Annotated in this window: 47 protein-coding genes (2 of these 47 only partly in view); 34 read left to right on the top strand and 13 right to left on the bottom strand. The window is 42.4% G+C overall.

What is annotated here, in order from left to right; all coding sequences use genetic code 11:
* The 4 genes from DWW10_RS09980 to DWW10_RS09965 all read left to right on the top strand — a co-directional run.
* On the top strand, positions 1 to 111 hold the 3' portion of the coding sequence (locus DWW10_RS09980; protein ID WP_022393186.1) for a TlpA family protein disulfide reductase. Its footprint begins 2,352 nt before the window's first position; 111 of the gene's 2,463 nt are visible here — the last part of the coding sequence; its start codon lies off the left edge, out of view; the stop codon is at positions 109 to 111.
* An 89-nt stretch (positions 112 to 200) separates the two neighbouring features.
* On the top strand, positions 201 to 764 hold the full coding sequence (locus tag DWW10_RS09975; RefSeq protein ID WP_022393185.1) for an RNA polymerase sigma factor: 564 nt from the start codon (positions 201 to 203) through the stop codon (positions 762 to 764).
* The gene (locus DWW10_RS09970) at positions 761 to 1,168 is read left to right on the top strand and encodes a hypothetical protein (RefSeq protein WP_022393184.1); all 408 of its coding nucleotides are present in this window, start codon (positions 761 to 763) and stop codon (positions 1,166 to 1,168) included. The genes DWW10_RS09975 and DWW10_RS09970 overlap by 4 nt, the downstream gene beginning before the upstream one ends.
* A gap of 11 nt (positions 1,169 to 1,179) precedes the next feature.
* Positions 1,180 to 2,262, top strand: coding sequence for a hypothetical protein (locus DWW10_RS09965; RefSeq protein WP_022393183.1), 1,083 nt, complete (start codon positions 1,180 to 1,182; stop codon positions 2,260 to 2,262).
* Between the two features lie 40 nt (positions 2,263 to 2,302).
* On the opposite strand, the gene DWW10_RS09960 is transcribed toward DWW10_RS09965, so the two are convergent.
* From DWW10_RS09960 to DWW10_RS09950, 3 genes are all read right to left on the bottom strand, one after another.
* Positions 2,303 to 2,683 (bottom strand): MmcQ/YjbR family DNA-binding protein, encoded by a 381-nt coding sequence (locus DWW10_RS09960; protein WP_022393182.1) that lies wholly within the window; start codon positions 2,681 to 2,683, stop codon positions 2,303 to 2,305.
* 173 nt (positions 2,684 to 2,856) lie between these two features.
* Positions 2,857 to 4,953 (bottom strand): hypothetical protein, encoded by a 2,097-nt coding sequence (locus DWW10_RS09955; RefSeq protein WP_022393181.1) that lies wholly within the window; start codon positions 4,951 to 4,953, stop codon positions 2,857 to 2,859.
* A gap of 194 nt (positions 4,954 to 5,147) precedes the next feature.
* A complete protein-coding gene (locus tag DWW10_RS09950) occupies positions 5,148 to 7,067 on the bottom strand; it encodes an alpha/beta hydrolase-fold protein (protein WP_022393180.1) in 1,920 nt (639 codons plus the stop codon).
* Between the two features lie 258 nt (positions 7,068 to 7,325).
* Between DWW10_RS09950 and DWW10_RS09945 the strand changes: the two genes are divergently transcribed.
* From DWW10_RS09945 to DWW10_RS09905, 10 genes are all read left to right on the top strand, one after another.
* On the top strand, positions 7,326 to 9,743 hold the full coding sequence (locus DWW10_RS09945; protein ID WP_022393179.1) for a glycoside hydrolase family 127 protein: 2,418 nt from the start codon (positions 7,326 to 7,328) through the stop codon (positions 9,741 to 9,743).
* A 46-nt stretch (positions 9,744 to 9,789) separates the two neighbouring features.
* Positions 9,790 to 11,688 (top strand): glycoside hydrolase family 97 protein, encoded by a 1,899-nt coding sequence (locus tag DWW10_RS09940; protein ID WP_118420759.1) that lies wholly within the window; start codon positions 9,790 to 9,792, stop codon positions 11,686 to 11,688.
* A gap of 5 nt (positions 11,689 to 11,693) precedes the next feature.
* On the top strand, positions 11,694 to 11,900 hold the full coding sequence (locus DWW10_RS26410) for a hypothetical protein (protein ID WP_259320456.1): 207 nt from the start codon (positions 11,694 to 11,696) through the stop codon (positions 11,898 to 11,900).
* 36 nt (positions 11,901 to 11,936) lie between these two features.
* On the top strand, positions 11,937 to 14,789 hold the full coding sequence (locus tag DWW10_RS09935; RefSeq protein WP_022393176.1) for a glycoside hydrolase family 2 TIM barrel-domain containing protein: 2,853 nt from the start codon (positions 11,937 to 11,939) through the stop codon (positions 14,787 to 14,789).
* A 131-nt stretch (positions 14,790 to 14,920) separates the two neighbouring features.
* Entirely contained in the window at positions 14,921 to 17,365 is a 2,445-nt protein-coding gene (locus DWW10_RS09930) for a glycoside hydrolase family 31 protein (protein ID WP_118420760.1), read from the top strand.
* Positions 17,366 to 17,413: 48 nt separating this feature from the next.
* Positions 17,414 to 19,030, top strand: a complete 1,617-nt coding sequence (locus DWW10_RS09925) for a glycoside hydrolase family 43 protein (protein WP_409012358.1) — start codon at positions 17,414 to 17,416, stop codon at positions 19,028 to 19,030.
* A 55-nt stretch (positions 19,031 to 19,085) separates the two neighbouring features.
* Positions 19,086 to 20,447, top strand: coding sequence for a glycoside hydrolase family 43 protein (locus tag DWW10_RS09920; RefSeq protein WP_022393173.1), 1,362 nt, complete (start codon positions 19,086 to 19,088; stop codon positions 20,445 to 20,447).
* Between the two features lie 15 nt (positions 20,448 to 20,462).
* On the top strand, positions 20,463 to 23,084 hold the full coding sequence (locus DWW10_RS09915; protein WP_022393172.1) for a glycoside hydrolase family 31 protein: 2,622 nt from the start codon (positions 20,463 to 20,465) through the stop codon (positions 23,082 to 23,084).
* 37 nt (positions 23,085 to 23,121) lie between these two features.
* Positions 23,122 to 25,155 carry an NPCBM/NEW2 domain-containing protein gene (locus tag DWW10_RS09910; RefSeq protein ID WP_118420761.1) on the top strand — a complete coding sequence of 678 codons (2,034 nt, stop codon included), beginning with the start codon at positions 23,122 to 23,124 and terminating at the stop codon, positions 25,153 to 25,155.
* A 40-nt stretch (positions 25,156 to 25,195) separates the two neighbouring features.
* On the top strand, positions 25,196 to 26,281 hold the full coding sequence (locus tag DWW10_RS09905; RefSeq protein ID WP_022393170.1) for a glycoside hydrolase family 43 protein: 1,086 nt from the start codon (positions 25,196 to 25,198) through the stop codon (positions 26,279 to 26,281).
* A 25-nt stretch (positions 26,282 to 26,306) separates the two neighbouring features.
* Here the strand turns inward: DWW10_RS09905 and DWW10_RS09900 are convergent, their stop codons facing one another.
* Positions 26,307 to 26,600, bottom strand: coding sequence for a DUF4884 domain-containing protein (locus DWW10_RS09900; protein ID WP_022393169.1), 294 nt, complete (start codon positions 26,598 to 26,600; stop codon positions 26,307 to 26,309).
* A 208-nt stretch (positions 26,601 to 26,808) separates the two neighbouring features.
* Here DWW10_RS09900 and rbr point away from each other — a divergent pair, with 208 nt between their 5' ends.
* Positions 26,809 to 27,387 carry a rubrerythrin gene (gene rbr / locus DWW10_RS09895; RefSeq protein ID WP_007216470.1) on the top strand — a complete coding sequence of 193 codons (579 nt, stop codon included), beginning with the start codon at positions 26,809 to 26,811 and terminating at the stop codon, positions 27,385 to 27,387.
* A gap of 105 nt (positions 27,388 to 27,492) precedes the next feature.
* On the opposite strand, the gene nadB is transcribed toward rbr, so the two are convergent.
* Positions 27,493 to 29,064 (bottom strand): L-aspartate oxidase, encoded by a 1,572-nt coding sequence (nadB, locus tag DWW10_RS09890; protein ID WP_022393168.1) that lies wholly within the window; start codon positions 29,062 to 29,064, stop codon positions 27,493 to 27,495.
* A gap of 77 nt (positions 29,065 to 29,141) precedes the next feature.
* Positions 29,142 to 31,061 (bottom strand): tetratricopeptide repeat protein, encoded by a 1,920-nt coding sequence (locus DWW10_RS09885; protein WP_022393167.1) that lies wholly within the window; start codon positions 31,059 to 31,061, stop codon positions 29,142 to 29,144.
* A gap of 232 nt (positions 31,062 to 31,293) precedes the next feature.
* On the opposite strand from DWW10_RS09885, the gene DWW10_RS09875 reads away from it, so the two are divergent.
* From DWW10_RS09875 to DWW10_RS09865, 3 genes are all read left to right on the top strand, one after another.
* A complete protein-coding gene (locus tag DWW10_RS09875) occupies positions 31,294 to 31,638 on the top strand; it encodes a helicase (RefSeq protein ID WP_233560526.1) in 345 nt (114 codons plus the stop codon).
* A 50-nt stretch (positions 31,639 to 31,688) separates the two neighbouring features.
* On the top strand, positions 31,689 to 32,099 hold the full coding sequence (locus tag DWW10_RS09870; protein ID WP_022393165.1) for a PH domain-containing protein: 411 nt from the start codon (positions 31,689 to 31,691) through the stop codon (positions 32,097 to 32,099).
* Positions 32,100 to 32,162: 63 nt separating this feature from the next.
* Positions 32,163 to 32,936, top strand: a complete 774-nt coding sequence (locus tag DWW10_RS09865) for a LytR/AlgR family response regulator transcription factor (protein ID WP_118420763.1) — start codon at positions 32,163 to 32,165, stop codon at positions 32,934 to 32,936.
* A gap of 353 nt (positions 32,937 to 33,289) precedes the next feature.
* Here the strand turns inward: DWW10_RS09865 and bamG are convergent, their stop codons facing one another.
* Positions 33,290 to 34,501 (bottom strand): BamG family beta-barrel-assembly machinery protein, encoded by a 1,212-nt coding sequence (bamG, locus tag DWW10_RS09860; protein WP_022393163.1) that lies wholly within the window; start codon positions 34,499 to 34,501, stop codon positions 33,290 to 33,292.
* Positions 34,498 to 35,814, bottom strand: a complete 1,317-nt coding sequence (locus tag DWW10_RS09855; protein ID WP_022393162.1) for a DUF4270 family protein — start codon at positions 35,812 to 35,814, stop codon at positions 34,498 to 34,500. The genes bamG and DWW10_RS09855 overlap by 4 nt, the downstream gene beginning before the upstream one ends.
* Positions 35,815 to 36,012: 198 nt before the next feature.
* On the opposite strand from DWW10_RS09855, the gene DWW10_RS09850 reads away from it, so the two are divergent.
* Positions 36,013 to 37,068: a Kelch repeat-containing protein gene (locus DWW10_RS09850; protein ID WP_022393161.1), complete on the top strand. Its 1,056-nt coding sequence runs from the start codon at positions 36,013 to 36,015 to the stop codon at positions 37,066 to 37,068.
* A gap of 14 nt (positions 37,069 to 37,082) precedes the next feature.
* Positions 37,083 to 37,427, top strand: a complete 345-nt coding sequence (locus DWW10_RS09845) for a DUF4907 domain-containing protein (RefSeq protein WP_022393160.1) — start codon at positions 37,083 to 37,085, stop codon at positions 37,425 to 37,427.
* On the opposite strand, the gene DWW10_RS09840 is transcribed toward DWW10_RS09845, so the two are convergent.
* Positions 37,399 to 38,352, bottom strand: a complete 954-nt coding sequence (locus DWW10_RS09840; protein WP_022393159.1) for a hypothetical protein — start codon at positions 38,350 to 38,352, stop codon at positions 37,399 to 37,401. The genes DWW10_RS09845 and DWW10_RS09840 overlap by 29 nt on opposite strands.
* 173 nt (positions 38,353 to 38,525) lie before the next feature.
* Between DWW10_RS09840 and DWW10_RS09835 the strand changes: the two genes are divergently transcribed.
* The 5 genes from DWW10_RS09835 (at position 38,526) to DWW10_RS26025 (ending at position 42,620) form a co-directional block, all read left to right on the top strand.
* Positions 38,526 to 39,092: an ORF6N domain-containing protein gene (locus tag DWW10_RS09835; protein ID WP_022393158.1), complete on the top strand. Its 567-nt coding sequence runs from the start codon at positions 38,526 to 38,528 to the stop codon at positions 39,090 to 39,092.
* Positions 39,093 to 39,158: 66 nt separating this feature from the next.
* A complete protein-coding gene (locus DWW10_RS09830; protein ID WP_022393157.1) occupies positions 39,159 to 39,578 on the top strand; it encodes a hypothetical protein in 420 nt (139 codons plus the stop codon).
* A gap of 9 nt (positions 39,579 to 39,587) precedes the next feature.
* On the top strand, positions 39,588 to 40,946 hold the full coding sequence (gene lpdA / locus DWW10_RS09825; RefSeq protein WP_022393156.1) for a dihydrolipoyl dehydrogenase: 1,359 nt from the start codon (positions 39,588 to 39,590) through the stop codon (positions 40,944 to 40,946).
* A gap of 10 nt (positions 40,947 to 40,956) precedes the next feature.
* The gene (dacB, locus tag DWW10_RS09820; RefSeq protein WP_022393155.1) at positions 40,957 to 42,384 is read left to right on the top strand and encodes a D-alanyl-D-alanine carboxypeptidase/D-alanyl-D-alanine endopeptidase; all 1,428 of its coding nucleotides are present in this window, start codon (positions 40,957 to 40,959) and stop codon (positions 42,382 to 42,384) included.
* 83 nt (positions 42,385 to 42,467) lie between these two features.
* A complete protein-coding gene (locus DWW10_RS26025) occupies positions 42,468 to 42,620 on the top strand; it encodes a hypothetical protein (protein WP_022393154.1) in 153 nt (50 codons plus the stop codon).
* Between the two features lie 71 nt (positions 42,621 to 42,691).
* Here DWW10_RS26025 and DWW10_RS09815 read toward each other — a convergent pair whose 3' ends face one another.
* Positions 42,692 to 44,188 (bottom strand): butyryl-CoA:acetate CoA transferase, encoded by a 1,497-nt coding sequence (locus DWW10_RS09815; RefSeq protein WP_022393153.1) that lies wholly within the window; start codon positions 44,186 to 44,188, stop codon positions 42,692 to 42,694.
* Between the two features lie 93 nt (positions 44,189 to 44,281).
* Positions 44,282 to 44,725, bottom strand: coding sequence for a hypothetical protein (locus DWW10_RS09810; protein WP_022393152.1), 444 nt, complete (start codon positions 44,723 to 44,725; stop codon positions 44,282 to 44,284).
* A 325-nt stretch (positions 44,726 to 45,050) separates the two neighbouring features.
* Here DWW10_RS09810 and miaB point away from each other — a divergent pair, with 325 nt between their 5' ends.
* Positions 45,051 to 46,421 carry a tRNA (N6-isopentenyl adenosine(37)-C2)-methylthiotransferase MiaB gene (miaB, locus tag DWW10_RS09805; RefSeq protein ID WP_022393151.1) on the top strand — a complete coding sequence of 457 codons (1,371 nt, stop codon included), beginning with the start codon at positions 45,051 to 45,053 and terminating at the stop codon, positions 46,419 to 46,421.
* A gap of 94 nt (positions 46,422 to 46,515) precedes the next feature.
* On the opposite strand, the gene DWW10_RS09800 is transcribed toward miaB, so the two are convergent.
* Together DWW10_RS09800 and DWW10_RS09795 are read right to left on the bottom strand one after the other, a co-directional pair.
* Positions 46,516 to 47,718, bottom strand: coding sequence for an ATP-binding protein (locus DWW10_RS09800; RefSeq protein WP_022393150.1), 1,203 nt, complete (start codon positions 47,716 to 47,718; stop codon positions 46,516 to 46,518).
* A 214-nt stretch (positions 47,719 to 47,932) separates the two neighbouring features.
* A complete protein-coding gene (locus DWW10_RS09795; protein WP_022393149.1) occupies positions 47,933 to 48,628 on the bottom strand; it encodes a DUF6266 family protein in 696 nt (231 codons plus the stop codon).
* Between the two features lie 1,275 nt (positions 48,629 to 49,903).
* On the opposite strand from DWW10_RS09795, the gene DWW10_RS09785 reads away from it, so the two are divergent.
* From DWW10_RS09785 to DWW10_RS09750, 8 genes are all read left to right on the top strand, one after another.
* Positions 49,904 to 50,551, top strand: coding sequence for a hypothetical protein (locus tag DWW10_RS09785; protein WP_022393146.1), 648 nt, complete (start codon positions 49,904 to 49,906; stop codon positions 50,549 to 50,551).
* A gap of 15 nt (positions 50,552 to 50,566) precedes the next feature.
* Entirely contained in the window at positions 50,567 to 51,466 is a 900-nt protein-coding gene (locus DWW10_RS09780) for a DUF5683 domain-containing protein (RefSeq protein ID WP_147350467.1), read from the top strand.
* A gap of 62 nt (positions 51,467 to 51,528) precedes the next feature.
* On the top strand, positions 51,529 to 52,566 hold the full coding sequence (locus DWW10_RS09775) for a carboxypeptidase regulatory-like domain-containing protein (RefSeq protein ID WP_022393144.1): 1,038 nt from the start codon (positions 51,529 to 51,531) through the stop codon (positions 52,564 to 52,566).
* Between the two features lie 23 nt (positions 52,567 to 52,589).
* Positions 52,590 to 53,633 carry an energy transducer TonB gene (locus DWW10_RS09770; RefSeq protein ID WP_022393143.1) on the top strand — a complete coding sequence of 348 codons (1,044 nt, stop codon included), beginning with the start codon at positions 52,590 to 52,592 and terminating at the stop codon, positions 53,631 to 53,633.
* A gap of 13 nt (positions 53,634 to 53,646) precedes the next feature.
* The gene (locus DWW10_RS09765) at positions 53,647 to 54,315 is read left to right on the top strand and encodes a hypothetical protein (RefSeq protein ID WP_022393142.1); all 669 of its coding nucleotides are present in this window, start codon (positions 53,647 to 53,649) and stop codon (positions 54,313 to 54,315) included.
* Between the two features lie 14 nt (positions 54,316 to 54,329).
* Positions 54,330 to 55,319 carry a hypothetical protein gene (locus tag DWW10_RS09760; RefSeq protein WP_022393141.1) on the top strand — a complete coding sequence of 330 codons (990 nt, stop codon included), beginning with the start codon at positions 54,330 to 54,332 and terminating at the stop codon, positions 55,317 to 55,319.
* On the top strand, positions 55,316 to 56,797 hold the full coding sequence (locus DWW10_RS09755; protein ID WP_022393140.1) for a hypothetical protein: 1,482 nt from the start codon (positions 55,316 to 55,318) through the stop codon (positions 56,795 to 56,797). Before DWW10_RS09760 ends, DWW10_RS09755 begins: the two co-directional genes overlap by 4 nt.
* On the top strand, positions 56,794 to 57,671 hold the 5' portion of the coding sequence (locus tag DWW10_RS09750; RefSeq protein ID WP_022393139.1) for a hypothetical protein. Its footprint extends 319 nt past the window's final position; only the first 878 of its 1,197 coding nucleotides appear in the window; its start codon is at positions 56,794 to 56,796; the stop codon falls past the right edge of the window. The genes DWW10_RS09755 and DWW10_RS09750 overlap by 4 nt, the downstream gene beginning before the upstream one ends.

The raw sequence follows: 57,671 nt of genomic DNA, 5'->3' as shown, positions 1-57,671 counted from the left end.
GGTATTCCTCATTATGAATGGATAGAAAAAGATGGTACTGTATTGCGAAATTCTCCGGGAGCTTATGATCTGGAGAACTATCTGAAGAAACGTTTTGGAAATAAAGATTGATATTTTCCATTATATAAGTATTATTTTAGCTCTTGTTTATTGACCGGAAGTTTTTTCTTACGTATCATATAATAAACGAAGATATTATTATGATGGACCAGAAAAAAATACAAGAGCTTATAAGTAGGAGCCAGCAGGAGGATGCAGTAGCATTCTCTCTGCTGGTTTCTATGTTTCAGCCACTTGTATTCCGGCTTGCTTTCCGATTGCTGTGCGACGAAGATGAGGCTAAAGATATGGTACAGGAAACCTTTGTAAAGGTGTGGCTGGCGCTGGGTAAATATAATGGTGAGTGCCGCTTCTCTACCTGGCTTTATAAAATCACTTGTAATACCTGTTATGACCGTCTGCGTTCCCTGCACCATTCACCACTCGATAATGAGGCAGATTATTCCGTTTCTGTGAATATCTCGTCAGATGATAATGTAGAATTGGCAGTGGTGAACAAGCAACTGCGTGAACTAATCCTGAGATATACCGATGAACTGTCTCCCCGACAAAGGTTGATTTTTACATTACGGGATATTGAGGAACTGGATGTGCCGGAGGTGCAAACTATCACCGGACTTTCTGCCGGAATCATTAAAACCACCCTTTACCTGGCCCGGAAGAATATACGAAACAAAATGAATCAAATAGATGCTGGCTTATGAAACAAGATGATAAACTTTACAATGAATGGCTTGATGAGGTGAGAAATGTACAGCCTATATTGAGCAATCCGGATGAACTGACTACCGCCATTTTGCAGCAAGTGAGCAGGATCGTTCCCCAAAAGAAGAAAAGGAAAAGCCTGCTGATTGGCAGTTGGGTATCCGGGATAGCCGCAGGACTTTTGTTGTGCTTGTTGGTGAGTGAGACTCTTCTTAGTCCGGTTCCCGATGGTGTCAGAGTAGAAGAGGAGTATCGTTTCCAGGAAAACAGTGCTTATTCCCTACCGGAAGGCTGGGAGAGGATGAGGCTTTCTGAAAAGAGCGATTACCTGTCCAGACAGTATGTGCAGTATAAGGAGCTCAGACAAAAGAGAGTAATGGAACTTACAAAGAAAACTTATTAAATTATATCATTATGAGAACGTATAAATGGATGGCAGCCATTGTTTTGCTGCTCGGTATGACTTCTTGCGGTACCTATTACCGGATGGTTTCTCAGGTAAATAGTGATGGTAGCATGCACAGAGAGGTATATGCTTATGGCGACTCTGCTTTCCTTGCAGGTGACAGGACTCATAATCCGTTTTTGTTCCGAATAGATTCGGGGTGGGGAGTGAGCAATTTGGACTCTGTTGTTAAATTCAACTGCTGGGGAGATGAAGACAAACTGAATGTGAAAGTTTACCGGACTTATCCAATGGTAGGTTCCGAGAGCTTCAGTACTTTGGATGGAAAGGAATACAGTCTTCCTCTGGTAGTCCCGGTTGAAAAACTCCGGAAAAGCTTCCGCTGGTTCTATACATATTATCAGTATACGGCTGCCTACGGTGAATTACCCGATAAAGGTCCGGTACCTCTCGAAAAATATATGAGTAAAGAAGAGCAGCGGATATGGTTCCGGGGAGATCAGGAGGCTTTGATCGGATTAAATGGTATTGAACAGAATAATAGGTTGGATGACATTGAAGCCAAATTCTGGAAATGGTATAACCGTAGTCAGTATGAACTGAGTTGTGAAGTAATTCTTCATTTCATTACAATAAAAGGAGATACGGCCTTTGTACATCAGTTGGCAGATCTGAAGGAACCGGTTTATGGGAAGTACTTTTCCGGAAAAGATACCGGTGATGACGGTTCGCCCGAAGAGGTATGCAATTATCTGGATGAATTGAGTCAAACGAAATATTTCTCAAACTTATATGCGGACAATAAAAAGCCAATGGATGATCTGTTTGAGGAAAAAGGGCGGATTGCAGAATTGTTTGGTTATGCTGTGCAGTTTGAGTTATCCATGCCGGGCAGGGTGGTTTCTACCAATGCAGCCATGCAAAAAGATGAGTCACTCATTTGGAAAGTAGATGCTTTTCGTCTTTTGGACAGTGATTATATGCTTGTTGCCGAATCCCGTGTAGTTAATTATTGGGCTTTTGGCATTACATTATTACTGATATTGTTTATTGGTGGATACTATTGGCGACTGTATAGAAAACTTTCATAACTCTGTAGAATTCATATATATCATATTAATGCCGGGAGTGCTACTCATCACTTGATAGTAGCATTTCCCGTTCTTTCTTTGTCAGGCTTTTGACAACAATGTCATAAGACTTCCTTACGAGTTCTTTTATTTTTTCGTCAGGTACATCCTGATTGAAGTAAACACTGATCCAGTATTTCTTATTCATGTGCCATCCCGGTTTTATTCCTATATACGTAGTTTGTAATTCTCCCGATTCTTCCGGCTTGCATTTGATACAGCAAAAGTCAAAGGCTTCGATATTTACAAAGCAGAACCATTTATCTGCTACATAAAAGCATAGAACATCACGGCTGTATTTATCGGGAATATTTGAGAACGGCATTTTCTCATGAACCCCTTTTAATGACAGGCAGTATTCTCTAAATTCTTCAATGTTCATTTTGATGGATTTTAAAACTGTATACAGAGGCAAATATAGCACTTTTAGGATGAACTCTGATGGAATACCCTATTAAATCTAAATCAAATATCTGTAATCTAAAAGAAGTGCTACTTATCATTCGATGGTAGCACTTCCTGAAACTTTTATGCGTAATCTGTAATCGTAAAGTTCTATTTACTTTCTGCCATAAGAGACTTAAACACAACCTTATATGTTTTAACCACCCCTTTATAATCGAATTTCACAATAGCAGTTCCGGAAACCGATGTTGCCTGGATAATCTCTACTTTCACATTCTTATCAGTCGCTGATGCCGATACAGTAGGGGTTCCGGTAGTTCCGGCCGGAAGTTTGTAAACAGCTTCATAGATGTCATAGCCGGTAATACCATTGCTTTCAGTAGAACGTACAGGAGTTGCCGGTACTTCGATTGCTTTTCCATTGACCTCTATATTTACTTTGGGGACAATAGGGCGAGTGATCTTCTTCTTGTTTGAGCTGAATCCCAAGCCGGCTAAATCGAAAAGATTGCCCGTTTCTTCGCTTTCAGCAACGAGATAGATTGCATGTTTCTTGTCCAGGTGGTCAACAAACTTCGATACATCAATTGTAAACTGTTCCGTTTTCTGCGCCGAGTTGGCAGGAACAACAATTTCGCCTATCTTCGTCCCTTTCCAGGTTTCGTTATCCCACGGACCATCTAACCAAACATTCACTTTAAACGTTTTTGATGTTTTGGGTGTAAGGAAGAGGTTGAAGGCTGTTTGGTTTCCCTTTTTGGTTCCTTCGAAAGCTTTCAAACCCAGTTTGTCTTTATTCAATCCGCCGAAACCGAAGTATTTATATCCTATTATATTGCCGTTTTTCACGTTTGTGATGGGGGCATGATTATCCCAGATGTCCCATGAATCCTGTTGGATACGTCCGTCGGAGAGATAACATGCAAATCCCGCGGAATAATACTGATAGGGATCAAGGCCGAATATATGGAATCCTTCCGAGGTTACTTCTGCTCCTTTGTATTCATTTCCTTGGCTGTCTTTGGCTGTCCAGATTTTATTTTTTGCATACGGATCGTAGGCTCTGATGGAAACTTTACCGCCTTCCGACACCGGTTTCTTATCCCATTCTACATGGATTGGGGCTACCATTGACTGGCGTGCGTTGCCGAATCCCCGTGGCGGACGGTGATAGAATACATACCATTGTCCGTTAATGAGTTCTATACTTCCGTGTGTATTGTGTCCTGCATTAGTTGTTTGCAGGTGTGAACCATCCTGATTTAACACCGGGGCACGCGAATCGACCAGAACGCCGCCGCTTTTCCATGGTCCCAGTGGGGAGTCACCATAAGCGTAACGCAAAGTGGAGTTGGAGCTGCCCAATCCATAGTCGGGGCCTGAATGTCCGCTATAGATGGTCACGTATTTGTTTCCGATCTTACGTATGGATGAAGCTTCAAAGAAGTTGAATGCTTCGAGGTCCTCTCCGGGAAAGATATGCGGATATGAAATATTCTTCGGACTGCGGTTGTTACCTTTGCGAACGCCTGCTGGCATAAAATAAGGAATAACCTCTGTTCCCGGGCGTACGGAATACATGGTATTCTGATCCAGTTGGGCTGCTAATGAACGTTGGAATCCCCAGTATCCATAAGCTCTGAACCCAATTTCATAATCTGGATCGTTCGGGTCTGTGATATATTCGATATATACCGACGGGTCGAATCCTAGAATACTTCCGGGTAGGGTTTTTGTACCATCGGCAGTCAGGTTGATGGGGGTAAAAGGCCCGTCAGGACGGCTTCCTTTGGCAACCATTGCTTCTCTGTCTCTACCGCGGCTATGCGGGTACAGATAATATTCTTTTGTGCCGTCCTTCCTTTTCACTTCAACAAGGTCGGGAGCGTACATCACATCCCATTGTCCTTCTACCTGATAGGTAAAGATAGCTCCTTCGTCACGCCAGCTTGATAAATCTTCTACGGGTGCTGACCACATTCTGATGTCCGGCCCGCAATAACTGCCGAAGCGGACATCGTGCGAACCGATGATGTAAGCGCGAAACTTTCCCGGATTGTCGGGGTCTTCAAAAACACGGGGTTCTCCGTCCGGCAAATGTTCCCATAACGGTAGATACGGATTACCAGCTCCATGATAAACAAACTTGGACGTTTTGGGCTGATTATTATTACCGGCTATTGCTTTTGTTATTGCAAACATGGGGACAATAGCAAATAATGATAAAATGACTTGAATTCTTTTCATAACCAATCTAATCTTTTTTATACGTAAATACTTATGTTATTATTTGTTCAATAGGACACTATGCGACAAAAGTAAGCTATCGAAGAATGATTGGCTTTCGATATTAGATATTTGAATTTCAAAATCAGATAAATTTGTGATAATCCTTGTAAGTATTGAATGGGAATATAGATTATTTTCTAATGTATCTTTTGTTATTTATTGAATAATAATTGTGCAAAATTATACAGATTGTTCCTCCATACCGGCCAGGTGTGCCCACCCGGATATTCGGAATATGTATACTTCAGTTTTAGCGTATCAAACTCTTTAAGCATATTCTGACAGTTCTGATAGGCTATATCTTCTTTACCTCCCATGGCAATCCAGAGTAATCTTAGTTGGGAGTCTATTGCCGCTTTATTCTTGTTGATAAACTCGTATTGGTCGTTTGCTACTTTCTGGTAGAAAGGTAGCCATCCGGAACTGAATACACCGAGATGAGCGAACATATCTGTATGGTATAAACCGGCATAAAGCGTCTGTATACCTCCCATAGAGAGGCCTGCAAGTGCCTGGCTGTCCGGTTCTTTTCTTACACGATAATTCTCTTCTACAAATGGAATGACAGCCTGCGTCAACTCAGCTTCGAATGCTTTCAAGGCACCGGCATTGAATCCGGCAGAAGCCATATTGCCGTCGAGCATCACTATCAACATCGGTTTAGCTTTTCCCTCAGCGATCAGGTTGTCCATTATCAGATCGGTTTTACCTTGCGTAGCCCAGCCGCGTTCATCTTCTCCGCCACCATGCAACAGGTATAAAACAGGATATTTTTCAGCCGTGTGGGTGTCATATCCGGCAGGTGTATATACAAAGAAGCGTCTCCACGAACGACTTACTTCCGAATAGTAGCGTTTCATGCGGATATCACCATGTGGCACATCCTTCAGTGCATAATATTCTCCACCCTTGAAAGGAACTTCAATGCCGCTTGCCATGCGTCCCATGCCATAGAAAGTCTCACTTCCGGGATCGGCTACCGCTACTCCGTCAATCAATAGTGAATAGTAATGAAAACCTTCACCCAAAGAATCGGTTACCGTTTCCCAGATACCTCCTTCCTGTCTGACCATATCGTATTTCCGTCCCAGGTCTATCTGTACTTTCTGTGCATCCGGGGCTTTTATGCGAAAAATAGCGCGGTGGTCTGCCGTCAGTTGCGGATATTTGGAGTTCCGTACGTTGGATTCTGCACGTACTCCGTGAAGGCCGTATTTGTCGAAGCTTGACGTATCTACAGGCTTGAATAGCAATTGAGAGAACAGGTAGAGGTCATTTTTCCATACATTGAAGTCGTGACCTCCGGGCTCCACATAGAAGATATGGGGAATCCGATGTTGTTGCAGGTAGAGGTGGGTACGCTCGCTGAAAGACATCAGGTTGTCATTGTCCCCGCAGGATATCCACAGCAGTTTTAGTTGCTGTGTGGTAGCTTCCGGATTTGGAACAAGCACTTCGGGTGCTTTGGTGTTGGGAGCGGATGAGAATCCTCCTACCCAAGCAAATTTATCCAGATTTCCCAGACCAAAGTTTAGGGATTGCCCGCCACCCATTGACAGTCCTGCGATGGCCCTGCTCTCTCGATTCTTGATTACAGGATATGTCTTCTCAATAAAAGGAACCAGGTCGTTCAGCAGATCTTTTTCAAAAATGGCGAAGCCTTCCACTTTATCCGGAGCCATGATATTGCCCGTAGTGCGGTCATCTTTTATGGCTCTTCCGTTGGGGAGTACTACGATCATCGGTGTTAGTTTACCTTCGGCATACAGGTTATCGAGAATGATTTGTGGTTTGCCATTATTGAACCACTCCAGTTCATCGCCACCGATACCGTGCAGCAGATAAAGTACGGGGTATTTCTTACTCTTGTTGAAGCCGGGAGGGGTATAAACCAGTGCTTTCCGCTTTGTACCGACGGTTTTAGAATTATAAGTCACCGTTTCTATTTTCCCTTGGGCTATTCCTGTCTTTTCTACGTCGAAACCGGCCTGGGAGTGGGGGATACTACTTTGGGCCTGTACCCCGAAGCAATACGCTAATGCGCATACTAAGATGATTGCAATGTTTTTCATGGTTCTGAATTTTATGTTGCAAACATACGGCATTCTGTTTTCTCAGCCCAATAATGATGTTACATGTTTCTTTCCTGATGTTACATCTTTTGAAAAATGTACGGAGTAAGTACAGTAGAGCTGCGGTAAGTTTTATCTGAAATCTAAAATCAAATGTCTGGAATTGACAATGACTATAATACAATAGGCCTATTTTTGCATTGTGCCAGATCGTATGGAAGTATGATTATAAATGGAAATAAATTTAAGGATTAGGAAATGAAGAAAAAATGGATTCTATTGTTACTGATAACGATTAGTTTTACAAACCTTGCTGCGCAGGACGCGCTTTATTCGAACACTTTTCCTTTGGGAGATGTGAGAATAACTGCAGGCCCCTTTAAGCATGCCTGTGATTTGAACGTTAAGGTTCTGCTTCAATATGATACCGATCGTCTGCTGGCCCCTTTCCTGCGTGAAGCAGGATTACCTAAGAAAGCGGAAACGTATGGTAACTGGGAAAAAGACGGTCTTGACGGGCATATCGGTGGGCACTATTTGAGCGCTTTAGCCATTCATTATGCCGCTACAGGTAATCAGGAGTGTAAAAAACGCATGGATTATATGGTTTCTGAATTTGCGCGTGTACAGCAGGCTAATGATGACGGTTCTATTTGCGGCTTTCCGAACAGTAAGAAGTTTGCGGAAGAAATAAGAAAAGGAAATGTAGGCATTGTATGGAACTACTGGGTGGCCTGGTATAATATGCATAAAACCTATGCCGGACTGCGGGATGCCTGGCTTTACGGTAAAAATGAAAAAGCGAAAAAGATCTTCTTGAAGTTCTGTGACTGGGGCGTCGACGTTATTTCTAATTTAGACGGCCGGCAAATGGAGCGTATGCTGGATAATGAATTCGGTGGTATGAATGAAGTGTATGCGGATGCCTGGCAAATGACCGGCAATCCCAAATACCTCGATACGGCGAAGCGCTTCTCACACAAGCAGATTTTCGATAGTATGGCAAGGCGCATTGATAACCTGGATAACAAGCATGCCAATACGCAAGTGCCTAAAGCCGTGGGATATCAACGTGTGGCCGAACTTAATTCGAAAACCGCTTCGGATTACAATGAATTTATGACTGCTGCTGAATTTTTCTGGGAGACTGTAGTTTCTCATCGCTCTTTGTCATTAGGCGGAAATAGCCGGGGTGAGCATTTTCCCGAAGCAGGAAAATGTTCCGATTATATGCACGAACGTCAGGGACCGGAGTCGTGTAATACTAACAATATGCTGAAACTTACCGAAGGTCTGTTCCGTATCCATCCCAAAGTGGAATATGCCGATTTTTATGAACGTGCCATGTATAATCATATCCTTTCTACTCAGCATCCTGAACATGGGGGATACGTATATTTCACACCTGCTTGCCCCTCGCATTATCGTGTTTATTCGGCACCGGGAGAAGCAATGTGGTGTTGTGTAGGTACCGGTATGGAGAATCATGGTAAATACGGGCAGTTTATTTATACCCATGATACGGCGGATAATGCTCTGTATGTGAATCTTTTTATACCTTCCGAATTAAACTGGAAAGAGAAAAAGATTAAGATTGTACAAGAAACGGACTTTCCGAATGAAGAAGGGACTACGCTGACTGTTAATCCTTCTAAAACAACGCAGTTTAAACTGCTGATACGTTATCCCTCGTGGGTGGAGCTGGGAAAAATGCAGGTGGTCTGCAATGGAATTGATTATGCAAAAAATGCACAACCAGGTTCTTATATAACCATTGATCGCCAATGGTCAAAAGGAGATGTGGTAGAAATAAAAACTCCGATGACCGTGAGAATTGAAGAATTGCCTAATGTACCTAACGCTATCTCGATCATGCGTGGCCCTATATTGTTAGGTGCGAGGACGGGAACGGAAAATATGCCCGGATTAATCGCCGGAGATGGGCGTTGGGAGCATATTGCACACGGATCTCTGGTTTCACTTTTTGATGCACCTTATATCATAGGGGAAAGAAGTGATATTCTGAATAAATTGAATCGTATGAAGCCGGTCGAAGGAAAATCTTTTAGTTTTACTGTTTCCGGTTTGTTTACTCAGGAAAAATATAAGAATCTGATGCTTGAACCATTCTATGGAATTCATGATAGCCGCTATATGATGTATTGGTTATCAATGCCCGAGCCCGCATTTAGGGAATATAAACAAGCCGTAGAAGCTGAAGAGAATGGGAGAATGATACTCGACAAGCGTACTGTGGATATGGTATCATCGGGTGAGCAACAACCTGAGTCGGATCATGCAATGAAAACTCAGGATTCGCATCGTGGAGTACATGCCGGTGAGGCGTGGCGTGATGCCCGTAATGGAGGATATTTCGAATATACACTGACCACGAAAGGAAATGAGAATCTCTCATTGATGGTCCGTTATTGGGGAGCTGAGTCTGGTAGTAGGAGCTTTGATATTCTGGTTGATGGTCAAACTATCGCTACGGAAAATATTGTCGGGAAATGGAAGAAAGACTTGTTCTGCAATGTGGAATATAATATTCCGGCCACTTTGCTGAAATCGAAAGATAAAATTACGGTTAGGTTCCAGAGTAAGCCGGATACTACAGCAGGAGGGATTTTTGCAGTACGATTGTTGGTTCCGGAATCGACGGTGATAGATAAATAAAAGTCTTTTTGGGGAACATATCGGGTAGTGTACTAACTAAATATGTATGTTTATGAACTTACTTAGAAAAACATGGGGGATTGTAATAGCTGTTATAATCAGTTCGTGCCACTCGGCAACATTTGATACTATTTCTCCTGACGGAGCCTTAAAGGTTGGGGTAGTAACAACAAAGGATGGCGATTATGGAAAAGCCGCTTTCGTTGTGCATTACAAGGGAGATAGTATTCTTTTTCGTTCCGAACTGGGATTGGAAACAGATGCGCAAAAGTTTGCCGGTAACTTAAGACTGAAATCAGTTTCGGAACCGAAATCCGTGATTGATGATTATAGGATGATTACGGGAAAACGGAGCCATTGTGTGAATGAGGCTTCCGAACGGATTTACTCTCTGGAAAACAATGAAGGGCAAACTTTGGAGGTAACGTTTAGGGTGTACAACGATGGGATTGCATTTAAGTATGGGCTTAAGGCTATTTCGGATGAAGAACATATCATTAATGAATATACGGCGTACACCTTGCCACAAGGGAGTAAAAGATGGATACAACAATATGATCCGGGTTATGAAAAGTTTTTCCCGTTGTCTATTGACGGTAAGCTTGCCAATCGCCCGGAGGTTGACCTTTGGGGATATCCGGCGCTTATAGAGCCACGGGATTCTGTGTTTGTGCTGATTACGGAGGCTAATATCAGACGGGGGCATTGTGGCTCTTTTCTGTATAATGGGGATAATCGCGATAATTATCAGGTGCGATTGGGCGATAAAAAACTTGCTTTTAGCGGTGTGTGGGAGTCTCCATGGCGATTGCTTATTGCTGGTTCTTTAGCTGATATTACTGAGTCTACACTGGTGACGGATGTGTCTGACCCTTCTAAGGTGGAGGATACGGAATGGATAAAACCCGGAATGGTGTCGTGGATTTATTGGGCATATAACCATGGTTCTCAAGATTATCAAATCGTGAAGGAATACATTGACCTGGCAGTCAAGATGAAGTGGCCTTATGATTTGATCGATTGGGAATGGGATGTAATGAGAAATGGGGGAAATATCCAAGATGCCGTGAAATATGCTTTGAGTCAAGGTATTAAACCTTTGGTCTGGTATAATTCGAGCACGAACTGGATAGGTCCCGGTCCTCTCTTTCGTCTGAATAAAAAGGCAGACAGGGAAAAGGAATATAAATGGTTAAGCGATATGGGAGTTGCCGGCATTAAAGTTGACTTCTTCTCGGGTGATAGTGTTTCTACAATGAATTATTATATAGATCTGCTTGAAGATGCCGTGAAGTATAAATTGATGCTTAACTTTCATGGTGCCACTATTCCTCGCGGATGGCAACGTACGTATCCTCACATGATGTCGGTGGAGGGAGTATATGGGGCGGAATGGTACAATAACACTCCGGTTTTGACGAATCGGGCTGCGGAACACAATGCTACCTTACCCTTTACGAGAAATGTCGTAGGCCCAATGGATTATACTCCGGGCACTTTCTCTGATTCTCAGCATCCGCATATCACCTCTTATGGTCATGAATTGGCATTACCGATAATTTTTGAGTCGGCCTTGCAGCATATGCCAGACAGGCCTTCGGTTTACTATGATATGCCGGAACCTGTAAAGAAGTTATTATCGGATTTGCCGGCAGCCTGGGATGATACGAAGCTTTTGACCGGCTATCCGGGTATGGAGGTTGTTATGGCACGGCGCAAAGGGGATATATGGTATATTGCAGGGATTAATGGAACCAATGAACCGAAAACCCTTTGTTTTTCGCTGAAAGACCTTTCCGTTGCCGGTAAGAAGATAACTTTATTTGAGGATGGTACAGATGACAGAAGCTTTGCTATTGAAGAAAATCTTCCTTTGTCAGAAGACGAAATGAATTTGGAAATAAAATGTTTGCCGCGTGGAGGATTTGTAGCTGTTATAAAATGATGAGTATGAGAATTTATATATTTCTGTTAACTGTTTGTTTTACCTTTCAGATGCGTGCACAGCAAGTGCCTGATTGGGAAAATCCTCGCGTGGTAGGTATCAATAAAGAGGAGTATCACAGTACATTGACGTTGCCGTCCGGGAAATCCTCGTGTGAAGAGATTGTGTCTTTGAACGGGAGGTGGAAGTTTTATTGGTCTCCCGATCCGTAAAGTCGGCCGTCGGACTTTTATAAAAATAATTTTGATGTGAGTGGCTGGGATAACATTTCTGTACCGGGGACATGGCAGTTACAAGGTTATGGAAAACCTATTTATACCAATTGGACATATCCTTTTAAGAAAGACCAGCCAAAAGTGACAGGAGAACCTCCCAAGCATTTTTTTAGTTATGAGAATCGCAATCCGGTGGGGTCTTATGTGACAACTTTTGATGTTTCGGAGGATATGAAAGATAAGCAATTGTATCTGCACTTCGAAGGAGTTAAGTCGGCTATGTATGTATGGATTAACGGGAAAAAAGTAGGATATAGCCAGAATTCCATGGCTCCGGCGGAGTTTGATATTACCGGATATGTAAATGAGGGGCAAAACCGTCTGGCGGTAGAGGTATACCGTTGGTCGGATGGCAGCTATCTGGAAGATCAGGATATGTGGCGTTTTAGTGGGATTTATCGCCCGGTAGAGTTATGGGTACGCCCTAAAATCCATATAAAAGACTATTCGCTGACTACCGATCTGGCAGATGATCTTTCGTTTGCCGGTTTTAAGGCAAAAGTTTGGTTAAGAAACTTGTCGGACAGTAAATCGGGAAAACTGAGTCTTGAGGTTCTATTAAAAGGGAAGAATCGGGATGAGGAAAGATTTGTGAAACGGTTAATCACTCCTGTAAAGAATTTGCCGGCAACATCCACAGGCTGCTATACTTTGTCATCTGTTGTGGAAAATCCGAAGCTATGGTCGGCGGAAAAGCCAAACTTGTATGATGTTGAAATTAGGCTTTACGATGGTAAGAAGGTGGTTGAGGAGTTTCAATCACATATAGGAATATGGAAATGTGAGATTGATGGAAATGTATTTAAGTTTAATGGACAGCCTGTTAAATTGAAGGGAGTGAATCGCCATGAACATCATCCACGCACCGGCCGACTTGTGGACAGGGAGACTATGGAAAAGGATTTGAGACTGATGAAACAAGCCAATATTAATATGATCCGTACTGCACACTATCCTAATTCCCCGTTGTTTTATGAATTGTGTGACAGATATGGTTTCTATGTGATGGATGAGGCTAATCAGGAAAGTCATGATTATGGTTTAGGTAATAAAATACTTGGTGATAACCCGGAATGGACGTTAGCGCATGTAGACAGGGCACTTGCATTGGTACAACGAGATAAGAATCACCCTTGTGTGGTCTTTTGGTCTTTGGGTAATGAAGGAGGTGCCGGACGCAATATGCAGGCTATGGCAGATACAATACAGGCCATAGATGCTTCACGTATTATTTTTAGCGATACCGATCTTTCTGTATCGGCTTTTAATGATCCTTCTTATTATACTCCCGGAAAGTTTAAGGAATATGCCCGGGAAAAACGTGATAAACCTATCTTTATGCGTGAGTATGCTCATGCCATGGGAAATTCAGTAGGCAATTTGCAGGAGTATTGGGATGTCATTGAGGCTAATGACCACGTTTCAGGTGCGGCTATTTGGGATTGGGTCGATCAGGGAATTGCAAAGAAGATAAATCCGGAATATAAGAAAGGAGTGGAGAATTCAGGTTCTTTGCTATTGAAGGAAGGTGAATTCTGGGCTTATGGAGGAGATTTCGGTGATTTTCCTAATAATGGGGATTTCTGTTTTAATGGTTTAATTGGAGCTGACCGTGTTCCTCACCCACACTATTATCAGGTTCAGAAAGTGTATCAGAATATTGGTTTTTCACTTGAAGGGCCGAATAAGGTACGTCTCACCAATAAGTATGAATTTACGGCTTTGGATGAGTTCGATTATGAGTATGAATGGTTGCAGAATGGTGAACTTGTAAAGTCGGGAGAAGTACCGCTTGTAGCTGGAGATCATTTGGATATTCCCGTTTTCACGGGATCGGGTGAGCTTTTCCTGAATGTATTTGCCAAGCTGAAACAGAGTACATGCTGGGCTGAAAAAGGCTTTGTTATTAGTAAGGAGCAATTTTTGGTGAATATGGCCAAGCCGGAGTCTATTACCTTGGAAGGGGGAAGTGTTGAAGTGAATGCGTCACCGGTTGCTATTGAGATAATGGCTGGATTGAATTGTTTCATTGTAGATGTGAAATCCGGTGCTTTGACAAGTTGGAAAAATGATGGAACGGAAATTCTATATGCCCCTTTGGAACCTTATTTCTGGAAACCGGCGAATAGTAATCAGATGAATAATGGTTATAATAACCGTTTAGGAATATGGAAAAACGCTGCTGGTGAACGTGTAGTCGAAGGTGTGGATTATTCTGTGAAGAATGGGCTGGCTGTAGTGGAGGTTAGTATGTCGTTGCCTATGGTAGGTGCTGCTTATCAATTGCGCTATACTGTAAATGGGAGCGGAAAGATACAAGTTGAAGCTTTCTATAAACCGGAAAAAGAAAAGATCCCATTAATGCCTAAGTTTGGAATGAGGATGCGTTTACCTTCTTCCATGGATTATGTCAAATGGTATGGTCGTGGTGAATTTGAGAACTATCCGGATAGGAAAACGGCTGCTTTAGTCGGTTGTTATGCAACGGATCTCAATAGTTTTGTCACGGATTATGCTTTTCCACAGGATAATGCAAACAGATGTGATATCCGTTGGTTTTCACTGAATGATAAGGAGGGCCGAACGATAAAAGTGACAGGTTTGCAACCGCTCTGCTTTCGTGTGTGGCCGTATGGTGAGGAAGATTTGGAAAAGAGCAGACATGCTTATGAACTACCCGAACGCGATTATGTGAATGTGAATATTGATTTGAATATTCATGGCGTAGGAGGTGCTGATTCTTGGGGGGCAAGAACATTGGATGAATATACAATGGATGGCAATCAAGCTTATTATTATGGTTATTTGATGGAATATTATGATTGATAGCCATCAATTTATCTAATATTGAAAGTCAAATATCTAATATTGAAAAAGGTGTATAGTGATATGCAGTTATTTTTGTATCGTACAAAATTATGGAATGCGAATTTTAATCATTAAATGTAATAAATACCATGAAATCAATTAAAAGTGTATTAATATTAATGGCGCTGTGCTGTTGTATCCCACTTGCGGGGCAAGATTATCAGCAAATTCCTGAGGGAATTAAGGCAACCATTAATTCTGTAGATGTAGAATTGCAATTCTATACTCCGTCAATTGTAAGAATACTAAAATCTCCTAATGGGTGGGAGTATACAAAGGAGAGTCTTTCTGTAATAGAAACTCCTCAGAAGGTGAAGACTGCCGTTACTAAGGAAGGCAATATTGTAAGACTGAAAAGTAGTGAAATGGGGATTGCTCTTAATTTGGAATCTGGTGTTGTGTCTTTCTTTAATGCGAAAGGAGAGCCGTTGCTCAGTGAAAAAGGAAAGCCTGAGTTCACTGATTTTGATGATGCAGGAACAAAAACGTTTGCAATCAAGCAATCGTTTATTTTGGATAAAGATGAACCTCTTTATGGATTAGGAATCCTCCAGAATGGAAAAATGTCACAACGTAATCAAACCAAACACCTTGTACAGGGCAATGTGGAGGACGTGGTTCCATTTGTACAGTCAGTGAAAGGATATGGTCTTTTCTGGGATAATTATTCACCAACTAACTTTGCTGATAAAGGGGAAGGGACGTCTTTTCAATCTGAAGTAGGAGATTGTATAGACTATTACTTCATGTATGGCGGAAATGCTGATGGTGTAGTTGCACAAATGCGTGCATTGACCGGACAGGTACCCATGTTTCCTTTGTGGACTTACGGTTATTTCCAAAGCAAGGAACGCTATAAAAGTCAGGAAGAAACAGTAGGAGTGGTGCGAAAATATCGTGAATTAGGTGTTCCTCTTGACGGAATTATTCAGGATTGGCAATACTGGGGACACAATTATTTGTGGAATGCTATGGATTTCAAAAATCCGTTGTTCAACGAACCTCAAAAGATGATTAATGATGTACATGGAATGAATGCGCACATGCTGATTTCTATCTGGTCTTCGTTTGGACCAATGACCAAACCTTATAGAGAACTGGATAAGAAAGGTATGCTGTTTAACTTCTCTACATGGCCTCAGTCGGGACTTGAAACTTGGCCACCCGATATGGAATATCCCTCCGAAGTACGTGTATACGATGCCTATAATCCAAAAGCTCGTGATATCTACTGGAAATATCTGAATGAAGGCATTTTTAAATTAGGCATGGATGGATGGTGGATGGATTCTACAGAACCTGACCATTTAGACTGGAAACCGGAAGACTTTAATACGAAGACTTATCTGGGTTCATTCCGTAAAGTACGCAATGCTTATCCGCTGTTGACAGTAGGTGGAGTATATGATAACCAGCGTGCAGTAACTTCCGATAAACGTGTGTTTATTCTTACCCGTTCCGTATTTGCCGGGCAGCAGCGTTACGGAGCCAATGTATGGTCGGGAGATATCGGATCTTCCTGGGAATCACTGCGTAATCAGATTCCGGCAGGCTTAAACTTTACTCTTACCGGAAATCCTAATTTCAATACTGATATTGGTGGTTTCTTTGCCGGACATTATAACAAGAGTTGGAATGACGGGAGTGCACCTAAGAATCCAATGTTTCAGGAATTATATGTACGTTGGCTACAATTCGGGACATTTACTCCGATGATGCGTTCGCATGGAGCAGATACACCGAGAGAAATTTATCAATTTGGGAAAAAAGGCGAACCTGTATATGATGCTATTGAAAAGATGATTAATCTGCGTTATTCTTTGTTGCCTTATATATATTCCACTTCTTGGGAAGTGACTGAACGTCAATCGAGCTTTATGCGTGCTTTGGTTATGGATTTTGCCGGTGATAAGAATGTATGGGATATAAAAGACCAGTATATGTTTGGTAAATCCATTCTTGTAGCGCCGGTGGTCAGTGCGCAGTACACTCAGGAAAAGGTAGTGAAGGTAAATGAGAATGATGGTTGGAATAGAAATAATGCTCAGAAGTTTGAGGATAAAGCTCCGGTAGACTTTATGCAGGCTAAGTCCGCAAAGGCATATTTGCCGGCGGGTGCTACCTGGTATGATTTCTGGACGAATGAAAAGCATGACGGTGGACAGGAAATAGAAAAGGAAACGACTATCGATGTCATTCCTTTGTATGTCAAGGCAGGCAGTATTATTCCAATGGGTCCTAAGGTGCAGTATGCAACGGAAAAACCGTGGGATAACCTTGAATTGAGAGTATATGCCGGTGCCGATGGTTCCTTTGTTCTTTATGAGGATGAATTTGATAACTATAATTATGAACTGGGAGCATATACAGAGATTCCTGTCGTATGGAATAATACATCACGCCAGTTGACCATAGGGGCTCGAAAAGGTGCATATAAGGGAATGTTGAATAATAGAAAGTTCACAATCGTACTTCAAGATGGAACTCGGAAAGTTGTTGACTACAAAGGGAAAAGAGTTAGTGTGAAATTCTAGTGTTATTTGGAAATATAGATTTTAAAGATTAAGAGTATCATGAATAAGATGATGTTAGCATGGCTGACTGTTGCTTCATTACTGATGGGGTGTTCCGGTTCGGAAACGTCGGTGAAGGGGACGTATCGTAATCCTGTAATTTATGCTGATGTACCGGATATGTCCGTTACGCGTGCAGGAGAGTATTATTATATGATAAGTACCACCATGCACTTGATGCCCGGTGGACCTGTTATGAGGTCAAAAGACTTGGTGAATTGGGAAACAGTGAGCTATGTCTTCGATAAGCTGACTGATAACTCAAAGTATGATTTGATTGGTGGAACTGTTTATGGACGCGGACAATGGGCATCTTCCATACGCTATCATAATGGTAAATTCTATGTATTATTCTCGCCAAATGATGTACCCTATCGGTCGTATATATTCACGGCGGAAGATCCGGCCGGGAAGTGGGAACTATTATCGAGAACACAGCATTTTCATGATGCTTCTTTGTTCTTTGATGATGACGGCCGAGTATATGTATTTTATGGAACCGGTGAGTTGAAGGAGTTGAAGAGTGACTTGTCGGATGTGAAACCCGATGGAGTCAGTATGAAGATTTTTGAACGGGATGCTGATGAACAAGGCTTGCTGGAAGGAAGTCAGGTTGTGAAACATAACGGAAAGTATTATTTGCTGATGATTTCTATGGATTGGAGTATCCCCGGTCGGGTGCGCAGGGAAGTATGTTATCGTGCAGACAAGATAACAGGGCCTTATGAGAAGAAGGTTATCCTGGAACATGATTTTGATGGTTATGGAGGAGTAGGTCAAGGTTGTATTATTGACTCGGAAGAAGGAGATTGGTATGGAGTTATTTTTCAGGATCGCGGAGGAATAGGCCGGGTACCTACTCTTATGCCCTGCCGTTGGATAGACGGATGGCCGATGCTGGGAGATGAAAATGGACATGTGCCTTTGACGATGGAAAAAGAGATATATCCGACTGAAAATACCAAAGGAATACTTGGAAGTGATGATTTCAACGGAGAGAAACTTTCACTCTATTGGCAATGGAATCACAATCCGGTGGATGACAAGTGGTCGCTCACAGAACGACCGGGATATTTACGTTTAGAAACCAGCCGGGTGGTTGATAATCTGTATCTTGCTCCGAATACAATTACACAGCGTATGGAAGGACCGAAATGTAAGGCTACTGTCTCGCTTGATATTTCGAATATGAAAGATGGCGATGTGGCAGGTTTCAGTGCATTCAATGGACATTCCGGACTTTTGTCTGTGGTGAAGGAGGGAGATGCAAAACGACTTGTAATGTCTACCAATGTAGTCAACTTTGATAATACTCCCAATAAAGCTATCGCAAGTGTGGATGTAGAGGAAAAGGAACAGGTAGAACTTAATCAGAATATCATTTATTTGCGTATAGAAGGTGATTTTACTCCGAAGCGGGATATTGCTACTTTCTATTACAGCCTGGACAATAAGGAATGGAAGAAGATCGGAACGGATTTCAAAATGCGTTTTGATTATACAAAACTGTTTATGGGAAGTAAGTTTGCCATCTTTAACTATGCAACAAAATCGTTGGGAGGTTATGTCGACGTTGATTACTTTGACTACGAGAGGGCCAATGATAGGGTGACTATTAATAAATAATATCTTGATATTCATGAAATATTAATTGTAGAATAATCAAACTAAAAAAAGCAATATGGATAAAATGAAATCTTTATTCCTTTCATCGCTATTGGTAGTGGTGAGTACTTCGGGATTGGCACAAAATCCAATCATTCAGACAAATTATACGGCTGATCCGGCCCCAATGGTATATAATGATAAAGTATATCTTTATACTACCCATGATGAGGATAATTCTACCTGGTTTACGATGAATGACTGGCGATTGTATACGACCAGTGATATGGTGAACTGGACGGATCATGGCGCTGTGTTATCATATACTGATTTTAGTTGGGCAAAAGGGGATGCATGGGCTCCACAATGCATTGAGAGAGATGGTAAGTTTTATATGTACGTACCCATGATTTCGAATATAAACAATAGAGGTGCAATTGGTGTGGCGGTAGCTGATAGTCCTTATGGTCCCTTCTATGATCCGCTTGGAAAGCCATTGGTTCAGAGTGAATGGGGAGACATTGATCCGACTGTTTTTATTGATGATGACGGACAGGCTTATTTGTATTGGGGAAATCCCAACCTGTATTATGTGAAGTTGAATGAAGATATGATTTCTTATAGTGGGGATATTGTGCGTGTACCTTTGGTAGCAGAATCGTTTGGTAAACGCGAAGGCGATGCCCAGAGAGCCACTCTGTATGAAGAAGGCCCCTGGCTTTATAAGCGGGATAAGAAGTATTATTTATTCTGGCCGGGAGGTCCGCTGCCCGAGCATATCGGATACTCAACCAGCGATACCCCTACAGGTCCATGGAAGTATGGAGGAGTAGTGATGCCTGCCGGTGGCGGAGCGTTTACCATCCACCCGGGAGTTATTGATTTCAAGGGTAAAACTTACTTTTTCTATCATAACGGACAGTTGCCCGGAGGTGGTGGATTCAACCGTTCGGTATGTGTTGAGGAACTTAAATTCAACAAAGACGGATCTATTCCTCAACTGAAGATGACAGAGGGTATTACAAAAGGGATTACGACACTGAATCCGTATGTAAAAACGGAAGCGGAGACTATTGCTTTTTCTGAAGGGTTCAAGTCTTTCAAAAATGATCAGGTGGGTGTTTTTGTTACGGCAATGAAGAATGGTAGTTATACTTGTGTTCGCGGTGTAGATTTCAAGGCAACCGGTGCAACGAAGTTCAGTGCCAGAATAGGAACTACACATAATGATCCTGTAAATCTGGAAATCCGTCTGGATGGTGTCGACGGGCAACTGATAGGGACAATGAAGGTACCGCGTACAGGAGGAAGTGATCGTTGGGACTTACGGACTATTGACATTACAAAAGTGATCGGAGTACATGATTTGTATTTTGTAGTAAAGGGGCGGCCTGCTACCAATCTTATGTATTTTGATTATTGGATGTTTTCTAAATAACTTGTACTAAATACTATGAGGAATAAAAGGAAGTATATCATAACAACAGGAATCATCCTGTTGTTCTGTGTTGTTTTGTTGAATACGGCATGTGCTTCAAAGCAAAAAGAGAAAGTCGTTCTTGAACTGAAACAGGGATTGCTTTCGCTGATACCATTAAATCAAAATGCTATCCGGGTACAGTTTTCCCAACCGGGTTCGGCGCCTATGGAAGAGCTTATCTATACAGAAAAACTTCCTGTTCCTGAATATGAAGTTACAGAAGATAAGCAATCGCTGGTTCTATCTCTGGATGAAATTTCAGTGGAATTCGACAAAGGTACGGAAGTCTTGACTTTTAAAGATGCGAATAAGCGTATCATTCTTCAAGAGAAAGTTGGCGGGCGTTTCATGAAGGTTTCTTCTGTACAGAATGAACCTACCTATCAGGTGGAACAGCGTTTTGTTTCTCCGAAAGATGAATATATATATGGTACAGGGCAGTTTCAGGACGGTTATCTAAATATCCGGGGATTGACACGGCGCTTGACACAGGTGAATACGCAGATTTCTATTCCTTTTATTCTTTCAAGTAAAGGCTATGGGCTGCTGTGGAACAACTATGGATTGACGGATTTTAATCCGGCAGATAAATCTGTCGAGTTGACTCCCGCCAATGCAAGTGGAGAGGCTGTTACGGTAAATACCACCGGTACGAGTGGAAATGTAAAGGAAACCAGGCAAACCTATTCGTTTACAGCTTCGGTGGAAGTACCTCGCTCCGGTAGTTATTCTTTGTTGCTGGATGTGGGACAACGAATGGCACGGAAGTATTATCTGGTTATCGACGGACAAAAGATTGTGGATGTCAATAATTTATGGTTGCCTCCCACTACTTCTGCCATTGTGGAGCTGACAGCCGGTAAGCACGATATAGAAGTGCAAGGTGAACGTAATGATAAGCCTGTGTTATATTGGCGTCCTGTTTCAGAAGAGACTGTATTCCGTTCTCCGGTTGCCCAAATGTTAGATTATACGGTTTTCGCCGGTAACGGAGATGAAGTGATCGCCAGCTATCGGGAACTGACCGGACCTGCCCCCATGATGCCTTTATGGACTCTGGGATATATACATTGCCGGGAGCGTTATAATACTCAGGCGGAATTGCTGGAGAATGCCCGTGAATTCCGGGAACGGAAATTGCCTATCGATATGATTGTACAGGACTGGCAATATTGGGGAAAATATGGCTGGAATGCCATGAAGTTTGATGAAGACAGATATCCTGATCCGGGAAGTATGATGAAGGAACTTCATGAGATGGATGTGCGTCTGATGATCTCTGTATGGTCTAAAATCGATGCTCAGTCCGAAGTGGGAAAACAAGCCAAGGAAAAGGGATATTACATACCGGGCAGTGACTGGATTGACTTTTTCAATCCGGACGCGGCGGCTTTCTATTGGCAGAATTTCCGTACCGGATTATTGAAATATGGTATTGATGCCTGGTGGCAGGATGCTACTGAACCGGAGAATGATGATTTGCAGAACCGTCGCATCAATCGTGAACAAACTCCGGGAGAGGTGTACCGGAATGTATATCCGATGTATGTCAGCAAGACAATCTATGAAGGTTTACGTCAGGATGATCCTGACAGGCGAGCTATGATTTTTACTCGCAGTGGATTTTCAGGAATGCAACGTTATGCAGCCGCCACATGGTCGGGAGACGTAGGACATGACTGGGAAACCTTACGTCGGCAAATCGTAGGGGGATTGGGGCAGATGGCGACAGGACTGCCTTGGTGGACTTATGATGCAGGTGGGTTCTTCCGTCCGGGCGACCAGTATACAAATACCGGATACCATGAACAGTTGATCCGCTGGATACAGGCAGGAACATTTTTCCCGCTGATGCGTGTGCATGGCTATATGAGTAATACCGAGCCGTGGAGATATGGAGAAAAGGTGGAACATATCATTGCCCGGTATCTGGATTTACGTTATAGACTTCTTCCTTATATCTATTCACAAAATGCTGCGGTTTCATTCAATGGTTCTACTTTGATGCGTCCGTTGGTGATGGATTTCCCTGAAGACCGTTTTGCACTGGAACAAAACTATCAGTTCATGTTCGGACCTTCTATATTGGTGGCTCCGGTGGTAGAAAGCGGTGTTAACCGAATGAAGGTTTATCTTCCGGAATGTTCGGCCGGCTGGGTAGATTTCTGGAATGGTACACCTCATAAGGGAGGTATATTCACAGATGTAAATGTGGATCTTATGAAGACTCCTTTATTTGTGAAAGCGGGTTCTATATTGCCGTTGGGACCTCAGAAGCAATATGCATCGGAGGAGACGGAACAACCGTGGGAAATCCGTATTTATCCGGGGGCTGATGGTTCTTATTCTGTTTATGAAGACGAAGGAATCAATTACAATTATGAGAAAGGTCAGTTCAGCACGTTTGATCTGAAGTGGAATGATTCGGATAAGACCCTTACTATCAGTGACAGAAAAGGTTCGTTTGCAGGAATGAAGGAAAGAATGGACTTTAATATTGTAATTGTAACGCCGGAGTCAGGTACTGGAATTTATCAGTCAAAAGTGAATAAGAGCATTGTCTATGAGGGAGAATCAATGGTGATATCACTGTAGTGTTTTTTGAGGCAATGATTTGGAAATATCTTAAAATATGAAGAATAATATGAAGCAGTTTTTGACCCTCGTAGGGTTTGTAATAGCGTCCATTACTACAGGATGTGGTCAATCTCATACTGTGTGGCTTGATGATTTGGATCTGACAGCTATGACTCAAGGTAATGGAGTAGCTATGAAAAATAGATCGGTTGACGGTAAAACCTTGACAATCGGAGGACAAACGTTTGAACGTGGAGTAGGTACACATTCAGTCAGTGAGATAGCAATTCAATTGGATGGCAAAGCCGTATCATTTACGGCTCAGGTAGGGCTGGATGATGAGATCATCGAGCATAAAACGTCTGCCGAATTTATTGTAATAGGAGATGGAGCCAGGCTTTGGTCCAGTGGGATTGTAAAGGCAGGAGATGTGCCTAAATTATGTTCGGTTTCATTGGATGGAGTCAAAAGGCTTGAGCTGATAGTTGCTGATGGTGGTGACGGGCCTTACTATGACCATGCCGACTGGGCAGATGCAAAGATAATATCAAAAGGAAAGAAGAGTTTTCCTACACTTAAATTCATTGCTACGGAACCTTATATACTGACTCCACCCGCTCCCGCGACGCCGAGAATTAATGGGGCCTCTGTGTTTGGAGTGCGTCCCGGTTCGCCATTTCAATATCAGATAGCGGCTACAGGAGATCGTCCGATGAGATTTGCAGCGGAGGGATTACCGGCAGGACTGGAGATTCACCCGGAAACGGGTTTGATTACGGGTAAGCTAACCAAAGCTGGTACATTTGAAGTGGTTTTACAGGCGAAAAATGTGAAAGGAACGGCAGAAAGAAAACTTCGTATTGAGTGTGGTGACAGAATTGCTCTTACTCCGCCGATGGGATGGAACAGTTGGAACTGCTTCGGACACGAAGTCTCGGCTGAGAAAGTGAAACAAGCGGCAAGAGCTATGATTGAAAGTGGTTTAGTGAATTATGGCTGGACTTATATCAATATAGATGATTCATGGCAACATCACAGAGATCCCAACGACCGGACCAGAGGTGGACGGTTGCGTGACGATCAGGGTAATATCATACCTAATGCCCAATTTCCTGATATGAAAGGGTTAACGGACTACATACATTCACTTGGGCTGAAAGTGGGTATTTATTCTTCACCTGGTCCGTGGACTTGCGGAGGTTGTGTAGGCAGTTATGGTTATGAAAAGCAAGATGCCGATATGTATGGCGAATGGGGGCTTGATTATTTGAAATATGACTGGTGCAGTTACGGGGGAGTACTTGACCGTGATTTGGATAAGGATCCTTACAGCGTGTCTTCCTTGGCGTTTCAAGGGGGAGGGGATTCAATTGCCGGTAGAAAGCCATTTAAGATTATGGGCGATTATTTGCGTCAGCAGCCCAGGGACATTGTTTATAACCTGTGTCAGTATGGTATGGGGGATGTCTGGAAATGGGGAGATGCCGTTGGCGGCCAGTGCTGGCGCACGACTAACGATATCACCGATACTTGGGAAAGTGTAAAAGGCATCGCTCTTTCTCAGGACCGTGCAGCTGCATGGGCGAAACCCGGTAACTGGAATGATCCGGACATGCTGGTTCTAGGTATTGTAGGTTGGGGAAATCCTCACCAAACCAAGCTTAAACCTGATGAGCAGTATCTCCATTTCAGTCTTTGGAGTTTATTCTCTGCACCGCTTCTGATAGGTTGTGACTTGGAGAAAATGGATGATTTTACCCTGAGTCTGCTGACTAACAATGAGGTGATAGCTGTTAATCAGGATCCTTTGGGTAAACAGGCCACATGTGTATATTCAATAGGGGAATTACGTATTTATGTGAAAGAACTAGAAGATGGCAGTAAGGCGGTTGGTTTCTGTAATTTCGACCGGGAAAAGGCTGATATCTCTTTCCGTGATTTTGGTAAACTGAATATTACGGGTAAACAAACTGTGCGTGATCTCTGGAGACAAAAGGATATAAGAACCTTGGATACAGGACGGAAGCCATTGGCACTCAATGTTCCGGCCCATGGTGTACTTCTTTATAAATTTACACCGGTTCAATGAAATGTAAAAAAATATAATTACTTACTTAATTGTTTTTATCATGAGAAACACTCTTTTTATTGTTAGTTTATATCTGATCTTATCCGCTTGCGGCGAGAAAAGTAATGAAGTGAAATTTACTTCGGAGGGTAATCCGGTAGTTATGGATAAGTTTACATCCGATCCGGCGCCCATGGTACATAATGGGAGGCTTTACCTCTACGTGGGTCACGATGAGGCTGAAGAAGGACAGGACTTTAACATAACCGAATGGCTGTGTTATTCAACAAAAGATATGAAAACATGGACTGATCATGGAAGTGTGCTGAAGCCTACGGATTTCTCATGGGGAGTTGGCGAAGCATGGGCTTCCCAGGTTGTAGAGAAAGACGGGAAATTCTATTATTATACAACGGTACAGGCGGGTGCGCCATATAATAGTAAGGTGGTAGGAGTTGCAGTGTCGGATAGTCCGACAGGCCCTTTCATCGATGCTCGGGGTACACCGCTTATTACAGATGATATGACTCCTAACGGTCCTCGTGGATGGTGGAACGATATCGATCCGACCGTTTTTGTGGATGATGACGGCACACCATGGATGAGCTGGGGCAATGGTACCTGCTTCTTAGTGAAACTTAAACCCAATATGACAGAACTGGACGGAAACATAGAGATTCTTAAAATGCCGAAATTTGTGGAAGGACCATGGATTCATAAGCGTGAAAATCTTTACTATCTGACCTATGCATCGATGGGTAAGGGGCGTGAAACCATTAGTTATGCCACGGCACCAAGTATGGAAGGTCCATGGACCTATCGTGGAGTCTTGACAGGAATGGCAGAAAATAGCTTTACCATACATCCGGGAATCATTGAATTCAAGGGACAAAACTATCTGTTCTATCATAATGCAATACTTACCATAGATGGAAAATCCGGTGCCACAGGGCGCCGAAGCGTGTGCGTTGACTATCTTTATTATCTACCCGACGGACGTATGGCGTATGTTGAGCAGACCAAAGAAGGTATTACTGTGAAGCCGAAGACTGCCGCCGAAGTAGCCGAGATTGTAAATCCATACACTGACGAAGAAGAAGTTGTGGTAGAAATAGTGCAGAATGATACAGAATCTCGAAAAAACTGAAGGCGCTGACTTACACAGGTAACTATTAAGGTTTTAGTTCGTTGTTGCCTGAATAGATCGTATCTCTATAGATTGTAACTCTGCGCTCTTGAGTCGAATCGTTCTTGATGGATGTAACATCCCCACGTGTCGTAAAATAGACATAGTTGCCTCTGTCATAAAAGCGATATACTTTGCACCCATCGTGCTCAAAAAGATAGCTGACCTGATAGGTCGTATTATTCTCCGATTCACCTACCTTTAGCGGAATAGAAGTGTAACAAGCTGTAATTCCCATCATTATGAATGAGAGAATTAATAATTTAGTTATTGTCTTCATAGTCGGAAGTATTTATGTTTACCAAATACAAAGATAAAGTTTTTCCCGAATTATATTTCCGGAAATAGGTTTTATCTATGCCTTCATAGATAAATACAATGAATAAAAAGTGTGTAAATACCAAACAAAATCTTTATTTTTGTGTTGTTAATAAGAATGACTAACGACAATTGATACGTAATTTACTAACTAAATAAGAGAAAAGATTATGGCTAAAAGTGTTAAGGGAACTCAGACAGAAAAGAATCTGTTGACCTCATTTGCAGGAGAATCACAAGCAAGAATGCGTTACACTTATTTTGCAAGTGTAGCAAAGAAAGAAGGTTACGAACAAATTGCTGCTATTTTTACTGAAACAGCTGATCAGGAAAAGGAACACGCTAAACGTATGTTCAAATACTTGGAAGGTGGTATGGTAGAAATTACTGCAAGCTATCCTGCCGGTGTTATCAGCACTACATTGGATAACCTGAAAGAAGCTGCTGCCGGTGAACACGAAGAATGGTCTCTGGATTATCCTCACTTTGCTGACGTAGCAGAAAAAGAAGGTTTCTATGAAATCGCTGCTATGTACCGCAACATTTCAATTGCCGAAAAAGGTCATGAAGAAAGATACCTGGCTTTCGTAAATAATATTGAGAATGCTACAGTATTTGCCAAGGAAGGTGAAGTAGTATGGCAATGCCGTAACTGTGGTTTCATTTTCACAGGTAAAGAAGCTCCAGAAGTTTGTCCGGCTTGCTTGCATCCGCAGGCTTACTTCGAAGTGAAGAAAGAAAACTATTAAGAAATTCTTATTTCTATGATAAAGAACGCCCGGGTGTTTCGCTTGAAGAAACATCCGGGCGTTTTGCATTATAAGCAGTATACCCTCATGGGGGAGATCCTTATACTATTTCTTTGCGTGTGGATAATCAATCGTATAGTGTAATCCCCGACTTTCCTTGCGTTCTATTGCCTGACGGGTAATCAGGTAACCGACATTAACCATATTACGCAGCTCGCAAATAGCTCTGGATGCCTTGCTGCGCTTGAAAAGATCCTCCGTCTCTTCATATATCATATCCAAACGTACCCAAGCACGTTTCAGACGCAGATCACTACGTACAATACCTACATACGCACCCATAATCTGGTTGACTTCTTTCATGCTTTGAGTAATAAGCACCATTTCTTCGTTAGTCACAGTCCCTTCTGCATTCCATTCAGGTATTTCATGATTGAATTCATAACGGTCGAGCATACTTAGTGCATGTTTGGCAGCAGCATCGGCATAGACAACAGCTTCAATCAAAGAATTGGAAGCTAAGCGGTTGCCTCCATGCAGACCAGTACAGGAACATTCTCCTACAGCGTACAAGCGGTTGATAGAAGACTCTCCGTCCAGGTTAACTTTGATACCACCACACAGATAATGTGCGGCAGGAGCCACAGGTATATAGTCCTTTGTGATGTCAATACCTAAACTAAGGCACTTTTCGTAAATATTCGGGAAATGCTTCTTGGTCTCTTCCGGATCTTTATGGGTAACATCCAGATAAACATGATCGTCACCACGTTGTTTCATTTCACTGTCGATGGCACGTGCCACAATGTCGCGAGGAGCAAGAGAAAGACGTGGGTCATATTTCTGCATAAACTCTTCACCTCCCATGTTACGCAGCACGGCACCGTACCCGCGCATAGCCTCCGTTATCAGGAAACAGGGGCGGTCTCCCGGATGATAAAGGGCAGTTGGATGGAATTGGATAAATTCCATATCCTGTACGAAACCCTTGGCGCGGTATACCATAGCAATTCCGTCTCCGGTAGCAACCAATGGATTAGTAGTATTACGGTAAACGGCACCTACGCCACCCGTAGCCATGAGCGTTACTTTAGAAAGGAAAGTGTCTACTTCGCCTGTATCTTCATTCAATACATAGGCTCCATAGCACTTGATACCCGGGGTATGGCGGGTTACAATAATCCCCATGTGATGCTGTGTGATGATTTCTACGGCAAAATGGCGGTTGAATATCTCAATGTTAGGATGCGTCTTTACAGCTCTGATGAGGCTTTCCTGTATTTCGGCGCCTGTATTGTCTTTATGATGCAGGATACGGAATTCAGAGTGTCCGCCTTCTTTATGTAAGTCGAAGTCTCCTTTGTCATTCTTGTCAAATTCTACTCCCCACTCTATCAGTTCCTTGATTTGTCCGGGTGCTTCACGTACCACTTTTTCTACGGCGGCACGGTCACTGATCCAGTCGCCCGCAATCATGGTGTCCTCAATGTGCTTATCGAAATTATCTACCAGTGTATTGGTTACTGAGGCGATTCCCCCTTGTGCGAAGAATGTATTAGCTTCTTCCAATTCCGTTTTGCAGATGAGCGCTACTTTACCTTTATGAGCTACTTTCAGAGCGAAGCTCATGCCGGCTATACCGGAACCAATTACTAAAAAGTCGAACTCTCTAATCATATTTTGTATGTTTAAGTACTGCAAAGCTACGAAATAAGTAGTTTCATTGTACTTTTCCCGTATATTAATTCACAAAATTATGATAAGAACTGTTTAACAACTTCATCCAGGGACTCTTCTTTGGCAAGTCCTATATTCTTTCGCATACGCGAGCGTATCACGTTGACACTGTTACGGTTAATACCCATAATCAGAGCTATTTCATCCGTACTTTGGTTCATGCAGATGAGCATGGCAAGCAACTCTTCATTGCGGGTAAGTTGCGGATAATATTCCCGTAATTTGGGTAGATAGAACGGGTATATTGCTGCAAACGATTGTCTGAAGTCATTTTCATCCTCTTTGCTGAGGAGGCTCTGACCGGTCAGTTGACGGATAGAAGTCAGGTTATTGGTAGCCATTGCCTGCTCTATCTGTTCGGTCAACTGCTCGTTACGGCGGTTCAATTCTTGTTGGCGGGTGATTAATTTCTTTATTTCCTGTTTATGTTTTTCCAAAAGTAAGCGATTGGCTTTTCGTTTGCTTATGAAGTAGGCAACGGAGATGATAAGTATTAACAGCAGGGCGATAGAAATACATATATTATAGAATAACTGTTGCTTTTGCAGTTTCACTTGTGCCGAGAGCAAAGTATTTTCTTTTTCTTTCCGTTCAGTATCAAACCGGATATTGGCAGCAGCAACAGCACGCATCTTTTCAGCTGAATTCAGCGAATCCGTAAAAGTCTGGCTGCGTTTATAGCAACGGATGAATGCATCCTTCATATTCATGTCCAGATAGTAGTCCATAAGTATGTCGTTGGCCTTTTGTTCTCTGGATTTCATATCCATGCCTATAAAACCTTGTGCGGCTTTCTCTATCAGAGGTATTCCTTGTGTAGCTTTTCCTGTTTGCAATAAAGCCCGTCCTAAGTGAAGTTCCAGCTCATACTTGGCCCATTGTGGCATGCGGGAACTGTCCGGGCAGATACTTAATGCAAGCGTTAGTGCTTTCTGCACAGAATCGGGATACTCCAGATAGGCTTCTGCTGTAGTAACTTTGTTCACAAATACTCCTTTGAAACTGCCTTGCAGAGTTGATATCTTCTCAGCCTGGTTTAAATAATAGAATATAGAGTCCTTATTCTTCATCTGGCTGAATATGGATGCCCGGTAGCGATAGAGGTCACCCAGCCCGAAACTGTCTTTCAGAAGCGAGTAATGTTGGGCTTCCGCATTCAGTTGCAGGGCGCGGTCGTACATGCCCAGTTCTGCATAAAGGTTGGCTTGTTCGCCATAGGCTATTACGATATTTTGGGGCGGTATGCTGTCGGTATAACTGCTGATGGCTTCCTGATTGATGGCAATAGCCTTTTCATATTCTCCGATAAGGCGGTAATAAATACCGAGTCGTGACATGATGCGAAGCATATTCCGGTACTCTCCTCCTTGTCGGTAAGCTTTCATGGCTTTTTCCAATATCCGGATGGCTTGGGGGATGTCGTTTCCGGAATAGATATAAACTCCGCTGATCATTTCAGCTTGTGGGATAAAACGGTTGGCATCTTCATAGTCGGGTAGTTGCAGGTATTCATTGGCCAACCCGATGGCTTGTTCATTGTCTCCATGCATCTGGTGCAGACTTGCCCGGGCAGATAACAGTTCATGTTTGCAGTTCTCTTGTATGAATGGAATCTGGCTGAGACTATCCATATATTCCATGCCGGAACGAATTTGCTTGCTTTTTAAGTAGTTGTAGTAAGAAATGGTAAGTATTTCCCGGGCATACTTAATCAGTGTATCATTCTCTTCTGTATTATTTATATTTTCCAGTAATTCCGCTAACTTTATTTTAGTCATATTTTCGGTTTCCCGGAACTTTTCCTCTTTTAGTAATGTGGTGAGTTTTTCTGCAGTTTGTTGCCACTGTCCGACATCTTCTGTGTTTGGAGAATGTGAATCAGTAGTACAGGCTCCTACAAATAGTAAGAGCAAGAGTAGTGGTTTTCCTATATTCATGATTCTAAAAACTTACTTTGTTTGGGCAAAGATACAATTCCATTTGGAAAAAAAAGAAATGATATCTATATTTTATGGCTTTTATTTGTAATTGATAATGAGGAAGATACATTTTTGTATATTGGATTGTATATTGGCTATTTATGGTTTAATCTTATAGTTTCTGCAAATTTGTGGCTTAATAGAAAACTAACCGACAATGAATAAAGTGGAAAAAATATCCCGATTGTGTATGAAAGAGATCAGTAGGGCTTTGATAGAAATGATTTCCGAAGACTCGCCTTATGCTTCGAAAGATATGCTTTGCGGAGCGCGTGGTGCTGTTTTCCGTGAAATTTTTATTTTCCATTATCCGGACTTTATAGGGAAAGTACAGGAACTGGTTCCCGGTGTTACGAAAGATGAGGAACTGCTTTGTATGTTGGTCTCCCTTGGACAGTCTGTAGAAGAAATAGAGAACTTGTTTTGCCTGCCTGCCGAGCAGGTATATATGTTCCGTAAATCGGTATGTTGGAAAATGAGACTGGAGGAAGTAAAGCTGTTAGGTGACAAACTAAGGGAGATATTGGAAGAATAACTCACTTCGTTTCGTAAAAATACCTATCTTAGCAGCAAAAATCAGAGTCAATGAATCGTATCTTTCATGCCCGCATTGCTGCGGGGCAATATCTATTTTTGCTGATAACAACGGCTATTACCATTCATGAAATGTGGATGAAACATGCCATTATGACTATTCTTTTTATGCTTCTGCTCATTATTGCTATTGAGCGTCTTATTCATACCACCTATACACTGACGACGGATGACAAGCTTATCCTCTTTTATGGTCGTTTTTCACGTTCAAAGGAAATACTCCTGAAGGACATTATTTCTGTAGAGCGTGCCTCTTCCATGAAAATAGGACGTTTCGCCGTGATGCGCTATGTGCTGGTGAAGTACGGGACGAAAGAAAAATGTGCTGTGTTGCTTCCGGTGAAGGAAGATTTGTTCATAAAAACTCTTACTAACCGTTTAAGTGAAGTGAAGAAATATTAATTCTCGATTTCCTTTTTGCAGTCTTCCGGAAAGTCGTTCGTCTAATTTCTAAAAATAAGAGAAATGATGATGAATTTGACTTGTGCTATTTTGCATGCCGACAGACAGGTGAGTGAACAACTGGAAGTGTTCATAGCCAAAATACCCTTTCTTTCTTTGTGTGGAAAGTACAGTAATCCCATTGAGGCATTGAAGGGTTATTATGACAACAAGGTACACCTTTACTTTGTAGGAATCGGGCAGGAAGAAATGGAAGGAATCAACGGAATGGAATTCAGTAAACTGCTTTCTCCGTCCACCCGTGTCATTTTTATTGCAGATACCCCCCGGTATGCCGCCGAGTGCTTCCGCTTGGATGCATTGGATTATCTGATATCTGAAATCAATTTTCCTGTCTTTTTTGAAGCGGTGAATAAGGCTTCGCGCTGGTTCAGCCTGAAAGGTGAAACAGGGATGTCGTTTACTGTCGTTCCCGAAAAGTCTCAGGCCGATACATCACAGTCCGAAATGCCTAAAGTGATTTATGTGAAGTCCGACAATCGCATTTTCCGTCTGGATATATCCAGAATATCTTATATCGAAGGGTTGGGCGATTACGTGAAGATTTATAGTAAGGATGAACCAAAGCCTGTACTGAGCCTGTGTACAATGAAATATATGGAGGAGAGATTACCTTCTGATGAATTTATACGTGTGCACCGTTCGTTTATTATTCGTAAAGATTGCATACGTATCATAGAGAGCAGTAAAATTGCTCTGGATAAAAGAAGTATCCCTATCGGAGAGGTGTACCGGAAGAAGTTGAAAAACTATATTTCTGACTATTCTGTCCTTTAGCCTGTTTCAATGTTCGTTGCCGAAATTGACTCATATGATACAGAAAGGAATAAAAGAGTGATAAGGTGGTAAAGTGATAGGGTGATAAAGTAGCTGCGCTATATATCGCAGGGATTTGTCAGAATTTATCAATAGCAATGTGGACTTTTGTAACTTTCTGATTATCAGCGTTGTTAAACCATGCCCTATTCAGTATACGACTGAACCCTATTAAGTATACGACTGAATGGCATTCACTATACGACTGAATTAGGTTCAGTATACGATTATTTTAGGAATATATATCATTTGTAAATAATATACACCGCTATCCTGTTTTTTAGTTCATAACCCGTCAGAAGAATATTATTCCCTTACCTCAATTTTGACCGTGATATTCTTTCTCCAAACGTAATATTCAAATTTACGCTAAATCGGCTTTCCTGCATCAGACTACTGCGTGAGTTGATCTGTTTCCGCCAGGTGGCACCCAATGAAAGATAGGAGTACCGGATAGGAAAACTTGCTCCTGCACTCACTTCCAGGTATTGCATCTTTCCACCTCGCAGATTTATATACGAATTACTTAAACCTATTCCACCCATTAATTCAGTGGAGCGGGGGAGGCGTGGATTGGTAATATAGGTTCCCCCGATGTTCAACTTGTGCTGGTTTTCGTATTTTATGGAAGTGTAAGATGAGGTATTACGGCTCCAATCCAGATAATTATAATCGGCGGTAGCCACCCAACGTTCGGTAGTCATTGATATTCCGGTGCCGATGTGCATCGGTAAATATTGCGTCCGGCTATGATAACTCTTATCGACACCTTCACTGGTGGAAGAATTGCTATAAGTCAGATTGTTTTCGTGGTTGACCTGGAGGGAGGGGGCAAACACAAGTCCTGCCGCCCACTTCTGACTGCCGGTGGTATTGAATTCATAATGTATTCCGAAGTCTGCATAAAAGGCACGCTTGGAAGATTCGTATTCCACAATGGCACTTTCTTGCGTTTCGCTTTGGGTTACCGTTCCCAGTATGATACCCAGATTTACGCCAACGGACAGGCGTTTGGTCAATGCAAAGGCATTAGTAAGATAACAACGGTATAATCCTCCCGATCCTTCAAATAAGGAATAGGTATAACTTTCGGGCATACCTTCCACTTCTTCTTCGGTCTGAATCATGTAGCCTACGCTGCTATAGGGCGCAGCACCTATCATGGCATACCAGCGTGGCAAGATGCGGCACCCTATGCTGAAGCGGTTGGGATTGCCCATAAAGCTGGAGCTGTGATCATTCTGAAAGGAATAACGGGCAGATGAAACCGATGCACCGACATCGAATATGAAACAGGTGCTATCCATTCGGGTGATGGCTGCCGGGTTCAGAGTATTTTGGAATCCGGTTCTGTTCAGAGCAATACCTATATTGCCCATTCCGGCATAACGTCCACCGTCACTGGTACTCAGTTCACCCACTCCATACATGGAAGTGGGCAGGTTGGTGTTGTTTTGGGCTACGACAGAGAGGCTTGCTGCACAGAAGCTGCACAGCATAAGAGGAATCCGGTGGTAATGTTTCATTTTTCGTTGTATATTTTAAATCTGATATCTAATTTACATTGTCTCTCCTGGTCGGGGTCGTTGGTGAAGATTATTTGATTGAAAGTCATTGTCATTTCATTCTCTGGTAGACTCAGGAGTAGCTTCTGCCGTTTTATGCCCCACGTACCGAAGTTGTTGCGGATAAATTCGGTTACGTCAAAGGAATAATAAGTATCCCGCCCTAACATATCGTCCACTGTCAGGTTTCCGGTCTGTACCGTAACACCATCACTGCCGTATACATAATCTTCCAATACATTGTTTTCATCTGTGATGTAAAGGCGTATATCTTTCGGTAGTTGGTTTAGCTTGTTATAACTTCCGGACAGCGGATAGAGGTAGAGTGTGGCGCTTTCTATGGAAACAATTTCTCCTGCATCCTGCAAATTGTTCAGATGGGGGAATTCTATCTGATTATAGAATCCCGTCAATCCCTGCATATATGCCCGTCTGCCCAAGCTGCCGGAGTGAATAAGGTTCTCTATTCCGCTTTCCATGGTAGCGAGAGGGGTACTGGTGCGATCGTGGCGGATACTGGTGTAGGCATAATCAGTGTTTACACTGAAGGTCAGCTCTTTTTCCGTATGTTGACTAGCCACTTCCTTATAGTGCAGGGTGATGGCCATGGATGAATCATTCACCATAAATCCGGTGACGCATTCTCCGTTGTTTTCGGCTATGAGTGCCAGTCCGGGGAACTTTTCTTTGAACTTATCCTGGCTGTCGAAATAGTCTTCTTCTGTTACGAGATCATTCAGTAACTCTTTTCCCAGTTCATCGGGCAGACGTATTTCTAACTCCTTCTTTCGTCCGGGGCTTGGCGTGAAAGTGAAAGTGAACAAAGGCATACTTTCGGTAGGCAGGATAGTACTGTTGTATAAATCTTCGTCATCGTCCAGATAGATGGCTTGTTTTAGTCGGTAAACAGATATTCGTTGCTGTGTTAAGGTATCGCCCCAGAAGTTGCCGGAAGGTGTCATCCTCAGTACTAACGAGTCGAAGCTGTAACTATAATCCTCGTTGGGGGTAAAGCTGTTTTTAGAGTATTCGGCATAGTAAGCGGCGGAGACTTCACCCCATGAGGCATCCTTATAGTGTCCCAGCTGACAAATACTGTCTCCCCTGGTCTCTATGGAGTCCATAAGAATGGTACTGATGTCCACCGTACAAGTATCTACATATACATTATAGAAAGAACTACTCACCAGACTTTGTCCTAATTCTGAATTTTCATCCTGGCAAGCACAGATGACGGCGATCATTATAATCAGACTATACAATAACTTTTTCATTGTAACTCATAATATTTCGTCGCAAAGGAAAATGAAACTTCTATATCTTCCTATTAAAATCGGCTATCGGGCAGGTTTTATCGGTAAAGGTATTTACCGGAAATTTAATGCCGTTTGTCGGTTATATTTGTTGATGAAGTACCTGTAGCCTACTTTTGCTACCAAAAATATAGTAAATCAAAATAAGTTCTGAGAAAAATGAATCGACTATTATTTGGAATGATACTGTTGGCGGTTGGATGCCTGGCTGGCAGTTGTACGGACGACGATGAATACACACAGGGTGTATGGATGAGAAGATCGGACTTGGACGGTGTAGCGCGGGGACAGGCCAGCAGTTTCACCATTGGAAATAAAGGTTATCTGTGTTGTGGCTATCGTGGGTCGAATAAGACATATCTGAAAGACCTTTGGAAATACAATATGGATGAAGATTATTGGACACAATGTGCCGATATGCCCGATGCGGCAGCGGGACGCCATAGTGCGGCTTCGTTTGCCTTGAATGACAAAGGATACATTACTACCGGTATTCAGAAGACCGAGCCCACATATCTGGCAGATACCTGGGAGTATGATCCCGCTACGAATACCTGGACGCAGAGGGATGACTTTGGCGGTGGTGTACGTCTCGGTGCATTGGCTTTCTCAATCGGAGGGTACGGTTATGTGGGTACGGGGTTCAATGATAATTATCTGAAAGATTTCTATCGCTTTAATCCTAATGCCGCTGCCGGAAAACAATGGGAAATTGTAAATGGATTCGGGGGATACAAGCGTTGGTATGGTACGGCTTTCGTTATAGATGATGTGGCTTATGTCTGCTGTGGACAGAACAATAACACGCTGGTTGATGATTTATGGAAATTTGATGGTGACAACTGGACTCAGTTGCGTGACATTGCCAATACTAATAGCGATGAAGATTATGATGATGATTATGCTATAGCGCGCTTAGGTACTGCATCTTTCGTGATAGATGGAAGAGGGTATATTGCTACCGGAACCCGTAGTGGCGTGACCAGTGATTATTGGGTGTATGATCCTGATGAGGATTTGTGGTATGGTGACTCCGATGATGATTATACGCCGCTTACGAATGTGCACAATGTAAGTTCAGGAGGTTCGTCGCGTGCCTATGCTGTATCTTTCTCTACGGGCAAGCGTGGCTTTGTGTTGACGGGGGCTTCGGGAAGCAGCTATTTTGATGATGTTTATGAACTCCTGCCCTATGAACAGGAAGATGTTGATTAGTGTTTTTGTGATTTATGAAGCTAGTGTTTATTGTGAAGATTGGTGTACTGTCCCTTGTGGCAGTATGCCTTTCTTGTTTCTTCGGCTGCACGAATGCTGCCGGAGAAAAGTTATCCTGCCGCTCTATGCAAGTAAAGGGGGGATATGGATATGTAGTGGTTTACGGGACAGATACACTGATTTATCAACCTTATATACCTGCCATAGGTGAGAAGATAACTTTTGCATCAGAGGAAGATGCTTTGAAAATAGGTAGATTGGTGTGTCGCAAGTTAGCGGAAAAGCAACCTCCTACCGTAAGCAGGGAGGAGATTGTTGAAAACTTACCGTCTATGCATCTTCCGGTGGCAGGTCGCTGACCGCATGTTGTATAGGCGAACAATCATAAGGGTATTTCTTTAGTAGTTTCCCTGTAATGATTTTCTTTGTGTCACTGCCGGGCCTTGACAAGGTCATGGTGTAACTAACTTGCAAGGCTTTATAATAAACATCAGCATAATACCTGTTTTGTTTCATACTGACCAGATCCTTTTCGAAGCTAATATCTTTTAATTCACCTCTGTACATTCCTCTGTCGGTGTATATCTGCTTCTCTTGTTCGAGAATGATCTGTCCGTCTACAATACTTCCCGGCATATCCACAAGGCGGCTTTTTCCTTCGGGATTCATCCATTCCTTGGGATATTCGCCGGTGTTGGTGCCGAAGTAATACTCAGTAAAAGCATTGTAGAAAGGATAAACGGTGGTTTTCTTTATTCCTTCTCCACTACCGGTTCTGTCTATCCAAGTAATTCCCCAAGGTTCTGTTCCGGCTTCTCTTACTCCATCAAATTCATCCAGATAGTAAGAGATGGATTCTATCTGATAGTAATTGGTGCATACCTTCTGCTGGATGAATATTTGCTCTGAGTAAAGCCCTTGTTCGGTACTCAGTTTGATAATTAATCTGCGTTCTTCTCCCGCAAAGTTGTCATTCAGGTGTATAATAAGGGATTTCGCTTTGTCGCGGGTGATGCTGCCCCAATGAAAGCGTACGGTGCCCATACCCTCCAACTTCAGGGGATATCCGTTCTCATCTGTCATGATGCCTCCGTCCGGATACATAACGGAAGCTACAATCCAGTTGGTTCTGGTCATCGGGATCTCTATGGAGTTTGCATCACCTTCAACAGTAAATTCTTCTGTAGAAGAGAAACGTTCATCATTTTCATTATCACAGGCTGTTCCGCAGAAAAGAATGACAATGGAGAATATTAGCATTTGGAGCACGTTCATTCGTTTCATGTATTTCTAGTTTCGTTAGTTTAAAATAGCTTTTGTTTATAGACGTATTTTTATTGGAAAATACTGCAAACAAAGGTATGTTTTTTTAGTAAGAAAAAGATAAGGGGTGGTACTTTTTGTAGAATATTAGTTGTACCTTGTAGGTCTTTAAATCAACAAAATACATATAAAGTATGGAAAACGAATTACAAGTAATCAGAGAGCAGGAAATAGAAGCATGCTTAATAGAACTGAGAGGACAGAAAGTTTTGCTGGACAGAGATGTGGCAATGCTGTATGGAGTAGAAACGAAGCGGGTGAATGAAGCGGTGAGGAATAATCCGGATAAATTCCCAGAAGGGTATCTCGTTCCTTTGCAAGTGTCTGAAAAACAGGAACTGGTCGAAAATTTCGACCGGTTCAAAACATTAAAGCATGCTACAATGGAGCCTAAAGCCTTCACCGAAAAAGGTCTTTATATGCTTGCCACTGTTTTGAAAAGTCCTCGTGCTACGGCTACGACTCTTGCCATTATAGAGTCTTTTGCTCATTTAAGGGAACTCTCTCGTAATTTAAATATCTTGTCAACAGAGGTCGATGAAGATAAACAGAAAACATTGACCCAACGCAGTAGCGAGTTACTTCACGAATTATTGTCTGTAGAAGAGAAGGGAGATACAACAGAAACCGAATCTTCGATAGAACTGAATTTATATGCTTTAAAGATGAAGCGTACGGTGAAAAAGATAAAGAAAGGATAATTCTTTTGTGCAGATAAGAGAGGTTTTTATTAACTTGCAGGCAGTTTACAAATAACCCTTGTATATATGGAAAAAATATTCAAATCCAAAGGTATGACTACTACTGAAAAATGGGTAATAGTATTTGTTCTTACTTTTATGTGCGGTACATACCTGTTGCTGAAAGAGGCGTCTGTCTTATGTGGATTCATTGTGGCTATTCCTTTCCTGATTAGTAATTACCAAAGGAAATATATCATTAAAGAAAATGGAGACCTTTGGGTGAAGACAGTGTTCGGTATATCTCAGAAGGCGACCGGAGTGAACTGTATCCTCTATAACCCGTCTGCCAAAGGGTGGCAATGGCGCGTCCGCCAGATGGTGGTCAGGTATCAAAATGGATTGAAGAAAGGCTTTTTCCCGATTACTCCTGCTGACCCGGAAGGACTGATAGCCGCACTTAAAGAAAAGAATCCTGGTCTTGAGTTGCAATATACCTATAAATAAATAGAAACTATGAAATACCAAGTTGCCATTATCGGTGGAGGTCCTGCGGGATATACTGCTGCCGAAGCTGCCGGGAAAGCCGGACTAAGCGTAGTGTTGTTTGAAAAGCAAAGTTTAGGTGGAGTCTGTCTGAATGAAGGCTGCATCCCTACCAAGACTTTATTGTATTCGGCAAAAACGTATGATGCTGCGCGTCATGCTTCCAAATATGCAGTCACTGTTTCCGAAGTTTCATTTGATTTGCCGAAGATAATTGCCCGTAAACAGAAAGTGGTGCGTAAACTGGTGTTGGGTGTTAAAGGTAAACTGACTGCCCACGGAGTGAATATCGTGCAGGGAGAAGCTACCATCATCAATGAGAATACTGTGCAGTGTGGCGGTGAGACTTATGAGTGTGAGAATCTGATTTTATGCACCGGTTCGGAAACATTCGTCCCTCCTATTCCCGGAGTGGATACTGTACCTTTCTGGACGCACCGCGATGCTTTAGACAATAAGGAACTTCCCGCTTCACTTGCCATTATTGGTGGTGGAGTAATCGGTATAGAGTTTGCCTCCTTCTTTAATAGCCTGGGCGTACAGGTCACTGTAATCGAAATGCTTGATGAAATCCTGGGAGGCATGGATAAAGAGCTTTCTGCTCTTCTGCGTGCGGAATATGCAAAACGTGGAATCAAGTTTATGCTTAGTACGAAGGTCGTATCTCTTGCTGAGGCTTCTTCCGAAGACGGGAAGCCACAAGTACAGGTTAATTATGAGAATGCAGAAGGCACAGGCAGCGTGCTTGCCGGGAAATTATTGATGAGTGTAGGTCGCCGTCCGGTAACGAAAGGTTTTGGGTTGGAGAATCTGGAATTAAGAAGAACGGAACGAGGGAATATCTGTACAAACGAACAGATGCAAGCCTCTGCTCCGGGAGTATATGTATGTGGTGATCTGACTGGTTATTCTTTACTGGCACATACAGCCGTCCGTGAGGCAGAAGTAGCTGTGCATACGATACTTGGCAAGAAAGACGTCATGAGTTATTGGGCAATTCCCGGCGTAGTATATACCAATCCGGAGATTGCGGGAGTAGGGCAGACGGAAGAAAGTCTGCAAATGAAAGGTGTTAATTACCGCGTTGTAAAACTTCCGATGGCTTATTCCGGTCGTTTTGTTGCTGAGAACGAAGGAGTGAACGGAGTTTGTAAACTTCTGATAGCAGATGATGAGACCATATTAGGAGCACACATACTGGGTAATCCGGCTTCTGAAATTATCACTCTGGCAGGTATGGCTATCGAACTGAAACTGACTACCGAAGCCTGGAAGAAAATAGTATTCCCGCATCCCACGGTTTCAGAGATTTTTAAAGAAGCGTTGTAACTCGATAAACATGAAAAAATATCTGTTGTCTCTTGTTCTTTCCCTCTTGTTTATTCCTGTAACCGTATGGGGACAAAACACGGCTGTTAAGGGCCTCTCTTCCCGTCTGGATACCTTGATTAAATATCAACTTCCTGTCGGCTCCAACGTTGGCATATCCATATACGACCTGACTGACGGGAAGTATTTATACACTTATCAGGCGGATAAGCTCTCTCGTCCGGCTTCTACTATGAAACTGCTGACTACTATTACCGCCCTTGCCCATCCGGATGCGGATGATCCTTTTAAAACAGAAGTATGGTATCAGGGAGTGATTGAACAAGATACGCTGAAAGGTGATTTGTATGTTGTGGGTGGATATGACCCTGAATTTGATGATGAAGCTCTGGATTCATTGGTAAATGCGGTAAGTCGTTTCCCATTCTCGGTGATATCGGGCCATGTATATGGAGATGTTTCTATGAAAGACTCCATTTATTGGGGAAGCGGTTGGGCTTGGGATGATACACCTGCCTCCTATCAACCTTATCTTTCGCCATTGATGCTGAATAAAGGTCTGGTCACTGTTACGGCTTCTCCCGGCGAAAGGGGTCACTTGGCAAGTCTCGATTGTGTTCCTGCCTCTTCTTATTATACCGTAACGAATGAAACCAAATCCCGTACTCCTGCTGCCGGGCGTTTCGGGGTTTCCCGTGATTGGCTACAGAATGGTAACAACGTAGTTGCAAAAGGAAATGTGGAAAGTAAGCGGATAGGTACGGTTAATATCTATTCCTCCCAGGATTTCTTTATGCATACCTTTCTTGAGCGTTTGCGGGCAAAAGGTATCAGTTGTCCTGACGACTATTCTTTTAATGAATTGCTGAAAGATAGTACTTCGGTACAAATGGCCTTGTTTGAAACCTCTACCCAGGATGTTGTCAATGAGATAATGAAAGAAAGTGATAATCTGAATGCGCAGGCTTTGCTTTGTCGCCTGGGTGCACAAAGCACCGGAAAGAAGAGGATTTCGGATGAAGACGGACTCTCTGCTATCCGTAAACAAGTAAAAGCTTTGGGTGAGGACGTTGGTCGCTATAATCTGGCGGATGGTTGCGGACTTTCTAATTATAACTATATTTCTCCGGACCTGCTGGTTTCTTTTTTGAAGTTTGCCTATTCCCGTACGGATGTTTTTCAGAAATTATATAAGGCTTTGCCTATTGGTGGAGTAGATGGAACATTAAAGTATCGTATGAAACGCGGAACTCCTTCTTATAAGAATGTACATGCCAAGACAGGTTCTTTTACAGCTATTAATTGTCTGGCGGGTTATTTGCGTATGGCAAACGGACATGAGGTTGCTTTTGCCATTATGAATCAAAATGTTCTTTCGGGAGCTAAGGCGCGTGCTTTCCAGGATGCGGTATGCGATGAAGTGATTAGAGGAAGATAAAGTAGGTTATTAATGTGATTAATTTGTAAGGGTTTCGACTGATATAGGAAACGACAGTATAACAAATAAGAAATACAATTAAAATGAAAGGAATGATTGATGTATTGAGGAGTGTTTGGCAAAAGCTTATGGGAAATGAATTTACTCGTTGGTTGGTCTATATAGGTATTGTTGCTTTCTTTTTTTGTATTATGTATAATGTAGGAAAAATGTTGGGCAGTTGGATTGCTGCATAATGACTTTTGTAGAAAATATAAACGGGGGCTTGCTATTTGTATGGTAGCAAGCCCCCGTTTTTTTAAAGCATTTACTTGTACTGTGCCCAGTCTACGTTTTGCATATTTCCGCTTTTGGCAAGTTCTGCATGCATAGCCAGTGCAGCACGTGCAGCTTGCGGAGTCTGAGACTTACCATCGGTTAGTTTCAGGTAATCCCAGAGGATATTCTTGTAATCCGGGTGAACGCAGTTTTCAATGATTGCCTGTGCGCGTTCTTTCGGACTCTTGCCACGCAAGTCAGCAACACCTTGTTCGGTAATGATGATGTTGACGTCATGCTCTGTGTGGTCATGGTGAGATACCATCGGAACAATAGCACTGATTTTGCCTTCCTTGGCAACGGACGGACAAGTAAAGATGGAGATATAAGCATTACGTGTGAAGTCACCACTTCCACCGATACCATTCATCATCTTCGTACCGCCGATATGCGTAGAGTTAACGTTTCCGTAGAGGTCAGCCTCGATAGCTGTGTTGATGGAGATAACTCCTAAACGGCGAACGACTTCGGGATTGTTGGAGATTTCCGACGGACGGAGTACCAGTTTATCACGGAAGAAATCCATATCGTCATAAATGCCTTGCAGGCAGTCGTTAGTTACAGTTAGTGAGCAAGCGCTACCGAATTTCACACGACCATCGCGAATCAGTCCGATTACGGAGTTCTGAATCACTTCTGTGTACATTTCGAATGCCGGAATCGTTTTATCGCGTCCCAGTGCGCCGAGCACAGCGTTGGCAATGTTACCTACACCGGATTGCAGCGGTAAGAATGTTGACGGGATAATACCACGCTTCATGTCCGCAGCCAGGAAGTCGGCTACATTCTGGCCAATCTTGTCAGTCAACGGATCGGCATCAGCAAAGCCGCGTGCTTCATCCGGCCAGTTGGTTTCTACTATACCTACAATTTTTTTCGGGTCTACCTGAATATACGGCTGACCGATGCGATCGCTCGGTTTGTAGATAGGAATTTCGCGGCGGTAAGGCGGATCAAGCGGTTCGTATACATCGTGCAGACCCATAGCACTCTTGCTGTGAGCAGCATTCAGTTCCACGATGATCTGGTCGGCAAGGCGGCAAACTGTAGGAGCGATACCACCGGCTGCAGTCAGGTAGATTTTACCATCGGGAGTCACTTCACAAGCTTCGATGATGGCAATGTTCACTTTGCCCATGAAACCGTAACGAACTTCCTGTGCCATCTGTGACAAGTGGATGTCGTTATAAGCGATTTCTCCGCTGTTCACAGCTTTACGGAAATCAGAATTAGTTGTGTAAGGAGCACGGTAGCGGATAGCTTTGGCACGTGAAAGTACGCCGTCGCAGGAGTCACCTGTAGAAGCACCGGTAAAGATGCCTATCTGAAAGGGATTTCCTTTTGCATGTTCTGCTTCTGCTATTTTTGCTAATTCAGCCGTAACGGCTTTGGCTGTTCCTGCGGGAGTAAATCCGCTCAAGCCGATGTTGTAGCCATGTTTAATCAGGCTTGCAGCTTCCGCTGCCGAGATGTAATTAAATGCCATAATGTATTTAGTTATTTTTTCTGTGTGAAAATTCGTAAGTTACCGGAAGAATTACTCTCAACTCTTCATTTTCAACTCTTAACTCTCCGTTTGTTAATACTTTCGTTGTAGTATTTCCGACCAGATAATAGCTTTTCGTGCCTCTTCTGCCGAATGGATCGCATATTCGGAGTCAGTTTCGGGCTTTTGCTGTATGGATGGAGGAGGAGAAGTCTTCTGTTTCGGCGGAGCCGTGACAGGTTTGGGGGATGTATTTGCAGAATCTCCTCCAAAAATATGTTTTGAAGCAGAGAATTGGTATTCTTCTTTTGCTGTAGCAACAGGCTTCGGTTCTGGTTGGGGACCTTCGGGGATATATCCGCCATAAGTCTCTCCCCAGCCTTCGGGAATGGGCAATGCGTCATCGTCAAAATCCGTATCCGGCATGGGCATAGCGGGGTTGCTGTCAGCGTTCTTTTTTGCTTCTTTCTTGAATTGCTTGACAATTCCAATAACGATTATGCCTGCGATTAACAGAAACTGTAATATGCCATCCATACTCATTTAAGTTTTTCACCGCCAAAGGTAACTAAATTATCTGAATTACAGCCTATTTTTGGACATGAAAAAAGGGCAGCTTCACAGCTCCCCTTATTTTTTTTAACCTAAACCTTAACTATGAAAAAATCTAATGTTTCTTTCATTACGCAAATTTGTGAAATAAATCGCTTTACGCCAAACATCTACCTCGAAAATGTTTAGTCTCTTAACATTAATTATCAGAAACGCCTCATTTTCTAACTATTGAGTGTTATTTTTCCTCATTTCATCTGTAAATTAGTGTCGAAGGCGTATCTTTGCAGTCGAAATAAAAAAAGAAATTATGGAAAATGTAACGGGAGCAGACTTTAAATCTGCAACTGCTGATGACAACAAGAAGTTGTTCATCGAAACCTATGGCTGTCAGATGAATGTGGCAGACAGTGAAGTAATTGCCTCTGTGATGCAGATGGTGGGATACTCAACGGCAGATACGTTGGAAGAAGCGGATGCGGTGTTTATGAACACTTGTTCCATCCGTGACAATGCTGAACAGAAAATCCTGAATCGTTTGGAATTTTTCTATTCGCTCAAGAAGAAGAAACGCAATCTGATAGTGGGGGTATTGGGGTGCATGGCCGAGCGGGTAAAGGATGATTTGATAACGAATCATCACGTCGACTTGGTGGTAGGGCCTGATGCTTATCTCACTCTTCCTGATTTGGTTGCAGCTGTGGAGGCAGGCGAGAAAGCTATCAATGTGGAGCTTTCTACTACCGAAACTTATCGGGATGTGATCCCTTCGCGCATTTGTGGAAACCACATTTCAGGTTTTGTGTCCATTATGCGTGGATGTAATAACTTCTGTACGTATTGTATCGTTCCCTATACCCGTGGGCGGGAGCGTAGTCGTGATGTGGAAAGCATCCTTAACGAAGTATCCGACCTCGTGGCTAAAGGTTATAAGGAAGTCACCCTATTGGGGCAAAACGTAAATTCCTACCGTTTTGAGAAACCGGATGGAGAGGTTGTATCTTTCCCTATGTTGCTCCGTACTGTAGCCGAGGCTGCGCCGGGAGTGCGTGTCCGTTTCACTACTTCGCACCCTAAAGATATGAGTGACGAAACGCTGGAAGTCATTGCACAAGTTCCCAATGTATGCAAGCATATCCACCTGCCGGTGCAGAGTGGAAGTTCCCGTATCTTAAAGCTGATGAATCGCAAGTATACCCGCGAGTGGTATTTGGACCGCGTAGATGCTATTCACCGTATCATCCCTGATTGTGGCTTGTCCACAGATATATTTTCCGGTTTCCATTCCGAAACGGAGGAAGATCACCAGCTTTCCCTTTCCCTGATGGAAGTATGTGGTTACGATTCGGCTTTCATGTTTAAATATTCCGAGCGTCCGGGTACGTACGCTTCCAAGCATTTGCCGGATGATGTGCCCGAAGAAGTGAAGATACGCCGGTTGAATGAGATTATTGCTTTGCAGAATCGTCTTTCTGCCGAGTCTAATGCCCGTTGCATCGGCAAGACTTATGAAGTCTTGGTAGAAGGAATTTCCAAACGTTCCCGCGAACAGCTTGTAGGACGTACGGAGCAAAATCGGGTGGTAGTATTCGACCGTGGTACACACCGTATTGGTGATTTTGTAACGGTAAAGATTACCGAAGCCAGTTCCGCGACGCTGAAGGGAGAAGAGGTGAAGTAATTACTTTGAATATATTTGCTTGATATATAATCTTTTCACTCGTGTCCTGAAAAGCTCGGGTGTACGAGTGAAAAGAAAATTTCCCTATTGCTGTTTAGTATAAAAATCCAAATAACCAGAGGGGTATTCGTTTTCCTGTTCCATATTCTACATCATCTATTGCCAGATAACTGTCGGGCAGGTCTTTTATTTGTTCAAAGGTCTTTGTTTTGCCTCCCACTTCAAATGTATAAGTATCGTCTATCCGAAAATCTCCTTGTCCCGAGAAGGCTATTTCGTGGCGTGATTTCAATTGATTGGCAAAAAAAGTCTCCCGGACGTTTCCAATATCGGAAGCTGCAGAGAGCGCATACATCAGATTGGTATTTTCCAAATATACCTTTTCCGGTTTGGCTAGTTGTTGCATATTGCTCTTACCGGAATAGAGCATGATGAGCAATGCAGCCCGTTCCAATATCTGAAACATACGTGCTACCGACTGGCGGGTCGTTTCTATGCTTTCTCCTACCTTAGTCATATTGGGAGTGAACGGGACCATTTGTGAAACAATCACCAGCAGCCGTTTCATTTTCCTGATAGAAACATATTCCACTTTTTCTACTGCCGGTAAGTCGTTTTCAAGGATTGTAGTGATAACCTGCTGTAAACGGAGCGGATAGGAAGCCGGTGCTTCTTTATAAAAAGGATAATAGCCATGCCGCAGATACTCTTCGAACAGTGGAATTATGGTAACTTTTGACACGATGTTGGCACTGATGTCTATATGCCCTTTCAGTATATCTTCCAGTGTCAGGGATGGGAAATTTCCTTTGTCTTCAAATTTAATGAATTCCCTGAATGAAAGTCCTTGTAGTGTATAGAATATGCATCTGCGAGACAGATCTGCTATGGAAAAATCTATTTGTAACAAGGATGATCCTGTGAAGATGATATGTAATTCAGGATAGCGGTCGTATATATTTTTCAATTCTTGTATCCAATTATTGTATGGATAGCGATGCACTTCATCAACAAACAAATGCGTTCCACCATGAAGGATGTGGTATTCTGCTAAATCTATAAGTCGGTGTTCGGTAAACCATAAATCATCCAGAGAGATATAGATGGCTTGTTCGCTTTTTGAAAATACTTTTTTGATGCGTTGTAACATTAAAGTTGTTTTTCCTACGCCACGTGCACCTTTTACACAAATCATTCGTGATGACCAATCTATGGTGTCATATAGGTAGCGGATATGAGACAAACTAACTGAATTGACCAAACGTGATGAATTGATATAAATGTCTGTTATTTCCATAATGATACAATTTTGTAGAAGCAAAGGTAGAAAATGTTTTTTATAAAACACGTTTTATTCAGAAAAACGTGTTTTATAGATAACACTTTCATTGAAAATGTAGCTTTCGTAACTTATTTTTCAATAAAAGAGGGAAGCTGCCGGAGAATTTATCCCCGTTCAACTTCCCTTCTCTTTTTCAGTTCCGGTTCAGTTCCGGCTACTTGCCGTCAGTTTATCCCAACGGATCGTCTTCTATGCCTCCATCGCCTGAGCCACCACCTTCGGAACCTCCATTTGCCGGAGTGTCCTGCAGGCATACGCTGTTAGAGACATTTGTAACATCTTCATTGCAAAAACCGAGGTAAACGGCCAGTGCATCGTCGTTCCAGTTGGCGGGGAGTTTCAGCTCTGCTTTGGCATCGGCGCGTGTGGCTGCCGCTATGTCGTAAACGGCCATCTCTCTATCCTTGTTGTATGCCAGTAGCATAGCTGCGTCTTTGGTGGTTGCATCCCCCATTCCGCTATTGTCTGTCCAGACGAAGGCGGCTTTACTGTCGCTTACTGTTACTGTAGCATCCAATGCGGGCATCAGACTGCCGCGTGTCACCAGAGCTTTGTTGTAATCAATCGATACATTTTCTCCATCATTCTTCGTTGCATGTTTCAGAATATATGATACAGCTGCATTGAATGTCGATTGCTGTCTGGAATACTCTTTATACCCAAAACGAATGAAAGGTGTCATAGTCTTTACGAAATTGATAGTTGTTGCAAATTTAGATCGTTGATTCTGCTGCTTTTCTGTGCGTGGATTACTGATGCTTACTGCCAATGCTCTCATGTAGTGTATTGACTTCCATGTGCTTCCTACTACTGTTCCTACTTTTCCTGAGAATCCTCCGAGGATTCCTTGCTTAATTGTTCCCATAATTTTTCTTTTTTGTGTTTTAAATAATTAATTTTTTTGTGTTTTAAATAATTAATTTTTCTGTGTGAACTTGCTAAAAGACTTCTGCAGCAATCTTCGTCGTGTTGTTCAGTATGCAACGGTGTTTTGTTTTCGTTGCGTTGGCAAAGGTATGGGAAAATTTCTTTTGTGGCATTCTGTTTTGGGTATAAGCGTTCATGAATTTCTTTTTAAATTTATAATCTATTTATAATTAAATTGTTATCTTTACTATTTGTGATTTTTAAGATGACCTTTATTTGACATGATTATAGTGCTGAAGTTGAAGGATATTTACTAGGGAATAGAAATGATATGGTTTAGTATTTATCCGATTTTGGTCTATTTCTCTTCTGGGCCGTACCAACTCCGTGGCATCTCCGTATCTATACGAGGATTTGAGCACTGGACTTGGTATGGAGTTGGTATGGACTTGATACGGAGTTGGTACGGGGAGGGTTAATATTGGTAATTTTATCGTCTATGACTTTTCTATTTGTCGGTGTAGGATACGAAAAGTATCGTTACGGTAAAATACTTTTGAGGTTCAAATGAAACGGAGTTGAGAGACTAATGATTGAATAGAAGGGAGACAACATTGGTAAGATAAAGCTATCTGTCAATTGTTAGAGTAAAGTGAAGTTCGGATAGTGGGTAAATATCAGTTTAACCGGAAGATTGCTTAGCCCATTGCGCTGTTTATGGGAGAAATATTTGTGATTTTTTCTCTTTTCATTCCTTTCTTTAAAATTTTACATTAATTTTGTATCATTGAAGGTAAACTCTGTAGGGAGGATGCTCTTCGATGACATGATTATATAAATGTGATAATTATTATTTCTAGATAGTGAAAATCTGGTAAATTTTCTTTCGAATACAGGAATAATAAGTATAGTACATGTTTACACCCTTGTTAAAGCATAGGGCGTGGACTGTTTTTTACTTATTTGTATTCGGGTTTACCAGAGCCTCACTATTTGATAAGTATGAACAGCGTCACGCCTTTTTTTATTTTTTCGGAGAAGACTATGAAAAAAAGTTTGTTGTTGCTGTCACATTTTTAATGTTTCGTTCAATAGTTATGTAGACGGATAAGATTTACCGGATGGAAAAAAGTAAATAAGAGTAAGAGTGGTATAAAAGCTGGCCTTTTTTCTTTTTAGTGTGATCTGGTAAATTTCTGGTTAGGAATACAAGAAAAACGGCTCGTTTTATACCACTTTATTCAGAACAGAACAATTAAAAAAGATAGGGATTATGAGGAACAAACAAACACTTCTCACCGTTGCTTTGACAGTCTTTGCCATTGCATTATTAACTTCTTGTGGCAGTTCCAAAAAGGCTTCTTCGGTAACTTACACACGGGCGGACGAACTAAATGAAAAGTTACAGCAACTGGAGCAATCAGGTTGGCAGATTCATGGAAGTACGCGCACGCTACGCGGGAAACTCAGTGAACATTATGCAAAGATGGATGCAAATCCGGATCTTTATGAGGTAATCGGTACATCTACCGGTTGTCGTTCGGTGACTGTTTGCCGGGCGGCAGCTCTCAACGCGGCAAGTGTGGAAATGGCTGCTAAAATGGGACAAGACCTGAGAGGAAAAGCTATGCGGGATATGGGTGTGGATGAAGGAGCGGAGATGCCTGCGGAGTATAACCGCTTTCAGGAGGCTTGCATCAGCAAGTTTCAGGGGGCTATCAAAGGGGAGTTGGAAGAGAGTTTCGCCTTGATTCGTAAAGGAATGGATGGGCTTAATAGTTATGAAATTTACTATCTGGTGGATAAGCAGTCGGCACGAAAGAAACGCTCACAGGCTATCAAGGATGCGTTGGAAGCGTCGAACCTACGTAATGATTATGCCAAATCCGTAGAAAAGTTTATTGATAGTGAGATGGAATAAACAACGATGGGACTTATGAAAATGATTTCTTTTAAAGGGGGCTGTCGCATCCTCTTTATTACGCTTATTGTAGTGGGAGCTTGTGCTCCCTTGCGTGTTTGTGCGCAGAGAGTGCTGGAACGTTCTGAGAAACTCCGTCCGGCATGGTTGGCAAATAAAACTTCGAAGCCTGGCAATGCTACTTTTCATTACCAAATAACGGAAGGAGAGCACCACAACTTACAGGATGCAAGGCACAGTTGCTTACTGAATCTCTCTACTTATATTAAAAGGACACATCGCATCAGCGAACAAGCAGTCGCCCAGATTGGTTTCGAGCAGGAAAACGGGAAATCATCCGAGAGTGAAAATTATCAATTCTCTTATGATATACAGGGTGAGCGGGTGACGGTGGTTTCTTGTAAATATGATGAATACTGGGAATATGTGGTTTATCCGAATGGCGAGCGGGTTTATCGTTGCTATACTCTTTATGGGGTTGCTGATAAAGCGAATCCGGACTTTGATCGTCTGTCGTTTAGCCGGAAGTATGGAATGAGGGGATTTGCGCGGTCGCTGATTGTGCCCGGTTGGGGGCAGCTTTATAAAGGGAATACAGTGAAAGGAGCTTGCATATTGGGAGGAGAGGTTGCCTTGGTAACCGGTATTGTGATAGCGGAAAACCTGCGCAGTTCGTATGTGAAGAAGATGCGTGAGCAACCCCAGCATTTGAAGACTTATAATACCAAAGCTGATAATTGGGAGAATGTCCGCAATGTGTGTATTGGTGGGGCAGCGGCTTTGTATGTCTACAATTTGATTGATGCTCTGGTGGCTAATGGCCGTAAGAGGAGTACCACACACAAGGCTGTTAGCTTGGCGGTCTATCCGTCGGCAGGAGATTGTAATGGGATGTCTCTGGCATTCCGGTTTTAATCGATCAATCTTATCTTATAATTCAAATGAATCTTGTAACTCAAATAAAAATAAATACGAAAATGAAAAAATTGAAGAATATTTTCTCTTTTCTGATACTGATTATCACATTATGTGGCTGTGCAAAGGATGAAGTGGAAACAAGAGGAACTATTTATGGTATTGTGAATGATGCAGATAATGGCGAGCCGGTACAGGACGGTCATATAGCTCTTAATCCCGGTGGAAAGACTGCAAATACCGGTAGTGACGGACGCTATGAGTTTCTGGATTTGGAGCCGGGGCAATATACTATTCAGATATCTAAGCCGGGATATAAGACAAATACGAAGCGCATCAATGTGGTTGCCGGTGAGCAAGCGTCAGGAGATATGGTTTTAAGTCGTGGTGAATCCAGAATCAAGTTGAGTGCCCGTTCGTTGAATTTCACAGGACAGAGCACATCGAAGACGTTTACTATTGAGAATATCGGTACATCCGGTTCGGCATCCTGGTCGGTTTCCGTATTGGATCCATGGTTGAGCGTCACTCCTGTCAGTGGCACTACTGCTTCGGGCAAAGGCAGTGTAGTGGTGGTTAACATCAATCGCAGCAAGATAACGAAAGATGTCACTACCAATCTGATAGTAGAAGCTGATGGAGAATCTATTCCTGTCGAGGTATCTGTGACGACGAATGACGGAGGTGGTGAAAGCGGTGAAGGTAAAGGCGGCAGTTGTGGGAATATCACTTCTTGTGATTCTAAAGTGAATATTTCATTCCTGCAATGCATAAAGAACGGCAATGCTGTAGAGTTCGAGTTTACCGTGACCAACAGTGGGGACGATTGGCAAGTTTGGTTTAATGTAGAAAAATCTACTTGCGTCGATGATAAAGGAAATTCGTATCAGGGAACTTATATGCCATTCTATGTAGGTGACAATAAAGTTACCAATGGAAACGCAGTTACTTTCTTGAAAAATACATCTGCTAAGTGTAAGATTGTTGTGCAGAACGTGAAAGATGCGGCAGCTTATTTGAAGCGATTCGATCTTCAGATATCCAGTACTTCTCCGTGGAAGCCTCAACTCAAGCAGATTACCTTTGAGGATATTAAGTGATAAAATGATAAAAATTATACATTATGAAAAAACAAATTCTTTTTTTAGTAGGGCTGTTGTCTTTGATGCCCTTGGTTCTAATGGGACAAAATTCTACAGCAGGTTCTGGTAAATTAACCCCCGAACAGATGACTGGATCGAGGGCTAAAGGTTTATATGGCAATATCAGGACTGTGACTGATGGTGATGGAATGACTATGACATTTAATAAACAGGGAAATATCACCAGTAAGAAATGGAAAGATGGTAGTGAAAATGTTTACTCCTATACAAATCAATCTCAATACTCGATAGATGGACATGGTTCTTATAAGATAACTTTTGCCGAGAATAAACGTCTTGAAACAGATATCCAAGAACCGGAATGTCCTGAACATTATATCTTCGACAATCAAGGAAGATTAATAGAATCTAAGTATATGATGTGGCCGGCAATGGCTACAGAGAAATATACTTATGTGGGCTCAGAGCAGCTGCCAAGCAAAATGACTCTTGGGCATTATGACGAAATGGGAACTTATCTTTTTACCTATATTTATGAATACATTGATGTTGATACTCATGGTAATTGGACTAAACGCAAAGCGGCCGCAAGCCTGAAAACTACAGAGTACGTTGAAAATGGCAGTGATAAGGTAAGTACCGAAAGGAAGACTTTATATGAAACACGCACCATCACTTATTATCCCGAAACAGCTAATGCTTCAGCCTCCTCAACTCCTGCTGCAACAGGGCCAAGCCGGTATCCTGCATTTGTCGGCGGTCAGACGGCTATGAAGAAATTCTTTGCTGACAATGCCAATCCCAGAAAACCTGCTATAGCCACCGCCGGATATGGAGAAGTCATTGTAGAATTTACTGTCACAGAAAACGGAGAGATATTAAATGCGAAATTAAAAGGTAGAGTTTCAGTAAGTATGGATGAGGAGGCTTTGCGGCTTGTGAATATGATGCCCAAATGGAATTCCGGTCTTATAAACGGACAACCTACTAGAATGAATGTACAGGTGGGACTTCGCTTCTTCCCGAAGCAGGAATTTCGTTATATAAAAACAATACTTCATTAACTCTCGAGATATTATGAAAAAAAACATATCGCTGGCAGCTCTTATAGAGATGAGCGGTTCGCTATTATTATTGTTGTGCATGCTCTTGCCTTGGTTTCAGTTTTCTCTTAATGAGAGTGTTGAATCGTTTTCTTTTTGGGGTAGAACTGGCTTTGTTAATTGGGCGGATCGGTATTTGTGTGACTATTGGCTTGGTTACAGCAATTTCGGTTATTTATTATATCTTTTTCCGATAATGTGTGTGGCAAATATAATAATGCAATACTTTTTCCGACTTCCGTGGTTTTCTTTTTATGCGGGTGTTCTTTCGGCTTTTGCGGTACTTCTTGCATATCATTATCGTTTGGATGATATGCTTTATTTTGTACGGCTTTATGCACGTCTCGGAAATGTTAGCAGTGCTCATCTCGGTATAGGTGCAATATTGACTGCTGTTATTAGTATGTTGATGATGATAAGTGCTTGGACACATCTTGGGTGGTATTATAAAAGATACCGAATATATATTATTATTGTTGTGGTTTACTGTATAGTTGGCTGTGCCGGGTTACACTTTAGTTGGGCTTCATCAGGATTGCTTTTGGGGGTGTTCTTGTTGGGAGCTGTTCATGTTCCATTTTTAGTTTATGGGCTGCTTGTTATATTATGTTCATGGTTTGTTAGCCATAGAAGAATGAATTAATCTTTGATATAGATATGGAAAATACAGAAGAAAATTTGCAAGGTAGATCGGCATCTCAAATTGTTGAGATCATCTGTTCGGTGATATTGTTGATATGTTTGTTTTTACCGTGGGTCACACTTCAGATAGGTGGGCGAAGCCCGTTTGGAATGTCTTTTGACACTTCGTATTCTGCTTTTGATGCGATTCAGTTGATTACTAAAGCGAATGCAGGTAGTTCCTTTCTGCCGGTATCTCAATTTGTGGTATTTATATATTTCATTCTGGTATTGTGTATAGTCAATCCGATAGTACAGTATAATAAGCGATTGCCCTGGCTGTCATTTTATACGGCATGGGTGCCTGTTCTTGCGGGAATGGGGTTATTATTTAAGACCACACAAGGCGGAAGTGACGGATTGACTGGGTTAGGAATGGGAGTTGGTGCAGTATTGTCTCTACTGGCAGGCCTACTGATGCAGTTCTCTGCTTGGACAACTATTGGTACTCATCATAAACGTCATCGAAAGTATTTTCTTACAGCGCTTATTTGGTGTGTATTAGGTTGGATATGTCTTTTTGTAGCACCTATTGTTGCATTTTCTACCGATTTTTCCTCATTTGATTCTTTGTCTGATAATATTGTCTTGATCATATTGTCGATTTTAATATATGTGTTGGCGGCTGTAGGTATTGGTCATACTTTCTGGCTTATTTATGGTGGAATTGTAATGCTATGTTCTTCATCAGGTTCTTCTACTACTTCTGTATCAACGAAAAGACCTGTACAGGAGCAAACGGATGAATTCCTGAATCAGGTGAGAACACGTACGGATGAGGAGTTGAAAACCATCTTGCAACATAAAGGGGATTATAACGGACGACTTGTTAAGGCAGCTCAAATCATAATGTTGGAAAGGCTTTCTGATCCTGATTCATCTGTTTCATCCGGTTCTCCGGATGTGACTCCTACAGAAACAGAAGACGATAAATATAGAGCGTATTGGCCACCTTCTAAAGAATGACTTACAGCTATATAATGGGACGTATACTGTTGACCTTGCTTTTTATTACCTGTCTTTCGGTAAGGGTATTTGCGCAAGGTAACGACTCATCCGTAGGAAATGAATTCAAAGATTTCCGGGAAGAGTTGCAAAACGAATATGTTGATTTTCGAAAAGAGATCAATGCAGAATATATAGAGTTCCTGAGTAGAGCATGGAAAGAGTATCGATTGTTTCAAGGGAGGACTCCTGATGAAACTCCGAAGCCATTGTCTCCTGTCTTGTCTCAGGAAGAAAAGGATTGTCGTGAGGTGCTTGTGGGGACAGAACAATTGATTGATGAAACACTTGCAGCAAAAGAAAAGGCGGAGCGAAACATTTTGAAGGGGATTTCTACAGAAGTCAATTTACGGCAAATAACAGACTCCCTGCAGTTGGATTATTTTGGAGCAGAATTGTGGTTGCATTATCAAAGTCGTCCCTTTTATCTACCTGCTGTCACAGAACAATCTGTGGGAAATCTTTGGAGGGAAATGGCTGGTAGTCGCTTTTCCTCTTTATTGGCAGATATGCTTTGCTATAAGGAAAAGATGCAGATGAATGATTGGGCCTATTTCTTGTTGGTGAAGAAAGTGGCTACCCACCTCTCTACGCTACAAGGTGAGGATTGCAGGACGGTCTTCCAGCACTTTCTTTTAGTACAGTCCGGTTACGATGTACGTCTGGCCAGGATGGATCGTTTTCTGGTTCTATTGGTGCCTATCCATGAGAAAGTATATGCTTGTTCCTATTTGGAGATAGATGGACGCCCGTATTATGTGATTTCCGATAAAGATTTGAAATCGTATTCAAGTATATTTACTTATCAGTTGCCGGATAAGTTGATTCAGACACCTTACCTGTCATTGATGATTCATAAGGAGCTATTACTTCCTATGCAACCAAAGGCTTTTTGTATAAAGACTGCCCGTCTGGAAGTGAAAGGAGAAGTAAATCAGAATAAGATACGGTTCTATAAAGAATATCCTTTTTGCGAACTGGCGATATATGCACGTGCGATTCCTGACAATGAGTTGATGAAACAGTTGCTGGCTTCCCTTTCTGTTCAATTGGCGGAAAAGCCATTTGCAGAGGCACTTGACCAACTGCTTTTATGGGTACAAAAAGGATTTCGTTATCAGACGGATCGTGAACAGTTTGGCTACGAGAAACCATTCTTTATAGAAGAGAATTTTTATTATCCGGCTTGCGATTGTGAGGATCGTTCTATTCTTTTTGCTAATCTGGTTAGACGCCTTTGGGGCAAAGAAGTGGTACTACTTGATTATCCGGGGCATGTGGCTACTGCCGTTTGTATGGGTAAAGAAGAGGTGGAAGGTGCTTATATTTCTTTGAAAGGAGAAAAGTACATTGTATGTGATCCTACTTACATGAATGCGAAAGCCGGACTGCTGATGCCTTTCTGCAAAGCAAAACAACCTAAAGTGATAAGATTATGACGAATAATCAGTTGATAGAAGAAATCGTGACGAAGGAGTGCGAGCGTTATGCGCTGGAGGATAGTGGATTCGTTACAGATCGGCGGGCTGTGGCGAGGGAGTTATCTTGTGAACGTAATGCTTTCCTGCCGAATGGCTGTTCTTTGGAAGAATTTAGAGAGTGGAAGGAACATTTACTGAATAACTGGTATTCCCGGAAAGGGTTTGCGAAGTTTTTCCGTCGGAAAGCGGAGAAGCATTGTATGTTTCGAATGGTAAGAAGGCTGTCGCAGAATGCATTATCTGCTATTCAAAGACGTTATGTAGAGGCCACGATTGACGAGGAATTGAAGATGGAGGAGGAAAGAACGGTTGCTTTCAAATTTTCTTCGGCCCTTTTTACGAAATTCTATCAGGGTATATGTGGTAGTGGTGTATTATTCGCTTCTCCCGGGCAATTGGAGAAGAGTTGTATCGAGGGTGTGCGCTCTCTGTTTCCTTTGAAGTATGAATCGCTATATGAGCGCTTGTTGGCTAAGGATGATGAATTTTGGGGAGAAATCTGGAGATTGATTCGTCGTTTTGTCCGCTTTTTGATTGTAGAGAAGAGTAAAGAAGATCAGGAAGCAGTAGAGGAAGTCAGCATGGAGACAGTGATTTCCGTTCAGGAACAGTTGGAGCGTGGAAGATTGGCTCAGATTACATCAGCGTGTCATTTGCTTCATTCATTGCAGATGACCGGGCGTAATAAGTTTTGCGAATGGCTCAGGGCGGAAAAGAAAAGGTCGGAAGAAATTCTGCTGGAAGATGAAGACTGGCAGTGTTTGGAAGGTCAGGATTTCGCTATGATTGGTTCTGAAAAAATAGATGGACGGTTTGCTTATTTGCTGGAGGT

Source organism: Bacteroides intestinalis (assembly GCF_003464595.1).
Lineage (GTDB): Bacteria > Bacteroidota > Bacteroidia > Bacteroidales > Bacteroidaceae > Bacteroides > Bacteroides intestinalis_A.
The sequence above is the reverse complement of the archived record's forward strand: the minus strand, read 5'-3'. Positions and strand labels throughout refer to the sequence as shown.

Bases quoted from the DNA above. Each gene is read 5' to 3' on its own strand.
- DWW10_RS09975 (WP_022393185.1), top strand. From the start codon at position 201: ATGATGGACCAGAAAAAAATACAAGAGCTTATAAGTAGGAGCCAGCAG.
- DWW10_RS09970 (WP_022393184.1), top strand. From the start codon at position 761: ATGAAACAAGATGATAAACTTTACAATGAATGGCTTGATGAGGTGAGA.
- DWW10_RS09965 (WP_022393183.1), top strand. From the start codon at position 1,180: ATGAGAACGTATAAATGGATGGCAGCCATTGTTTTGCTGCTCGGTATG.
- DWW10_RS09960 (WP_022393182.1), bottom strand. From the start codon at position 2,683: ATGAACATTGAAGAATTTAGAGAATACTGCCTGTCATTAAAAGGGGTT.
- DWW10_RS09955 (WP_022393181.1), bottom strand. From the start codon at position 4,953: ATGAAAAGAATTCAAGTCATTTTATCATTATTTGCTATTGTCCCCATG.
- DWW10_RS09950 (WP_022393180.1), bottom strand. From the start codon at position 7,067: ATGAAAAACATTGCAATCATCTTAGTATGCGCATTAGCGTATTGCTTC.
- DWW10_RS09945 (WP_022393179.1), top strand. From the start codon at position 7,326: ATGAAGAAAAAATGGATTCTATTGTTACTGATAACGATTAGTTTTACA.
- DWW10_RS09940 (WP_118420759.1), top strand. From the start codon at position 9,790: ATGTTTATGAACTTACTTAGAAAAACATGGGGGATTGTAATAGCTGTT.
- DWW10_RS26410 (WP_259320456.1), top strand. From the start codon at position 11,694: ATGAGAATTTATATATTTCTGTTAACTGTTTGTTTTACCTTTCAGATG.
- DWW10_RS09930 (WP_118420760.1), top strand. From the start codon at position 14,921: ATGAAATCAATTAAAAGTGTATTAATATTAATGGCGCTGTGCTGTTGT.
- DWW10_RS09925 (WP_409012358.1), top strand. From the start codon at position 17,414: ATGATGTTAGCATGGCTGACTGTTGCTTCATTACTGATGGGGTGTTCC.
- DWW10_RS09920 (WP_022393173.1), top strand. From the start codon at position 19,086: ATGGATAAAATGAAATCTTTATTCCTTTCATCGCTATTGGTAGTGGTG.
- DWW10_RS09915 (WP_022393172.1), top strand. From the start codon at position 20,463: ATGAGGAATAAAAGGAAGTATATCATAACAACAGGAATCATCCTGTTG.
- DWW10_RS09910 (WP_118420761.1), top strand. From the start codon at position 23,122: ATGAAGAATAATATGAAGCAGTTTTTGACCCTCGTAGGGTTTGTAATA.
- DWW10_RS09905 (WP_022393170.1), top strand. From the start codon at position 25,196: ATGAGAAACACTCTTTTTATTGTTAGTTTATATCTGATCTTATCCGCT.
- DWW10_RS09900 (WP_022393169.1), bottom strand. From the start codon at position 26,600: ATGAAGACAATAACTAAATTATTAATTCTCTCATTCATAATGATGGGA.
- rbr (WP_007216470.1), top strand. From the start codon at position 26,809: ATGGCTAAAAGTGTTAAGGGAACTCAGACAGAAAAGAATCTGTTGACC.
- nadB (WP_022393168.1), bottom strand. From the start codon at position 29,064: ATGATTAGAGAGTTCGACTTTTTAGTAATTGGTTCCGGTATAGCCGGC.
- DWW10_RS09885 (WP_022393167.1), bottom strand. From the start codon at position 31,061: ATGAATATAGGAAAACCACTACTCTTGCTCTTACTATTTGTAGGAGCC.
- DWW10_RS09875 (WP_233560526.1), top strand. From the start codon at position 31,294: ATGAAAGAGATCAGTAGGGCTTTGATAGAAATGATTTCCGAAGACTCG.
- DWW10_RS09870 (WP_022393165.1), top strand. From the start codon at position 31,689: ATGAATCGTATCTTTCATGCCCGCATTGCTGCGGGGCAATATCTATTT.
- DWW10_RS09865 (WP_118420763.1), top strand. From the start codon at position 32,163: ATGATGATGAATTTGACTTGTGCTATTTTGCATGCCGACAGACAGGTG.
- bamG (WP_022393163.1), bottom strand. From the start codon at position 34,501: ATGAAACATTACCACCGGATTCCTCTTATGCTGTGCAGCTTCTGTGCA.
- DWW10_RS09855 (WP_022393162.1), bottom strand. From the start codon at position 35,814: ATGAAAAAGTTATTGTATAGTCTGATTATAATGATCGCCGTCATCTGT.
- DWW10_RS09850 (WP_022393161.1), top strand. From the start codon at position 36,013: ATGAATCGACTATTATTTGGAATGATACTGTTGGCGGTTGGATGCCTG.
- DWW10_RS09845 (WP_022393160.1), top strand. From the start codon at position 37,083: ATGAAGCTAGTGTTTATTGTGAAGATTGGTGTACTGTCCCTTGTGGCA.
- DWW10_RS09840 (WP_022393159.1), bottom strand. From the start codon at position 38,352: ATGAAACGAATGAACGTGCTCCAAATGCTAATATTCTCCATTGTCATT.
- DWW10_RS09835 (WP_022393158.1), top strand. From the start codon at position 38,526: ATGGAAAACGAATTACAAGTAATCAGAGAGCAGGAAATAGAAGCATGC.
- DWW10_RS09830 (WP_022393157.1), top strand. From the start codon at position 39,159: ATGGAAAAAATATTCAAATCCAAAGGTATGACTACTACTGAAAAATGG.
- lpdA (WP_022393156.1), top strand. From the start codon at position 39,588: ATGAAATACCAAGTTGCCATTATCGGTGGAGGTCCTGCGGGATATACT.
- dacB (WP_022393155.1), top strand. From the start codon at position 40,957: ATGAAAAAATATCTGTTGTCTCTTGTTCTTTCCCTCTTGTTTATTCCT.
- DWW10_RS26025 (WP_022393154.1), top strand. From the start codon at position 42,468: ATGAAAGGAATGATTGATGTATTGAGGAGTGTTTGGCAAAAGCTTATG.
- DWW10_RS09815 (WP_022393153.1), bottom strand. From the start codon at position 44,188: ATGGCATTTAATTACATCTCGGCAGCGGAAGCTGCAAGCCTGATTAAA.
- DWW10_RS09810 (WP_022393152.1), bottom strand. From the start codon at position 44,725: ATGGATGGCATATTACAGTTTCTGTTAATCGCAGGCATAATCGTTATT.
- miaB (WP_022393151.1), top strand. From the start codon at position 45,051: ATGGAAAATGTAACGGGAGCAGACTTTAAATCTGCAACTGCTGATGAC.
- DWW10_RS09800 (WP_022393150.1), bottom strand. From the start codon at position 47,718: ATGGAAATAACAGACATTTATATCAATTCATCACGTTTGGTCAATTCA.
- DWW10_RS09795 (WP_022393149.1), bottom strand. From the start codon at position 48,628: ATGGGAACAATTAAGCAAGGAATCCTCGGAGGATTCTCAGGAAAAGTA.
- DWW10_RS09785 (WP_022393146.1), top strand. From the start codon at position 49,904: ATGAGGAACAAACAAACACTTCTCACCGTTGCTTTGACAGTCTTTGCC.
- DWW10_RS09780 (WP_147350467.1), top strand. From the start codon at position 50,567: ATGAAAATGATTTCTTTTAAAGGGGGCTGTCGCATCCTCTTTATTACG.
- DWW10_RS09775 (WP_022393144.1), top strand. From the start codon at position 51,529: ATGAAAAAATTGAAGAATATTTTCTCTTTTCTGATACTGATTATCACA.
- DWW10_RS09770 (WP_022393143.1), top strand. From the start codon at position 52,590: ATGAAAAAACAAATTCTTTTTTTAGTAGGGCTGTTGTCTTTGATGCCC.
- DWW10_RS09765 (WP_022393142.1), top strand. From the start codon at position 53,647: ATGAAAAAAAACATATCGCTGGCAGCTCTTATAGAGATGAGCGGTTCG.
- DWW10_RS09760 (WP_022393141.1), top strand. From the start codon at position 54,330: ATGGAAAATACAGAAGAAAATTTGCAAGGTAGATCGGCATCTCAAATT.
- DWW10_RS09755 (WP_022393140.1), top strand. From the start codon at position 55,316: ATGACTTACAGCTATATAATGGGACGTATACTGTTGACCTTGCTTTTT.